Genomic DNA, 47,263 nt, shown 5'->3' on the forward strand with positions numbered 1-47,263 from the left:
AGGTTGGACTGTTGGATCGTTAGCTGGTTCGATGGTACAGATATAGTAAAACAAAAGCGGCAGTTCCTGGAAATGGGGACTGCCGTTTTTTGTTGAACCACCAAGCACTGAAGTTTTTTTTGAACCATATAAGGGATTATAAGGGCATTTAAGGGGGGAGACAATCAGCTGGCGTAGGCTGAGTTCACGAAATTTAGAAGGGTGATTTTTTTTGAACGACCAGATATCTAAACCACCAAGCATATTGAACCACCAAGCACTGAAGGGTTTTTTGAACCATATGAGGGATTATAAGGACATTTAAGGGCGAGCTTGTACAGGCTAAATTCACGAATTTAGCATGAGTACCACCCAAAAATCAGTGCGCAGGCCGTGAGGCCGGAGCGCGGGGCCCGGAGGGGGCAAGGGCGAAGGATGGAAGCGGTTCCGCACCTTTGGGGTGGAAAGAGCGGACAGCCTGGTGCCGTAGTGGCGATTGCGAAGCAACGCTACTACCGGCACGACCCCAGATGAATGATAAGGAGTGTTTACCCTTTCTTCCAGAATTGCCAGCTTTTTTTGCCGTTGGTAGTACGATCTTGCCGACGTTGATCGCGGGCTTTTTGGCGTTTGCGCTTGCGTTTTGTGCGGGGGGATTCAAAGATGTCGTACCGCTTGAAGGGGATGTAGCGGAGGGTGATAGCTGTTTGACTATACATCCGCTTTTCGCCACCGCTTAGATTGACGGCAGGTTTGAAGTCGGTACTGATATTGATATTTTTGAAGTTGAGTTCAGCGCCGCCGATAAAGCTGATACCGGCAGGAGCTTTGTAATCTCCGACTCTGTCAGGATCATTCTCTAGCCAGCCGGCGTGCACGCCAATACCTGCATAAAGGTTGACACGGCGAGTGATCAGGGGGAAATGTTGTTCTCCGAGCACCGTGAGCATTCCTTCCTCTCGTTCCAGACTCGTTTGTAAAATGGTCTCTAGCGTGAAATTTTCATCAATTGGAGGGAGACGTAATTTAGCACTGATACCTAGGTCGGTACCTAGCCGGACTCCGGCGGCAAGATCATAGGATTGAGCAATAATAATAGTAGAACAGAAAAGGGCCGTAATGGCCAGAAAGGATTTCTTCATCGTTGGATAGTTGGCTACGGGGGCTAAACGAGTAGGAGAGGAGGGGTATTGTTTAAAATATGTGGAGGGCCTAAAAAAAGTAAAGCGGCACGAGACCCTTTGAAGTTTTGATCCTTCGTTGGGGCTTCGTGCCGCTTTTATTTAATCCTGAGAATTCTTACTCGCGAACGAGCTGGAAGTCTGTCCGGCGGTTTTTAGCTTTACCGTCTTGGGTATTATTGCTGGAAAGGGGCTTGTCGGGGCCGTTACCTACAATAATCAGGCGGTTAGGAGACATGTTGTGTTCCTTGATCAGATAATTGGCTACTGATTGTGCACGAAGCTCTGAAAGCTTAATATTACTGGTTCGAGAACCTACATTATCGGTATTTCCTTCAATTCTGATACGGGCATTGGCGAAAGCTTTGGCGATTTCTACAAATTCCCGGTCGATGATGTATTTGGCATTTTCGTCCAGAACGTGCTCTCCAGTACGGAAGTTGATACTTACGGGCTTAGAAGCAATAGCTTCAAGCTCTTTAGCTTCGCTAGCTTCTACCTTGGTGAAAGTTTTGCTTGCTTCTGCTTCGTTGTCAGGGCCACTCAGCTCTGTCCGTTGTATGAGGGTAGGCATGCTTATCTGGCGCCAGTTAGGAACTTTGCCATCAATAACACCTAATTTTTGGTATTCATTTGTCATTCGTAGATAGAGGCCATTGCCATCAACCCCCTGGAAGTCGGTGTTTAGGCCAAAGAAGTTGCGGTTATCACCATGCGTTGCCAAACGAACATTGTCAATGGCAGCAATGGCATCGGCTTCTGGGATACCAAGTCCTTCGGCAAGAATTTTACCTGCTTTCCCTTTCGCAGAAGCACTGGCATTGATTTCGGCGGCACCACGCATCCATCCTTCGTAAAGCTTTTGAAGCTTATCACGATTAGCATTGACGTATTCGCGCTTTGCAAAAAAGAAGTCAGCGATGATGTTAGACGCAGAGCGTGTGCTTTCCAGTACTCTAGAGCCAGGGACGGCACGGATTGATAGCTCATCATCAGGGCTCCAAACAACAGCAGCATCCACTTGCTGGCTTTTGAAAGCGGCGGCAGCGTCGATAGCTGAAGCTTGCTTGACGATCTCGACATCGTCAATGCTCAAACCACCGGCATCAAGCAACCAGATCAGGAAGGAATGGGAAGGTGTCAGTTCAGCTACGGCAATTTTCTTGCCTTTGAGGTCAGCTACTGTACGGATACCACGACGAACGACGATAGCATCACCACCCCTCGACCAATCGGCCTGGAATAAGGCTACGGGGTCGAAAGCTTCTAAACCTGGGAGAATAGTAGGAAAAGCGTCGATGGTATACCAGTGCAGGTCTATTTCGCCAGCTTTCCAAGCATTTAGTGAGGCATCAAAATCATCGTTAAGGACAAACTCTACGTCAATCCCGTATTCTTTTGAAAACCGCGAAGCGGTATTGGCAGCAAAGCCTTCATTGAAGTATTGACCACCGGCATAGCCACCCCAGGTAACAACGCCAATCTTGATAACATCATCACTATTGGAGCTGCTACTGCGGCTAGGCTCCGAGGAAGAATTGTTGCCTTGATTATTGGTGCCGCTACCTATTAAGCCAGAGTTGGTAGCATATCGGATGCCGAAAAAGGCACCTGCTACAACTAAAAATACGATGAGTAATTTCGAAAACGTGGTTAGTTTAGCCATTAAGTGTGATGGTGTTTATGAACAAATGATCTATAATAAAGGAGATATGATGATTATGCTATCTTCAGACCTTCTTTAAGACATCAGGTCACTCAAAAAAATTATCATATTGATTACGGTGACCCGTAGCTCTTACTTTTTCTGTTACGGGAGCATTGAGGTCAAGGATATTATTATCATCTTCTGCTTCAAGCAAAAGGGATGACTTTTCTTCGCCTAAAATGAAAGAAGTACTTTCCTTTTCCCATTTTTCCAACATATTCAAGCCGTCTTCTTCGAAGACTCCTTGCTGGAGGTCGATGGAGTTCATGAAGTTGGCAGAGACTTCCATAAAGCGTTCCATTTCACCTACTTTATTCGCGACATCTTCGGTGACAGCTTCCATTGCCATGTCGAACATAGCACGCTTGTCGGGGTCGCCAGAGATGATGCTCATCGCGGAATTCATAGCGGAGTGGGAGGCGTGTATAGCCTTACGCTCTTGTTCTTTTACAGCAACCTGGTCCTTTATATCCTCTGCCAGAATCTGGCTGTTTTCATACATCTTGGTGAGTACGCGATAGAGCACTTCCATCCTTTTATAGAGATCTTCTAACTTGAGGTTAGATTCCTTGAGACGGCCAGCCCTCCGAGATTTGAGGATCATGACATTGGTCTTCTGAGTAGCCTTGGCCTTGCTGGCCAGTTGGAGGTTGCTCTGGATTTCTCGTTGATTGTTGACGATGATCTCCTTCAACTTATGCATCTGGGCCCGTAGTTGACTTATCTGCTTATTCATCTTACGAAGGTTGCCTTGCAGCTCATCTACATAAGATTTCAGAATGCCAATAGGGTCTACACGGACAAATATGCCGGTAATCCAACGCATAATACTTTTATATCCAAAGCCAACTAAAGCTCTCATTTTTGGGTCCAATACCATATAAACGATGATACCAAGAATACCTAGTGTACCGGCAAGCGCAAGTGTATTGGCAAAAATTGCGGCCCAGTTAACGGTAGTCAATAAGTAAGCTCCACCCGCAACAAGTGCGGCCAGAAAAATGAGACCAGTGACACCCTCGGGGCGTTTCCAGAATGATTTTGATTTTAACGGTGTCTTATCCATGTAGTACAGTGATGATTTTTCGTGTAGTATTAGTATTGCGCAAAAAATAAATTGAGTCGTCTTTGTGGTTTTCCAAATAGCTGACACGCTTAAAGTGAACCGCTTAGTCATCTTTTTGAAAAACGACGGCTCAATTTATTTCTGTGCTGTTCCTTATTTTAAATACTCTTGCATTTTGTTAATGTCCCCCTGGATTTGTTTTACCAGGTTTTGGTAAGATGCAAAGAAGTCATTTTTTGTGTTTGCAATTGATGCGTCGGCCTGCTTTATTTCGCCGTCCAATTTACCCAATTTTTGTTGATGTTCCTGAATTTCAGCTTGCAACTTTTTGATTTGGGTCTCTTTGTCTTTGATGGTGTTGGCCAGCGTTTGTTGTTCCTGACGCTTTGCGCCAATTCTACTTTCTTGTTGATTGCTGAGCGCTTTTTCGAATTTTTGCTCCTCTTGCTGAAGTGCCTTTAAGTAGTGCTGAGCAGTGGCGACCAGATGCTGAGGTGTAGCACCCATTGTTTGCGCCATCGCGAAGGCGGATTGGTAGGCGGTGCGCTCTTCCATGTTCATCTTCTGAAGGGATTTTAGAGATTTTTTGTACTCTAAATAATCAAACCCTTCCAGGTCGGCAGTATCCATCGCCGAGAGTAGAATGTCTGTGAATTTTTTAGTGATTTTACCATCACGATTACTCACAACGGGAGGACTGCCCTGTTGTGGCGCTTTTTCTTTAGACGGCGTATTTTTGGTTGGGGAACTAGCCTTGCTTTTAGCAGGAGCTTCTTCCTCTACAATGAAAATTGATTTCAGATTTTTTAGCATAATTTCTTACCTCTAATAATAGCTTTAATCACGATATAGTTACGAATCTTCGATTAAGCTGGTCAGAATTTCTACAAAGTAAACAAAAGTATCCCATAATATCCTAAACCTGCTCTATCTTCGCGTGCAAAGCTAATGTAATGACTTTCGATATTACGATTCCTGTTTTGAATGAAGAGGCTACTCTACAGCGCCAAGTGGGTATTTTGTATGCCTTTTTAAAAGATCATTTTACGACCCAGGGGCAATGGAAAATCATTATTGCAGACAATGGTTCAGAAGATCGCACCAGAGCAATAGCTCAACAGCTTAGCGAGGAATACCCGGAAGTACATTGGGTGAGTGTTCCTCGACGGGGGGTAGGTTTGGCATTAAAAACCTCATGGGGGCAATCAAAAGCTGATATTGTTGGCTACATGGACCTAGATTTGGCAACGGACCTCCAGCATTTTCCAGAAGCATACGATGCGCTTGCTCAGCAAGGTTGTGATTTGGTTTATGGCTCTCGGTTGCATCCAAATGCTGAGGTGATAAACCGACCATTTAAACGAGAAGTTGCCTCCAGAGGGTTTAACTTTCTGCTGAAAAGCTACCTGGGAGTAGGCTTTTCTGATGGGATGTGCGGTTTTAAATTCCTACATCGTTCCATTTTGGAAAACCTCATGAATGGTGGTGCACAAAACGATGGGTGGTTTTTTAGCACAGAATTATTAACAGTTGCTGAGTGGCAAGGAAAGAACCTTTGCGAGCTTCCTGTGAAATGGACGGACGATGTGAGTAGTAGTAAGGTGAAAATTATCCCGCTGGCAAAACGCTATATCCAGTCGATGATCGCCCTGAAGAAGCTACAAGTCCAGAAGTAGATTCCTTTCTTTAGATATAGCGATATACAACGATCCTCCATGTTTGGGTGTTCCCTTGGGAGTAAGTATGTTTGCAGAAATTAAAACCTAACCAATTTACAAAATATGGCTAACGCATTTTATAAGGTCCCACAACCTGTCAACGAACCCATTCTGAATTATCGCTCCGGTTCTCCGGAACGTAAGGCTTTAAAAGAGGCGCTTGCTGCGTATAAAAAGGAAGCACTCGATTTGCCAATGTACATTAATGGAGAGTGGGTTTCTACTGATAATAAAGTAGCGATCCATCCACCTCATGAGAAAAAGCACGTTTTAGCTCATTTTTCTAAAGGTGGTTCTAATCATGTTAACGCAGCTATTGATGCAGCGCTGGCTGCTCAGCCAGCTTGGGAAAGAATGCCGTGGCAAGATCGTGCTGCTGTCTTCCTGAAAGCTGCGGATTTGATCAGTGGACCATACCGTGCTCGGATGAATGCGGCTACTATGCTGGGGCAAAGTAAAAATGTCTATCAAGCAGAGATTGATTGTGTTGCTGAACTTGCTGATTTTCTGCGCTTTAATGTGCAGTATATGACAGAGATTTACCAGCAGCAGCCTAATAGTTCCCCAACGGTTTGGAACAGAATGGAGTATCGTCCATTGGAAGGTTTCGTTTTTGCGATTACCCCTTTCAATTTCACGGCGATTGCAGGTAACTTACCTGCTGCTCCAGCAATGATGGGCAATGTAGTGGTGTGGAAACCTGCGGAGACTCAGATTTTCGCTGCCAAGTTGGTGATGGAAATTTTCCACGAGGCAGGCTTGCCGGCAGGTGTAATCAATTTGATCTATACAGATGGCCCTATGGCAGGAGATATTGTTTTCTCTCACGCTGATTTTGCGGGCTTGCACTTTACTGGGAGCACCAAAGTATTCCAGGCTCTGTGGAGTATGGTTGGCAAAAACATCAGTAAATACCGTTCTTACCCTCGAATTGTAGGAGAAACAGGTGGTAAAGATTTTGTAGTAGCTCACCCGTCAGCAGATGCTGTTCAGGTAGCTGTAGGGCTGGCACGCGGTGCTTTTGAATACCAGGGACAAAAGTGTTCTGCGGCATCTCGGGCTTATTTGCCAGAAAGTTTGTGGCCTGCTATTAAAGAAAAGTTGGTAGCAGATTTGGCTACTTTCAAGATGGGTACGGTAGAAGATTTTTCCAACTTTATCAATGCTGTCATTGATGAGCGGTCTTTTGATAAAATAAGTAGTTATCTCGCTCAAGCGAAAAAAGATGATGGCGTAGAAATTGTTGCCGGAGGTAACTGTGATAAGTCGGAAGGTTATTTTGTAGAACCTACAATATTGTTGGCTAAAGATCCTCATTATCGCACTATGGAGGAAGAGATTTTTGGCCCGGTACTGACGATTTATGTTTACCCTGATGCGGAGTTTGATACGATGCTAGATCAAGTAGATAGCACTTCACCTTATGCACTTACGGGTTCTATTTTCGCCCGCGAGCGTTCTGTGATCAATTATGTTACAGACAAGCTGAGTAATGCTGCCGGAAACTTTTATATCAATGATAAACCAACAGGAGCTGTTGTAGGACAGCAACCGTTTGGTGGAGCGCGTGGTTCTGGTACCAATGATAAAGCCGGTTCTGTATTGAACCTTTATCGGTGGATCAGTCCACGAACAATTAAGGAAAACTTCGTAACGCCTAAGGATTATCGTTATCCTTTCTTGGAAGAAGCTTAGTAGGCTAGATAAGGTTGTATAGATAAAAAGAGGGTAGAGGGATTGTTGATCCCTTTACCCTCTTCTCGTTTTTGGCTAAAGCCAAACGCTTAATTTACTGCTTGCTGAGCATCAATGATACCCCAGCCGAAGTTGCCATCCCGACTTGGGTAAATGGAGGCAGCATTCTTGAGTCGATTCAAGATCGTGCTTCTTGAGGAAGAAGGACTTGTTGCCCAAACCATTGCTGCTACGCCTGCTGTTGTTGCCGTAGCTGCACTTGAGCCCCCCACATAAGAAGGTGTATTGCCACTCATGGCTAAGGTCAGCGAGGTGCGGCTGTTGTCATTGCGGCGCTGCATTGGAACGATAAAGTCTACTTGTGATCCATCATGGCAAGTATTACAGCGTTCAAGAGGATAGCCTTCTTTAACGCCAGTTACAGCTACTGTTTGCGACATGTTTGCAGGGAAGATAACGCCCCACCAACTGGTCCAGCTTAAAGAAGTACCCGCAGCAGCAAAGATGAGTTTTCCGCGATTGTAGGCGTAGAAAATACCGTCAGCAACGGTACTGCTGTAGAAAACATCACCAATAGACATGCTGATAATTTTTACATCACTGCGATTACCTGCTGCAACAAGGGCGTCTCTTACGCCTTCTTTCTCGTTAGAGCTATTTATTACAACGTCTCCGGTAGCGCGGTAAGCAATTAGGTTTGCTTTGTAAGCGGCACCCGTCGTTGATCCTCCAGAGGTTCTGGGGCCAGCAATCAACCCTGCCATTTGAGTACCGTGGCCACAATCATCATCTGGCCCATCCGGAGAAGCCCACCACCACCAGGAGCTTACGTAAGTACCATAACGTGAAATATAGCGGTTGGTCGATTGCCCGGAAGCAAATTGACTACCAAGTTTAGACTGGTTAGGAGAAGTGCCTGTATCGATTAGGCATACGCCGATATTGTCTCCCTGACTGGTGTTCCAGGCAGTAGGAATATTAAGCAGGTGGAAATTCCAAGGAATCTTTGCAGAAGGGGAAGTTGTCGTGTAATCTGCCGAAGGAATGTTGCTAGCCGGGCTGATGTCACAACCAGAATCACTGCGATCAGCAACTTCATTGAACGAATAATTCATCGGTTCCACGTAGCGTACGTCTGCTCTTTCACGTAATGCAGTTACAATCGCGGGGTGCTTGATAAGGATACTGAAATTGGGCAGTACTTCTTCGATGGGTTTCCCCATGAGTAGCTTTTCAGCAGTAATGTTCTCTTCCGGGAAATACCGCTGAGTTTCGTTAAGTACGAGATCAATGATATCCTGTCGGACAGTCCGCCATTCTTCTTTGGTAATGTCAATCTCATGGATACGTTCTTCCATGTTGGTGAAGCTTGTCGGTTGATAGCCGATTGAAGCAATGTCATTGCCATGAGACATGGCACTCCAAAGCATTTCATCGTTCATTGTTTCCCACTTGAAAATGTTTTTTTCGTGAAGTTGGGAAAGAACAAAGGCATTGATGTCTTCTTTGCTGGTACGCTCAGGAGTGTTGATTTGGATTTCCTGATCGGAGCCTTGCTCTTTGGCACAGCTGGCCATTACCAGCACGAGCGATACACAAACTAGTAGATAGTTACGGATCATAATTCGGTTTTTCTGTAGATAGTTGATAAAAAAAATAAGTAAATAGCGGCATGAATATAATATTATTCTCTTTTCTTGTGTGTTAAGTTTTGCAATGATTTTTAAACTAGTCAGAATTGTTTATGGCTTTTGATGAGTATTTAGCAGATCGTATTCGTAAGGCTTTTGAGGAGCATAACACTGCGTTTACTGAGAAAAAAATGATGGGAGGCTTGTGTTTTATGGTAAATGAAAAGATGTGTTGTGGCATCCATTATGATAAAAAGAAAGAAACTGATTTACTGATGGCTCGGATAGGCTTGGATGCCTCGATTGATGCACTAGCGAGGGAGGGGTGCCATCCAATGGACTTCACTGGACGGCCAATGAAAGGCTATGTTTTTGTGACGCCAGATGGTTTTGATACGGAGGAAGATCTAGCACATTGGATAGGACTGTGCCTTGCGTTTAATCCTTTAGCAAAGGCCAGTAAAAAGAAGAAGAAAAAGTTGTAGCAAAGGTGTGTAGATTGTTTTTTTGTGAACTCCTTTATCCCCGATGCCCAAAAATTTTACTTCCGATTCTCACCATCGTGCTACCATGCTCAAGGGCGAGTGGATAGTCGCCTGACATGCCCATCGAAATTTCCTTGAAAGAAGGCTCGTTTTCAAAATAGGTGGCCTTAAGGCGGTCAAAGTAGGTTTTTAGTTGATTAAATTCCTGATCCACTTGTTTTTTGTCCTCTGTAAATGTTGCCATCCCCATGACACCCACAATACGAACATTTTGTAAACCTTGCCAAGGTAATTCATCTAGCATAGAGAAAATATCAGCGGCGTCGTACCCGTATTTTGTATCCTCCTCTGCAATTTTGAACTGTAATAAAACATTGATAACGCGCTCGTTAGCAGCAGCACGTTTATCTATTTCCTTTAGGAGTTTAAAACTATCAACAGCGTGTATGACATCAACGAAAGGTGCAATATATTTGACTTTGTTGGTTTGTAGATGACCAATGAAGTGCCAAACAATATCTTTGGGCAGCGCAGCGGCCTTTTCTACGATCTCCTGTACACGATTTTCTCCAAAATCACGGTGGCCACATTCATAGGCTGCTTGCAGCATCTCTTTGGGGTAGGTTTTAGAAACAGCAACGAGTTTAGCTTGGTAGGGGGCCAGTTCTTGTTGGATACTTTGTAGGACAGCAGCGAGCATACTCTAATATGGTTTTATGACATTTTTAACGGATGGCTCAAAAATAAGGTTTAATGGAATGCCGTTTGCTATTACGTAAAACAATTGCCAGAGAAGGAAAAATCCAACTATGTCTTATCAAGTAGATCGTATCGAACGCCGCAACCGCCGCAAAGCCATCGTCATTACTACCTTGTTGTATGGCGGGTTATTAACCTTTTTTTTAGTAAAAGATGATGTTTCGTGGAGCGAATATCTTCCCGAAGTTGTTATGGAAATGATGGGGGAAGATACACCTGATGAAACGGTAGCTGCTTCAACCGAGATTCTTCCCTGATGAAGGTTTTCGGTTTCAGTTGAGCTGAATCCTTAAGTAGCCAATAGAAAAAGCCACTAAGAGCATAATGTCTTAGTGGCTTTTTCTATAGAAAACAAGTAGCTTACTTAAACATCTCGGTTACAGAGAAGTGGAAAGAAGCTTCAATTTGTGCGTTCTCATCAGAGTCAGAACCGTGTACTGCGTTTTCGCCAATGCTGGTAGCATACTTGGCACGAATAGTACCTTCAGCAGCTTCAGCAGGATTGGTTGCACCAATCAGCGTACGGAAATCTTCTACCGCATTGTCTTTTTCAAGAACAGCAGCTACGATTGAGCCACTAGACATGAACTCAACGAGTTCGCCATAAAATGGACGTTCTTTGTGAACAGCGTAAAATTCGCCAGCTTTCTCTGCCGATAGTTTGGTGAGTTTCATCGCTACGATACGGAAACCTGCCTCGTTGATCTGTGCAAGGATGCCGCCGATGTGCCCGGCTTTTACAGCATCGGGTTTGATCATCGTAAAAGTGATATTACCAGCCATGTTTTGCTTTGGTTTTGGTCGTTATTTGTAAAAAGCGACGCAAAAGTAAACAAATGCAAGCGAGCGCCAAAGCCCCCTTCAAACATTTTGGCAGAATCAATTATTTTTATCAACTTCGCACCCCCCAGTATATGCACAATTATGGAAAATTTAGAAGAGCTTAAAAAGCTGCTTAATACACCACAAGATGTGGTTATTCTTACTCATCGTAATCCAGACGGCGACGCAGTAGGGTCTTCCCTTGGTCTAAGTCTTTTTTTACAAAAAAATGGACACAATGTAAAGATTGTTGCACCTTCCGATTATCCCGACTTTTTGTCGTGGATGCCGCAAGCTAATGATATCGTCATTTATGACCACGACCCCGAAGAAGTAGAATACATTGTTAAAAGAGCAACGTTGATATTCTGTTTGGACTTCAATTCTTTAGATAGAATCGATAAAGCCGGAGAGTTGGTAGAAGATGCTCGATGCCCAAAAGTGATGATAGACCATCACCTTTTCCCTGAGCCTTTTGCGGATTTTGTATTGAGTGAAACGACAGCTAGTTCTACATGTGAATTAGTTTATGATTTTATTCACATGCTGGGGCAGGAAGATTATCTGGACCAGATGATAGGAGAGTGCTTGTTTACAGGAATCCTAACAGATACGGGGTCTTTTAAGTACAGTAATTCACCGAAATTATTTCGCACAGTAGCCAATTTGCTAGAAATGGGGGTGGATGATCTTCGCCTTCAAGATTTGATTTTTAATAGCATGAATGAAAAGCAATTGCGCATTTTAGGGCATTGCTTATATAACCGACTTGAGATTCTGCCGGAGTATCAAACAGGTATTATTACGCTTACGAAAGAAGATTATTCCTTTTTTGATATCAAGCGTGGTGATACAGAAGGTGTCGTTAATTTTCTTCTCAAATTACGGAATGTGAAACTGGCGGCCTTTATTCATGAACAGCCTAAGATTGTAAAACTAAGTTTGCGTTCTAAAGGAGATATTGATGTTCAGGAAATGGCCAAGCGCAATTTTCGAGGGGGTGGCCATAAGAATGCAGCCGGTGGAGCCAGTTTTCATAGCCTGGCTGTAACTGTAAGGCGCTTTAAAGAAATCTTAGAGGAGAACAAGGAACAACTCCAGTCTTAAACAACTTCACATAGTGATTCGATTTTTCGCCTATTTATGCTTGTCGGTGATTATACTATTGGCACAAAGTTGCCATCAGTACGACGGACAGACGGAGCACGGGTACGATTATTGGCAGCATCTGGAAACAGGAGGAGATAAGCCGTCTTTTGGTGATGAAGTCTTTGTTTTTTTTCAAATCCGCACGCAGGATACGTTACTTTATTCTTCCCCTAATGGGACAAAAGGAATGCGTGCAGTACTTCAAGACCCATCGCTAAATCCAATAAAAAAACCTGACCCAGTAGCGGACATTTTACCTTTGATGAGTGTTGGTGATAGTGTAACTGTCGTGATGAAAGTGACTGATGAAATGAGAGTTGCACCAGGACTAGCATCGGCGGATCTACTTTATTATGATGTGGTTTTACGTAGAATTGTTTCAGAAGGAAGTGATGATGAAGGAGAGGATGAAGGATTATATGAACTCCAATCAGAAGGAGAGGCTCCTTTGGTTAAAGTCGATTTGCGCGAGCAATTAGTAGAGCTTCCGGAAGCTTCTGCGATATTGGATGCATTAGAGCGTTATAAAAACGATTACAAAACGGTTAGTACTTCTACTGAATCTGGTTTGTACTATTCTATTCTTGCCAAAGGATCAGGTAAGCAAGCCCAGGAGGGAGAAAACGTTTGGGTAAAGTATATAGGTAGCTTGGAAGATGGTACCGTTTTTGGAGAGAATTACACGCTGGATACTCCTTTTTCTTTTACCGCAGGAAAAGGGAGTGTTATCAAAGCATGGGAGGAGAGTTTAGATATCATTGGCGCTGGAGGTCAAATTTTATTAGCTGTGCCACCATCATTGGGGTATGGCGATTTGGGTAAAGCACCTTTTATTGGACCAGAGGATACCCTGTTTTATTATTTTGAACTATTGGAAGCTTCAAAGCTTCCTCAATAAATATTATTATCATGACCGCAGAGCAATTGCAAAAACTGCACAGTCGCCTCGATCAGTTGAGGCACTATCTTTGACGTCGCAGAACGTGAACACAAACTGGCTGAACTAGAGCAACAAATGCTCAACCCCAACTTTTGGGATGACCCCAAATTGGCTGAAGGGGTTATGAAAGACCTTAAGGGCCATAAAAACTGGCTGGGGCAATACAGAAAGGCAGCCTCTGCTATTGAGGACTTGGAAATACTTTTTGAATTTCTTAAAGAAGGTGAAGGAACCGAGCAAGAGGTTGATGATCGGTATGAACAAGTTGTAGAATTATTAGAAGATGTTGAATTCCATTCTACGCTTAATCGGCCTGAGGATGAGCTGAATGCCATTCTTGAGATCAATGCAGGTGCCGGAGGTACAGAAGCCTGTGATTGGGCAGAAATGCTTGGGAGAATGTACCTGATGTGGGCTGAAAAGCAAGGTTTCAAAATATCAGAACTAGATCGCCAGGATGGAGACGTCGCTGGTGTGAAGTCTATATCCTTGGAAATTAAAGGTGATTTTGCCTATGGATTACTCAAAGGTGAAAATGGGGTACACCGTTTGGTGAGGATAAGTCCTTTCAATTCACAAGGTAAACGCATGACGTCGTTTGCATCCGTTTTTGTTCACCCTATGGTCGACGATAGCATCGAAGTCGATGTCAATCCTGCTGATATAGAATGGGATACTTTCCGCGCTAGCGGAGCAGGCGGACAGCACGTTAACAAAACGGAATCTGCTGTACGTTTAAGACACCTACCTTCAGGGGTTGTGGTTTCCNNTGCCAGGAGGAACGTTCGCAGCATATGAACCGGGAGAAAGCCATGCAAATGCTCAAATCTCGGCTTTATGAATTAGAACTGGAAAGACAACGCCAAGAGAAGGACGACCTGGAGTCGCAAAAAATGAAGAATGAATGGGGCTCTCAAATCCGTTCCTATGTACTTGATGATCGAAGAGTCAAAGATCACCGCACGGGCTATCAGACTCCCCAAACAGAAGCGGTGCTGGATGGGCAAATTGATGGTTTTCTGAAGGCTTGGCTGATGTACGATGGTACAGCTTAATCAAAAACAAGAAATGCCATTTTCTGATTGATTCAGAAAATGGCATTTGTCTTGATACCTGTCTAGGTTTGATGCTTACATGTGAATCACCTCGCCATAGGCAGCAGCAGCAGCTTCCATCACCGCTTCGCTCATGGTAGGGTGGGGGTGTACTGATTTGATGATCTCATGACCTGTCGTTTCCAGTTTGCGGGCAACCACAACCTCTGCGATCATTTCAGTAACGTTTGCTCCAATGAAGTGAGCGCCTAGCCATTCCCCGTATTTGGCATCGAAAATAACCTTTACGAAACCTTCGCTGGCACCAGCAGCTTTAGCTTTTCCTGAAGCTGTGAAAGGAAATTTGCCAACTTTAACTTCATACCCCGCTTCCTTGGCAGCTGCTTCTGTATAACCAACAGATGCTACTTCAGGTGAGCAGTAGGTACAGCCTGGAATATTGTTGTAGTCTAATGGCTCAGGAGTGTGCCCTGCGATTTTTTCAACGCAGATAATTCCTTCGGCACTGGCTACGTGAGCAAGCGCCTGCGTGGCAACTACATCACCAATAGCATAGATACCAGGGACGTTGGTTTGGTAGAAAGCATCTACTTCAATCATCCCGCGATCTGTTTTAATACCTAACTCCTCCAGTCCGATGTTTTCAGTATTCGGAGTTACGCCGGCTGCAGAAAGAACAACATCACAAGTGATGGTCTCTTCTTTGTCCGTTTTGCGGTTTTTAACGACCACTTTACAGGAGCTTCCTTTTGTATCTACAGATTGAACAGCACTGTTGGCCATTACGCTGATACCTTTTTTCTTGTAAATTTTGGTCAGTTCCTTAGATATATCGGCATCTTCACGAGGAACCAAGCCTTGCTCCATGAATTCTACAATAGTAACCTCTGTACCAATGCTGCTGTAGAAGTAGGCAAACTCTACACCGATAGCACCAGCGCCAACGACAACCATTTTCTTTGGTTGCTTATCAAGTGTCATGGCTTCCCGGTATCCGATAATTTTTTTACCATCAATAGGAATATTAGGCAATTGACGAGCACGTCCACCGGTAGCAACTATAATATGAGCTGCTTCGTAGGTCGTTTTTTTACCGCCCTTATCCGTTACCTCTACTTTCTTGCCACGAACTAGACGACCTTCGCCTTCAATGGTCGTGATTTTGTTTTTGCGGAAGAGGAAATTGATACCCTTACTCATGCCTTCAGCTACGTTCCGGCTGCGGCCGATCATTCCTCCAAAGTCTGCCTTGGCGTCTTTTACGGAAATGCCGTAGTCTTCGGCGTGCTGGATATATTCAAAAACCTGTGCACTTTTTAATAGAGCCTTGGTAGGAATACAACCCCAGTTAAGGCATACACCTCCCAGGTTTTCACGTTCTACTACACCTACTTTTAGTCCAAGCTGTGATGCGCGAATTGCTGCAACGTATCCTCCTGGGCCGGAACCAATTACTATCAGATCAAAATTCATAAGGGTATTTGATTTTTTTAGACTGTTCTGTGGCGCAAATATAGTTAACTATTCGCCAAAAAAAGAACCCCATCAGGAACTGACAGGGTTCGAATAAACTTACTGATACCAAATAATATTTTGCAAAGAGCCGTCGATATTCTTTATCATTAACAGAAAACTATTGATGAACAAAAACGGACGCACCCTTTCTTACGCTTCTGGAAAATCTCTCCGGGATCATTATTCATGTTCGACCGGAGTGTAGACTCGCTTAACGATGTAAAATTAGGGTTTTTGTCCTCGGCTACCAAATATTATCCAAAAAAACCTTCTTGTAAACCTTGTGTTAAAAAGTATCATTTTTTTGCTTAATCAATTGTTCTACAATATTTTATATATTATAAAATATTCTTGCAAACAAGCTGTTGTACGTTGTAAAGCCCTTGAAAAACAAGGCTTAACCCTAAATGGGGCACTCTGAAAAAAAAAATGCCCAACAAGATGTTGTAAACATTGTAATAACGGTTTTGAAGGGCATTATTTACCGAGATAGCGGTAGGAGGATAAACAAAAGCGGTCAGATGACGTTTCTAATTAGCTTTCAAGATCATAAAATAGATTTTCATTCAAAAAATAAATAAAATGCGCAAGGACGAATTTCCTGCCGTTGATAGTATAAGTAAAAGTGGCCCCACGACTGACAATGAAAAAGCCTTAATGACCAATCCCAATGTTATCCCCAATTTGATAGACATTAGTACGCCGATGCGGACTGACGCATTTGTGCGGACTGACGAAGAGAAAATGGAAATTATTGAAGGCCATTTTCGTGAAATAATGGATACGCTGGGGCTTGATCTCACCGATGATTCTCTACAAGATACGCCACGACGGGTAGCTAAGATGTTTGTGAAAGAAATCTTCTCAGGTCTTAACCCAAAGGCAAAGCCGAATATTTCTTTGTTTGAGAACAAGTATCGTTATAAGCAGATGCTGGTAGAAAAGGATATAAAATTGCACTCCTTTTGTGAACACCACTTTTTGCCTATTTACGGCAAGGCGCATATTGCTTATATGGCCAATGGCAATGTTATCGGTTTGTCAAAGCTAAATCGTATTGTCGAGTATTATGCTAAACGCCCGCAGGTTCAAGAACGATTGACGATCCAGATCGCAGAAGAACTAAAAAGTGTTTTAGGCACAGAAGATGTAGCGGTGTATATTGAAGCTTATCATATGTGTGTACAGTCTCGTGGTGTTCAACATGAGGCCTCGGTAACATCAACATCTGATTATAGTGGGAAATTTTTGAACGAAAATGTTCGACAGGAATTTTTGCAAACCATCTGGAGCAAATAGCGTTGCTTTGGTTAATGCCCCGTAATAGAATTAAGTTGGATGTTTATGTCTTCGGCGGTAGCTTGTTCATGGCTTTGAATAAGATAATGAACGGCGGCCTTTTCATAAAAAGGGCGGCGTTCTTCCATTTTTTGCTTAATGAATATTTGCAACTTTTCTATAGTCAGACCATTCAAAAGCGGCCTTTTGCTGCGGCCTTTCCAGAGACGTTGAAAGAGAACTTCCTCCGAGGCGTCAAGGAAGATGACAACACCTTGCTTATTCATCCATTCTATATTGTCAAAAAAACAAGGGACACCGCCGCCTGTAGCAATTATTCCAGGCGTTTTATAAATGGTGTCATGTAAAGCTCTGCGTTCTAAAACCCTAAACCAAGCTTCTCCTTCCTGAGCAAAAATCTCGCTGATTGATTTACCGGCCTGCCGCTCGATCATTTGGTCAATATCGTAGAAAGGACAATATAGGTAGTCCGCCAGTTTGATACCGACATGAGACTTGCCAGAGCCCATAAAACCAACCAAAAAAATTGACTTATGCATTAGGTAGTGATTGCAGTGTGATGCTAAGTTACTGTGAGTTGTTCGGAAATTGAATTTTAGAAGCTAGAAAACCTATGGTTAATGTCAGTAACTCAACAACAGTGGCTGTTCACTCACTGAAGGTGGAGGTTTGTCGCAAATGCCGTATCTTTGCCCGCTATAAAAACAAGAATATTTATGGTTAAGAATATGCTTTTAAGCATGCTAGTGTTGTTGATGGTTTCTTGCAATGAAACCACGGTAGCTAGCGGTTCTGAGAATAAGGAAGAGGCCATTGAAGGTGGCATCTCTGATATTATCAGGAATCCGATAACAGCAGATCAGGAAGAAATTGATACTAATAATGTTGCGAAAATTACCTTCTCGGAACTCAGTTATGAGTATGAGAGGGTAGATGAAGGTGCAGTAGTTTCGCATGATTTTTCTTTTGTCAATACAGGAAAAGTACCTCTTATTATTAGCAATGTACGATCCACTTGTGGTTGTACGGTAGCAGATTGGCCCAAGACGGCTATTGCTCCTGGAGAGGGAGGAGTGATCCCTGTACGTTTTGATACGAAGAATAAAAGCGGGAGGCAGAACAAGCCAATTACTATTACCGCAAATACCATTCCTGCTAAAACCACAATTTATCTTAATGGTCAGGTGGATGGAGAAAGTAGTTAGTCGGAATTTCGGCTAAGATGATTACCTTTGAGTTATCAATAAATAAGCTATTTATATGGAGTTTTCCACATTACTATTACAGGCCGCTTCTGGCGGAGGGATGGTGCAACTTGTTTTTTTCGGAGCAATGTTGCTTATCTTTTGGCTCTTTCTAATTCGTCCTCAGGCAAAACGCCAGCGCGAACAGGGAGAGTTTATGAAAAACCTAGCCAAAGGCGATGAGGTTGTTACCGCTAGTGGTATAGTAGGTAAGATCAATAAAATTGAGGAAAAGACAATTGTACTTGAGGCAGGAAAAGTATTCATTCCTATCACTCGAAGTGCTATTTCTAAAGAAATGACAGACGCTTTCTTCAATGAAGCGACTAAAAATTAGAAATCCCCTTGCAGACAAATCGCCGGAGGATCGTACGATTCTGGCGATTTGTCTAGGTTTTGCCTTTATATTCTGGTTGCTTGTTAAGTTTTCTAAAGAATACACCGTCGTTCGTACGGTCGATCTCTATTATGAGTTACCTCAGGGCAAAGCCTTTGTTACCCCTCCACCAGAATCGGTATTAGTCAATCTTACTGCACAGGGCTGGTATTTTTTGGTAGCAGGAATAATGGGTAAGCATTATGATCTAGCTTACGAGGTAGATGATCATACGGTTTTCAATCTTAGCCCTACTCAAATTCGTTCGGATCTAGATGACTTGGTTAATGACAAAGAAGTAGAAATTACGAATTTGGTCTTTGACGGAGTAAGAATACCACTAGAGGGGCAGGAACAGGTATTGTTGCCTATCAGACTTTTTAGAGAACTCTCCTTTGCTGATGAACATCATCTGGCAGATTCTATTATTCTTTCTCCTGACTCGGTTTGGATTACTGGCCCAATAAGCCAGGTAACACCACTCAGCTATTGGGCCACTGATAGCCTTTTGTTAAATAACTTGAGTAAAGATTACGAAGGCCAGCTAACTTTGAGAGTCCCCGAAGATGGACTACGTATTGCGCCGGATGCAATTCAAGTGAAAGTTCCTGTAGAACGATATACAGAGAAGAGCATTTTTGTAAATGTGGAAGTCGTAAACCCTCTGGCGGATAGCATTAGATTGTTTCCTGACAAAGCATTGATAAAATGTGTGATTGGCCTTAGTCATTATAATGATCTCTCTCCAGAGAACTTCCGGTTGATTGCGGATTTGAATAAAACGTTTATCCGTGAAGGGAAAAATACCGTTCCTCTTGAATTGGTAGCTCAACCTGCTTATTTGCATAACGCCTTGATCACTCCCCGCGCCACAGAGTTTTTTGTCATAAAACCAAATGAAAATTTACCTACTTCCGAAAGCCAATAGCTGGCCGAGAAAATTGTAAACTGTTCTTGTCCATCTTCAATACCTGCGCATCGGCCAAGGTGATTTCATTGGCCAGAATATCTTCATTCGCGGCAGCGAGCCTAAGGTCATGTGCCTTGATGACCTCTTCTACAATTTTACGAACGGTACGTGCATTACCAAAAAACTTGTCGCGCAAATTATGGACAAAGTTGAGGTACCTTGTTATATGGGTATGAGCAGCCCCATTAAGGAGAAGGTTTTGGTCTTCAAACATTTTCTCTGCTATTTGAACCAATTCTTCTGGGGCATAGTCTTCAAATCGGAGGGTCTTGTCAAATCGAGAACTAAGGCCAGGATTGGCTTTTAGAAAGTGTTCCATATTGTCAGGGTATCCGGCGACAAAGACAAAAAACTGTCCACGCTGATCTTCCATTCGTTTGAGAAGCGTTTGAATAGCTTCATCCCCAAAGTCTCCTTGGCTACTAGCAGAACGTTGGGTGAGTGCATAAGCTTCATCTATAAAGAGTACCCCACCTAGTGCTTCATCAATTTTTTCTGTCGTTTTGGTAGCGGTTTGCCCCACATAGCCAGCCACCATGCCCTGGCGATCGGTTTCTATCATGTGGCCACGTTCAAGTACACCTAATGCTTTGTAAATTTTGGTAAGAATACGAGCAACTGTTGTTTTACCTGTTCCTGGATTGCCTACAAAAACAGTATGCAGGAAGAACCGGTTAAGAACATCTTTTTTTGACAATCGGTAGTACCTGACCAATTGCACCATTTCCCTGATTTCCGCCTTGATATTTTTCATGCCAATAAGCTGGTCCAATTCCAGCAAACTTTCATTAAGTAATGCCTCGTCGACGGGAATATCAGGAAGTTGCTTAATGTTTTTTAGATCAATCTGGGCAACATCGTTCTCGGTAACCAATTCCAATTCTTCATTGGATAGTTGGCGGGGATTGGTATGTGCCATTATCCGCAACCCCAGATTGACTTTAGCCTTTTCTACGAGGTCAAATACAAAGCGAGCATTACCAAAGGAACGATCTCTATTTCTGAAAGCTTCAGTAATAATGATATCAATCCTTTGTGCAGCTTCAGGCGCTAGGTTGACCTCCATGTGCTGAGCAGCAAAACGGGCAATTTCGATAAGTTCCTGAGGAAGGTAGTCAGGAAACTCAAAGCGGTGCTTGAAACGAGATTTTAAGCCAGGATTACTGTCGAGGAAATATTTCATTTCACGAGGGTAGCCTGCCGCAATAACAGCGAGGTCACCAGGTCCGTTACTCATCTCTTTGACGAGAATTTCTATTACTTCGCGGCCAAAATCTTTAGAGTCATCTTGGGAGCGAGCGAGCGAATAAGCTTCGTCTACGAAGAGCACGCCGCCGCGAGCTTTTTCTATGGCTTCTTTGACTTTAGGAGCAGTCTGGCCAATGTATTCTCCTACCAAATCTACTCGGTCTACACTGTGAACATGGCCTTTACTGAGCAAGCCCATCTTGTGATAAAGCTTACCCATCATACTGGCGACGGTGGTTTTACCTGTTCCTGGATTGCCAATAAAAACGGAGTGAACGTTAATTTCGTCTTTTTCAGCGAACCCTTTATCTCGCCGTAGCTGGAGGAATTGAATATACTGAGCGTGTTCCTTGACTTGTTTCTTAATGGTTTTTAACCCAATAAGATCATCAAGATTTTCAACGACTTCTGAAAAAGTACGGCGATCGCCATCTTCGGGCGCTAAAACTACAGGAGTAATTCCGTTTGGCAGCCATACGGCAGGATCTCCCTCTATGTATTCAACACCAACCTCAAAAGGGGTACTGGCCAGTAACTCATCCATAAAGACGAGTTCTACCGTGTAGCGATCCTTGCGCCAGGAGCCTTGTACATTGGAACCCCAGCCAGCAGTAAGTTGAATGGTGTCTTTGCCTTTTTCTACCTTTTGTAAACGTACGACTTGCCCCTTTAGCTCGCGAGCATTATTGAAGAATTTAGTGAACAATTCACATTGCCAGTTCTTTTCAGGGAGCAAATTTTTCAATAATATTTCAACGTAGATATACCGTGTTTCTTCGCAATTGAAGGCTTTAAAGTATTTACGGTCGTCTTCATTTACGTCATCGTAAGGGCCTTCATACAATCGTACACTCTGTACTTCCAGGTAAGGATTTTCTTCGGGGTGGGGTTCTTGGTTAGCATCTTCAATATAAAAATACTTAGAACCAACTTTTTGGCCATCCAGAAAGGCTTCCCAGTAGTAGGTGCCTTTCTTCCAAAAACTGCCTTCTGCTTTATTTCCCCATCCTTCACGGATGTAAGCAATATTGTCGTATTTGCTGATTTTTTTGCTAATGCTTAAGCGGCAAATCTCGCGTTTGCCTTTTCGGAGCGAGTAACAGACCATGTCAACAGATACGTCCCAATCTTCTTCGTCAAATAGCCGATTGTAAAAGGAAAGTTCAGCGTAAACAAAGGTTGTTGTATAGCGATCAAAAACCTGGCGGTATTTTTTTCGATTATCCGCTAGCCATTCCGTAGAGGAGTAGACTTTAAGTTCTTTGAACTTAAAATTTTCTCTGAGGGGATGTGAGTGCGCTTCGGCCATAAGTAAAGATAAGCAGCTATCGTTTTTAGAGGAGAAAAATTTTATTACTAATGAAGGTCTGATCTTTTCCTCATATATACAAATATAGAACATAAAAAGGCGCATTCACCTAAAAGGGAATGCGCCTCAAAACCACCTATCTAAACTTGAAAAATCCTATTTAATAATGAGCAAAGGCTGCGTAGCTTGTCCCTCAGGAGTTACCAATTGTAGCAGGTATAAGCCAACAGGTAAATTGCTCAATTCTAATTGTTCGCGGTAGTTACCGGTTCCCAATTGTTCGTACGACTTATTCAACAATACCTGTCCACCTTGGTTCACGATATTTAGGAATACTTCCTTAGATAGTACAAAACAATCAATGTGTTAACCGAAAACAATTTTCTGAATTATTGCGCTTACATTTGCCCGTAACTTCATTTCAATCTTTATAATTTTTCCTACAGTAGTATGAATAACCTGGAAGTATTTGGACAAATTCACACCTTTATTTTTGATGTTGACGGTGTACTTACAAACAGCAGTGTTTTAGTGATGCAGGATGGCCAGTTGTTGCGGCAAATGAGCATCAGGGATGGCTTCGCGCTAAAGCGTGCTGTGGAGGAAGGTTATCGAGTGGTGATCATCAGTGGCGGAAAATCGGAAGGGGTGAGGGTTCGGCTACAGAACCTAGGCGTGCCTGATGTGTATTTAGGTATTTCCGACAAAATAGAAACCTACGAGGAGGTCGTTGATATGTACGATCTGGACGAAGCTGGCATTCTCTACATGGGAGATGATTTACCGGATTATGAGGTAATGAGAAGGGTAGGGCTACCTACTTGTCCGGCCAATGCAGCTCGCGAAATCAAAGCCATTGCACAGTATATTTCCGGCTTCAACGGCGGTGAAGGTTGCGCCCGCGACGTTATTGAAAAGGTACTGAAGCTGAATGGGCAGTGGGAGGTTTAAATCAAAAAGTGAAAGAATGAAGGCTTCAAGAAAAACTTGGGAAGAACAAAAAGTACAGTTTGTTCAAGGTCTTTTATTTTGCACTATTCTTTTCTTGCTGTCCTTTGTAATCCCATCTAAGGTAAATTCAATAGATCTTAATAGTTTGAGAGGCAAAAAGCTGCACTCATTCGAATATTTAGAAGAAACAGGAAAAAAAAGGTCTCCCCTAATTAGTATCAAGCTCGATGGAGATGACAGAGAATTCGAAATAAGTAATATTGATTACCAGGAGTTTAGCCATAATCTCTTCAAAGAAGAGGTTAAAGTTGGAGACATTATTGATATAGAATATTCCACGTTGTTTTCAGGATCTTACGCAATTCATGCTCTCACGAAAAACAATAAAGATTATTGTAATCTAGAAAAGGTAGAGGAACATAAAGACAAAAATAGACGATGGCTACGATTCTTATCTGGTTATGCTTTTCTTATTTGTTTGTTGCCACTGTCTTTTGAAGAAAAACCCAATATCCCATTCAAGGGACTTTTGATTGTAGGCTTAATCGTGATTTTTGTGCTTTTATCAATTTTTGTAGGTACAGAATACATAACATTGAGAAGCTTCAGGTAAAGAACCTTCGCTTTTCTGGAGGCATTCATGGAGCTGATTTTCAATCAAACCTGACTCGCCCGTTGCCGTAGCAAATGATCGGCTATGACCAGAGCAGTCATCGCTTCTACTATAGGCACTGCACGTGGTACCACACAAGGGTCATGCCGTCCTTTACCGGAAACGGTAACTGATTCTCCTGCCTCATTGACCGATTCCTGGTCAGCAACAATGGTGGCTACCGGCTTGAAAGCTGCCCGGAAATAGATATCCATTCCGTTAGAGATGCCGCCTTGGATACCTCCACTATAATTTGTTCGAGTTTTTACTTCTTCTCCTTCCTGATAGAAAGCATCGTTGTGTTCACTGCCGCGCATGCTAACACCTTCAAAGCCGGAGCCGTACTCGAAGCCTTTGCAAGCATTGATGCTCATGATGGCTTTCGCTAAGTCAGCGTGCAGTTTATCAAAAACAGGTTCACCTAGGCCGGAAGGACAGCCTTGCACCACTGCACTCACAACACCGCCTACAGTATCACCGTCTTTTCGGATCTCTTTAATATAATCCTCCATCTCTGCAGCCATTGTGGGGTCGGGGCAACGGACGGGGTTGGATTCAATTAACTCTTTACTTATTTCTTGATAATTTTTACTCATTTGTAATTTTCCCACCTGGGAAGTATAAGCAAAAACATCAACTCCATAATGTTTAAGGAAAAGCTTAGCTATGGCGCCACCCGCTACACGGGCAGCTGTCTCACGCGCAGAGGAACGGCCCCCGCCACGATAATCACGAGCGCCGTATTTTGCGTGGAAGGTATAATCGGCATGACTTGGGCGGAACTTATCTGCAATGTGGCTATAATCTTTAGAGCGAGCATCTGCATTGAAAATCACCATTGCGATAGGAGTGCCTGTTGAGTAACCTTCAAAAACCCCTGAAAGAATTTGTGCCTGATCAGCTTCTTTGCGTTGGGTGACAATTTTGCTTTGCCCTGGCCGTCTGCGGGCCAATTCTGTACTGATATAATCTTCGTCAATAGCTATTCCTGCGGGGCAGCCGTCAACGATTACGCCTAGGGCTTTGCCGTGGGATTCTCCAAACGTACTGATCCGAAATAGGGTGCCAAAATTACTACCTGCCACAATCATTTTTATTTGATGCCGCGCTAAGGTAGGACTTAGGGCCTACAGTAAAAGTTATAAATTGGTAAAAATTACAATCTCCTAAGCATATTGAAACTTTTTAGACAAAGGATTAGTTAGAAGTACGCAGCTGCAATAGACTTAAACCATTTGAAGTCTTATCTTTGCGGGCTGAAAATATATAGGTAGTAGAAGAAAGTACAAGATGCGACTGGAACCAGGTGATTTATATGAAAAGTTGGAGTTTGATAAGATTCTTTCCTTGTTGGAGGAGGCTTGTTTTGGAGAACAAGGCAAAGAACAAATACGGGCTATTCAGCCCATGTCTAATTTAGCTCATATTGAACAAGGGTTAGATGAGGTAGACGAATTTCGCCGTAGTTTGGAGAAGCGTGATAATTTTCCCATTGGTGCGTATCAAGAGATCAATGAGGAATTGCGGATGTTAGAAATCGCAGGCTTCGTTCTCCCGGAAGATGGTTTGCAGAAACTGAATATCTTATTACTTTTTATTAAAGAAATTTACAAGTTTTTCAATAAGGATCGTCAGGAGGCTTATGAAACGCTTTACAATATTATTCGCCCCATTCATTTTAATGAAGACTTATTACATGCCATTGAAGGGGTGATTGATGAAGAAGGGAATATCCGACCGGATGCTTCGGCTGAGTTGCAGAAAATTCGCCGCCACATTCAAAGCAAGTACCGGGAAATGGACCGGCAGTTCCGACTCATTATTGATACTTATCGTAAGAAAGGCTGGCTCACAGATAACGTCGAAAGTTTTCGTAATGCCCGCCGCGTGCTGAGTGTACCTTCCGAGCATAAACGGAAAATCAGAGGTATTATCCATGATGAATCCAGCACAGGGCGTACGGCATTCATTGAACCGGAAGGTGTTATTGATATTAATAATGACCTTTTTGACCTTCAGCAAGAAGAAAAAAGAGAGATTTATCGTATCCTCAAAGAATTGAGTGCCACGCTGCGGCCGTATTTACCCTCCTTGCATGATTATCAGAACCTGATCATCCGTTTTGATGTCGTGCAGACCAAAGCCCAGTTGGCACTGAAACTCAATGCTGTTCGTCCGCGCACAAAAAAACAACCAACACTTGCCATTATCAAGGGACGGCATCCGCTGCTTTATTTGAAAAATAAAGGGCTTGGGCGTAAAACCATTCCTTTCGACCTTTCCCTTTTTGGTCAAAATCGCATCCTTGTGCTCAGTGGGCCAAATGCAGGGGGGAAATCGATTACCATGAAATCCGTTGGTTTATTACAGTTGATGTTCCAATGTGGCTTGCTTTTGCCGGTTGATGGTCAAACAGAAATGGCGGTTTTTGAACAGTTATTTGCAGATATTGGCGATCAACAATCGTTAGAAAACGATCTATCTACCTATAGTTCACGGTTAGAGAATGCAAAGGTATTTTTGGAGCACGCTAATCCGGACACCTTGGTGTTGATTGATGAATTTGGTTCTGGTACCGACCCAAAGATTGGTGGTGCTATTGCAGAATCTGTGCTTTTTGAACTCAATCGCCGTAAGATATATGGGGTTATTACCACTCACTATAGTAATCTAAAAGTATTCGCGTTTAAAACCCGCGGATTGGTCAATGGCTCGATGCACTTTGACAAGGATAATTTATCTCCGAGTTACGAATTGCAAGTAGGGCGGCCAGGCAGCTCCTATGCATTCGAGATCGCAGGGAAGAGTGGCTTGCCGGGGAGAGTCTTGAAATATGCCCGTAAACGGATTGGTAGTAATGAACGAGCTGTTGATGATTTATTGGTTGACTTACAGCGCGAGAAGCAAGAGGTAGAAGAAAGGCTTAATGAGCTTACCGACAAGCAGAAGTTGCTAGACCGACTCACAAAGACGTACGATCAACTGCATCGTGATCTGGAATACAAGCGCAAAAAACATAAACTTGAACGCAAAGAGCAGGAGTTGCAGCAAAGTGCGCAGGAAAATAAAGAATTAGAGCGCCTGATCCGGGAGTTGAAAGAAGAAAAGAACCTGGATAAAGCCAAGAAGGTATCACTTGAAATCAAGTATCAACGAGAGAATCTTTCTGAACAGGTAGGTGGTTTGCGAGAAGAAATTTATCATCCAGACCAAGCCTTATTTGAGGATCGTCCCTTAGCTGTAGGTGATTTTGTTAAACTAAAAACAGGTGGCGCAACCGGAGAAATAGAGAGTATAGACAGAAAGAATGCCATTATGATAATGGGAGGGATGCGAATGACGGTAAAGCTGCGTGATTTACAGTTGGCAAAAACGCCCCTTGATGTGAAAACTACCCAGAGTGTACATTCTGACATCGATTATGCAGCTCGTTTTGATAGCAAGATTGATATTCGAGGGATGCGTTATGTAGAGGCAATGAAGGTGATAGAAGATTTTGTAGATCAAGCACTTTTGGCGGATGTTTCCAATTTAAGAATAGTCCACGGAAAAGGCAATGGTTCCCTCAGGGATGCCGTTAAAAAGAAGCTGCGGGAATATAATGTCACCATGGAGGTCTACCATCCCGCTGCCGAAGCAGGAGGTGACGGCGTAACTTTAGTAGATTTATAACAATTGATATGGCCAGAGATAACGAATGGAAGAATTTGGGCGGACTAGTATTTTCCACTAACCCCGATGTCAACCTTAATCAACAAGAAGAGGAAGAAGAAACGCTTGATGCAGCTGATCAGAAACTCCGCATTTGGCTGGATCGCAAAAAGCGCAAAGGGAAAGCAGTTACACTGATTACTGGTTTTGAAGGCAATGATGAGGATCTTAAAGGCTTGGCAAAATCACTCAAAACGTACTGTGGTGTAGGTGGATCTGCCAAAGACGGTGAAATCCTTGTTCAAGGCGACCAAAGAGATAAAGTATTGAAATTCTTGCTTGATAAAGGCTATAGCCAAACCAAGAAAAGCGGAGGATAAAAATGGAAGACATTTTCTCAATGCCTTCCATTCGACGTCGCTATATTGTCTAGTAAACCAACACCTTCTTCGTCAGTTGTCCTTCTGGGGTGATGATACGCACCAGGTAAGTTCCGACAGAATAAGTACCTAAGTCAAGTGTAGTGCTGCTTGTCGGCAAACCATTTTTTTGTAGTAGCTGTCCCTGTAAGCTGTAAACTTCCACCACTACATCATGTAGTAGTGATGAGTCATCAATGGAGATATTCAGTAAACCATCGGTGGGGTTAGGGCCTATCGTAATAGGAAGCGCAGCATTTAAATCTTGTGTGCCTACAATGGTATTGGCTGTAATGCTTAACTCAAAGTTGCCTTGTTCCATCTCAAATCCTTCTACAAACACTGTATAGTTGCCGGCCTCCAACTCTATTTCTATACGCGAAGTTAGATTGAAATCCGAGACGTCATCATTTGTAGTAATGACCTCTTCACAGTTGGCCGCTTGTAATCCCAGAAAAGTATCGTAGGAAGTACCTGGGTTATCTGTGGAGATTGTGACCATCGAAGCTTCTGCCAAAGAAAACGAATAGTAAGCTTCTGCTGACGCATGAAAGTCACCATTTTGATTGGTATAGCCGATGGCAGCTTCTCCCATAAGTACGCCAGGTGTACTGCGGTTACTATTGGTATGTGTTTTGGTTTCTCCGTTGGCGATATTACCAAAGTCGAGTGGGTCGCTACAACTATCGCCAAAGCGATAAGCCCAAATGATTTGTGGCTTGATGTTAAACAAGGTGCTATTGTCAAATAACCAGCCATCGTTACTGCCTAAGTCAGCATGCCATTGTATGGGGTTGCGATTGTTTGTAAGTACAGGGTTCGTTAGGTTGAAATTAGAAGCCAAGCCAGAAAATTCATCTTGATCTCCCGTATCAAACACGCATTCAGAACCACCTTCATCTCCCCAGGCGTGGAGTTGAAAATCGATGGCAACATCTTCTTCCCAGCCTCTGATCCAGCCAAAATAGAATGGACCGACATCTGTATCTTCATTGACGGTACAAGGTGCGTCGCAATCAAATATGCTACATCCAGAAAGGTTAAGGCTGTTCGTTCCATCATTCAAAATACTGGTGATCAACATACTTTGCTCGTCAGTGGTGGTGGCATCATTGTCGGAGTTTCCGTAAAATTCTGCTATTCGTACCTCCACGTTGATTTCCGGGTTCAGGATTTGAGTATGTCCGCATGCAATGCTCAAGCACAAAGAGAGTGTTAGTAATAAGTTTTTCATAATCAAATTTTTGAGTGGTGAATTAAAACGTTCATTTCTCAAAGCTAAGGAGAGTAGTGTCAGCAGGAAATAGGTTTTTGATAAGTTGACGGTTACGGTAAGTAACGAGCAGGATAGAGAAGATAAGTGGTAAAACAACTTTGTGGAATTCTTCGTTTGTAAGACACTACTTATCCTAAACAGCCGACCGTTGCAACCATTTAAACCCACTTTTCAAAACGCGATATTTGTTATTTTCTTCATCCTATTACTAGGAGTAGTTTGTGGCTGTGACGCTTCTGTATCCCAATCAGCGGCTGTTAGCCAAGCAAGTAATGCATCTTTATCTGCAACTATCCAGGGAACGACCAAGCCGTCAAACTACGAAGTGGTTTATAAGTTAGACACCAGCGGTACGACTATCGAACAACGCTTTCCATCTCCCCTCGGATTTATACGCGAGTCCATTGGCGGAAACTCTTTTGCTGCCTACTTGCGAAAATTGCCCCTCAAACCCCACGGTACTCCAGTCTTTCATTTCGATGGCAAGCAAAAAAGGAATCAGGTAGCTGCAAGTGCAGTGATCGATATGGACGTAGGTACCCGTGATCTTCAGCAGTGTGCGGACGCTATCATTCGCTTGCGTGCCGAATATTTATGGCAACAGCAAGCCTACGATGATATTTCCTTCCATTTCACCAATGGGTTCAATGCGCCATACAATAAGTGGCGTGCAGGGCAACGTATCTATGTAAGGGGTAATGAGGTTAGCTGGACGGCTGCGCGATCAGCGGATACCTCCTATAGTGCCTTTCGGTCCTACTTGAATATGGTGTTTGCTTACGCTGGTACCTTGTCGGTGGCTAAAGAGCTTAAGCCTCAGACTTTAGATGCCATACAGATCGGAGATGTCTTTATTCAGGGCGGTAGCCCTGGTCATGCGATCATAGTAGTAGATATGGTCGTTCATCCTGAAACTCATCAGAAAAGAATATTATTGGCACAGAGTTATATGCCAGCTCAGGATATCCATGTTTTACAAAATCCAAGTGCCGATTCTCCTTGGTATGAAGTTCCCACACTTGAAGACGTATTTAGAACCCCAGAGTGGTCTTTCAAGGGGCGTGATTTGCGGAAATTCTAGTATACAGTTCCTCCATGTTGAAACCGGTTTTAGAAATACAGAAATACGCGGGCATTAGTTTTCCTATATTTTGCCTCACCTATTGCATCTCATTTAAAATGCCCCTAAGTTGCGGCGTTTTTCGCCAAGCGGGGGCAGATTAATAACAGTCGGGTTTAATAGGCTAGTAATTTTGGTTTTAACCAAGGCAAAGATTCCCGACCTTAGCCGTAGCTAAGGGAGGCGGTTCTTTAACGAAGGATAAAGCCAAAATTACTCCTAGGGAATCTGACAGTTATTGATCCGCCCTCGCTAAAAGTTCCCTATTTTGGGGTAACTAATAAGAAATTCAATTATGAATTTACGGGATCTTACGAATAGCATTGAACTCAAAGTATCGAAAGAAGCAAAGGAGTACAGTGAATTTGTTAAGAACAAAAACAACAGTCTGATAGACCGGCTGGAAGTTTTCGAAGATATTATAAATATCGAAGTAGGGGATACCAGCTTGATGCGGGCTAAATCTCTGGAGCGAGACTATAATCTGCGCCAACTTTACCTTAAAACAGAAGGCGATAACCCAACGGGAACCCAGAAGGACCGTATTGCTTTTGCACAGGTTTACGATGCTTTGCGTCGTGAATACGATACGATCAGCCTTGCTACTTGTGGGAATTATGGATCAGCGGTTGCTTTGGCGGCGCACTTGGCAGGTATCGAGTGCAAAATATTCATTCCTGAATCCTATCATACTGCCAGGATTGAAGAGATGGTTGATTTGGGTAGCGAGATTCTCCGCCTGCACGGTAGCTATGAAGACAGTGTGACGGAAAGTAGCAAGCTGGCACAAGACAATGGTTGGTATGATGCCAACCCTGGCGGTGCGAATACACCTTTACAGATTATGGCTTATAGCCAAATTGCATTCGAGATTTATGATCAGCTGCGCGATGCTCCCCGCATTTGTGCGGTCCCTATTTCTAATGGAACGCTACTGGCAGGAATTTATCGTGGGTTTGTTTCTCTTTATAAGAGAGGTAAAACATCCCGTGTGCCGCAGATGCTGGGAGCTTCTTCTGTACGGAAAAACCCTATCGTTTATTCCTTTAATAAAGGGTTGGATTACTGCGCCGATTTAAATCCTGACCTCATTAAAGAAACAAAGTTCAATGAACCTTTAATCAATTGGCACAGCTTTGATGGCGAAGAGGCTTTGTATGCGATGAAAGAAAGTAATGGAAGTGCACACAATGTAAGTGACCAGGAGATGAAAAGCATGTCTAAATACCTCCTTAATAAGGAATCGAAAAGTATACTTCCTGCCTCTACTGCAGGATTGATTGGACTGCTGAAGCAACACGAAAAAAATGAGATAGAGCCGGATCGCTACGTTGCTATTCTAACGGCCAAAAATTCCAAGTAATCTTTTTTTAGCATTTTTAAAACCGGGTTGATGTCAATTAAATTGTCAGATTTTATTGTATTTGACTACCTCAAGGTGCATGAGATTGTGGTAGAACCTAAACGGATGAAAGCCACCTATACCTTGGGTAAGAAAGATGGTGAAACTGTATCGAATACACTCATCTACGCATATACTGAAAAGGTTTTTGACCCTAAAAAATGGGAGGATCGTAATCTGGCTTCTACCATGGCCGCACAGGTTGCCTTGAATTATGGCTTGTTCTGTGACGAGATCATTTTTGAAGGTGCTTTTGATGAAAAAGATCAGTCTTTTTTGCGGGCAGTAACAGAGAATACTTCGCGTGAAGTGTACGTACATAAGCTGCTGGCAAACAATGAGTTTTTACGACCAGCATTCAGCGATTTAGCACCTGAAAAAAAGAGTAAGTATACGGCTGCTAAGTTGATCTTTGAAGGAGAATCAACCCCCAAAACTGTTCAGCATAAAACAGCCGCTTCTGCTGAATTGGACAATGATGCTTATATTATTCTTAGTAGTGGTGGCAAGGATAGTTTACTGAGTTATGGCATCCTGAATGAGTTGCAGACAGCGCATCCCATCTATGTAAATGAATCCGGTCGGCACTGGTATACGGCCTACAATGCTTACCACAAAATGCTGGAGATAGAGCCCAATACTAGCCGGGTGTGGTGCAACTGCGACCGTATTTTCAATTGGATGGTTCGCCAGATGCCTTTTATCCGGGAGAATTACCAAAATATTCGCGCCGATATTTATCCCATTCGATTGTGGACAGTTTCTGTTTTCTTGTTTGGTGTACTTCCTTTGGCGCGTAAGCGTAAGGTGAGGAATATTATTATCGGTAACGAGTACGATACCACACTGCAATTACAACAAAATGGAATCACGCATTATGCTGCGCTGTATGACCAGAGCAAATATTTTGACAATGCACTTACGCGTTACTACGATAAAAAAGGCTGGGATTTTTTCCAGTTTTCTATTCTAAGATCCCTTTCCGAACTTTTGATTTTAAAAATCTTGGTAAAACGTTATCCTGATTTGCAAAGCCTTCAGGTTTCTTGTCATGCCGCTCATAAGGAAGGGGAGCGAATGATGCCTTGTGGCAAATGCGAAAAGTGTCGCCGGATTGTCGGAATGCTGAAAGCACTTGAAGAGGATCCCGCACGCTGTGGCTACAGCGAAGATCAAATAATCCAATGTCTTAAGGCTTTAGAAGGAAAAAGTGTTAAACAATTGGGTTCTGATGCCCAACAATTATATCATCTATTATTAGAAAAAGAGTTAATCAGCGATAATCCTCATACCCGTAAACTGGCTAAAAAGAACCCTGAAATCATGCAACTTCGTTTTGATGAGGAGCGCAGCAATTTGCAGGATATGCCGGAGAATATCCGGGAACAACTTTTATCACTATTTAATGAGTATTCGGAAGGAATAGTACGCCGTAATCACCACAAATGGGATACAACATCCGTGGTGGACTTATTGGCCGAAAACAAACCTTATAAATTTACGATAAACAATGAACAGAAGTAGAAAGGGTTTTCTCTGGGAAGAGATGACCTGGGAGGAAATCAAGGAACGCCTGGAAACCGTTGATACGGTTTTGCTGCCTTGTGGTGCTATCGAGCAACACGGCCCGCATTTACCGGTGGATATTGATTATTACGATGCCAAATACTTGGCCCGTAAGGTAGCAGAAATGTGCTCTGATCCCAAGCCACTCGTGTTGCCTGCTATCCCTTACGGTGTTTCTTATCACCATGAGGATTTTGCTGGTACCATAAGTGTTACGAATAACGCTTTGTCTGCTTTTGTCTATGATATTGGCATGAATCTGGCCAAGCAAGGCGTGAAGAAGATTATCATTATCAATGGGCATGGCGATAATGCCCCTACGCTGAATTATGCAGCTCAGATGATCAATCGGGATGCCCGCATCTTCGTTTGTGTAGACACTGGTGATACCAGCGATACGGATATTGCTAAGCTTGCAAGTACACCAAATGATATCCACGCCGGTGAGATTGAGACTAGTACAACCCTGGCCTTACGTCCTGAAGCTGTGCAGATGGATAAGGCCGTCAATGAGACACTCGACTTTGGTAGTGATTTTTTGAATTTTGATGACGACCGCAGTGTGAGCTGGTATGTTCGTACCAGTAAAATTTCCAACTCTGGCGTAATGGGAGATGCAACAATTGCAACCGCAGAGAAAGGTGTAAAAATGTGGGACATTATGATTCACCAACTGGTGAAATTTGTCGACTTTGTGAAGAAGACGCCACTTGAAAAGCTTTATCAGCCTCGCCATTAAAAGATTGGAATTGGGATAAATCCCAAAATGTTGTTAATTAGCAAGAAAAAAAGATGAAACCACTTTTTTTCTTGCTTTTCCTTTTTCTGACAGGACCTTTTCTTTCGGCTCAAATTACTGACCCTGTAGCTACCGAAGTTTGGGACCCAGAGCCCCGCGCGGTTGACCCTGGCCCCGTAAATGGCCCGCCAGCAGATGCATATATCCTTTTTGATGGCACCAATACCGACCAATGGGAACACCTCAACGGTAAAGCCGTTGGCTGGAAACAAGAGGGTACGCACCTCACTGTTGCAAAGGGTACAGGTGATATTCAAACCAAAAAAGTATTTGGCGATTGTCAGTTGCACCTGGAGTGGCGATCTCCTCTTGTGATTGAAGGCGAGGGACAGGGCCGTGGGAATAGCGGTGTCTTCCTCCAGGGCATCTACGAAGTCCAGATTCTGGACAGCTATCAGAACCGAACCTACTCTAATGGCCAGGCTGGAGCTATTTACAAACAGCATATTCCGTTGGTGAATCCTCTTCGGCCTACCGGCGAATGGAATACTTATGATATCATCTTTAAGGCTCCTCGATTTAACGATAACGGAATGAAGGTGGCCTCTGGCTACATCACGGTCTTGATTAATGGCGTCTTGGTTCAAAATCACGTAGAGATCAAAGGAACAACACCGTACATTGGTCTACCTCAAAACGAACCACATGGCCCAGGCCCCATTAAACTCCAAGACCATAGTAACCCTGTGAGTTTTCGTAATATCTGGATCAGGGAGCTTTAAGTATCCTTCTTTTTAGCCCCAGTTTATTAACTTTTTTGCCAAGCGGGAACCATTCCGCTCTTAGCTGATGTTAAGTGTCCGTTGCGTATGATCAATGATTTGTAAATTTTATTTGATCGCAACATTAAATATCACTGGAAGTGGATTTTGACTCCTTTAAATAGGGTGATAATGACTATCTTCCGATAATAAAAATATCGGACATGGTAATGAAGTGGCGAAGGCTGAACGGTAAATCTATTCAGGATGATCTTAAAGTAGCCGTAGAAAAAGTACTGAAAAAAGAACTGGCAGATGGCCATCGGATGAAAGTCTGTATTGGTTCCGATTCACAAGTGAAGGGAGGCGTTATTGAATATGCTACGGTCATCGTTTTCTTACGCGAAAAGCGTGGAGGGTTCATGTTTATCAGTAACCATAAAGAATACCGTAAAATGTCTATCCGTGAGCGGATGATCTCAGAAGTAGCTCGTTCTGTAAACGTAGCCTACAACCTATGTGATTTGCTGGATAAATATGATGTAGAACTGGAAGTTCACGCAGATATTAACACCGATCCGGACTTTGAAAGCAACGTAGCATTGAAAGAAGCTATGGGGTATATCCTGGGAATGGGCTTTGTATTCAAAGCTAAGCCTGATGCTTTTGCAAGTAGCAGTTGTGCTGATAAGATGGTGTAAATGCTGTTTTGAATTGTCATAAAATGATAAAAGAGAGGTCAACCTGTTTCGGGTTGACCTTTTTTTATAAATTAAAAACGTAAGTTGCACACTGTCAAAAACATTGAGTAAAGCCTATGCAATTATCGGTCGTTATCCCTTCTTATAATCAACCAGAGACGGTACAAAGATGTATCGTCTCTATCCTGGAGCAGGATTTTAGCGGTACTTATGAGATCATCATTGCAGACAGCTCTGATAAGCATAAACAGGATGAGTTGGCTGCCTTTTGTGCGACGATTCCTAAGGTTCAACTTATTTCACTGAAAGAGCAGACCTTCCCAGGATCGGCAAGAAATATAGGAATAAAAGCTGCTCAGGGAGAGGTCATTGCGCTGATTGATTCCGACTGTGTTGCCAAGCCGAATTGGCTGGAGAACATTTGGGAAAACATGGAACACAATGTAATATTGACAGGCGTGATCGAAAATGGCACTGAGGATAGCGTTTACGGGACTTGCTCTTTCCTGGTAGAATTCAACCATTTTTTGGACTTTTCAGGACATAAGGTACCGGCTCACGCAGCAGCTACGTGCAATTTTGCTTGCTGCAAAGAGGTTTTTGATAAAATTGGATACTTCACAGATGACCGTGCTTTTGAGGATATGCTTTTCTGTAAGAAGTTTACAGATCAAGGCGGGCAAATATTTCGCATCAACGGTATCCGCATTGCGCATCTCAATAAGACAGATCTGGCTGGCATTCGTCGCAACCAGACCATGCTGGGCAAATTTTCTGCCATTGTACGTCGTGCACACGGAATGCCTCCTCAGCTTGTTTTTAAACTTCCAATATTAGCTTTCGCTTTAGCCAAATTTCGTTATCTGAGTATTTTTTCGCGGGTTATTCGCAGTAAATATTGGGCCAAATTTTTATTGTACACCCCTGTCATCCTGTATTTACTACTGCACTGGAGCAAGGGTTTTTATACTGGAGCAAAACGGAGTTGATAATACCCTTGATTTAGGTATATTTGCTGACTCACTAAATATTACCGTAGTCTTGGCCGGAAAAGCAAAAGCAAAAAAGAAATCTACGAAGGTAACCCCTTTGATGAAGCAGTATTTTACCGTAAAAGCCAAACACCCTTCGGCTATCTTGCTTTTTCGAGTAGGTGATTTTTACGAAACGTTTGGAGAAGATGCCGTTGTTGCCGCTCAGGTGTTAGGCATTGTCTTGACCAGTAGAAACAATGGCGGCAGTGATGTTGAATTGGCTGGTTTTCCCTACCATTCTTTAGATACTTATCTGCCCCGATTGATCAGAGCTGGTCACCGGGTAGCTATCTGCGAGCAGCTAGAGAAACCTTCGAAAGAGAAAAAGATTGTTCGGCGAGGAGTCACCGAGATCGTTACGCCAGGACTGGCTATCGACGATAAGCTCTTGGATCATAAGACGAATAACTTTTTGGCCAGCTTGTATTTTGGCAAACAGCAGCAGATGGGGCTGGCTTTACTGGATATATCTACCGGCGAGTTTTTAGTCTGTGAAGGCAACCAGGAATACGTTGATAAACTATTGCAAAGTTTCCGCCCTTCGGAAGTTATCCTCTCAAAAGACAAGAAGAAAGGTTTTGAAGAACGTTTTGGAGAACGTTTTCATGTTTTTTCGCTCGATGAATGGGTGTATTCGCTAGATTACACCAGAGAGAAATTGCTCCACCATTTTGAGATACAATCACTCAAAGGGTTTGGGGTAGAGGATATGGAATTGTCGCAAGTAGCGGCAGGTGCCATTTTGCATTACCTGGAAACGACGGAGAACAAAAACGTCCAGCACCTTAATACCATTGGCCGCATACAGCCTGATCTTTATGTGTGGCTGGATCGCTTTACGATTCGTAACCTTGAATTGATTTACAGTCCACACGAAAGTGGCGTACCGTTGATCAACATCCTTGATCATACCGTTTCTCCGATGGGAGGGAGGTTACTGAAAAAATGGGTCGTACTTCCACTCAAGGATGTAAATGATATTGAAGCTCGCTTGCAGGTGGTTGATCATTTTGTGCAATCTCCAGAACAGGTAGAAGAACTGAGTGGCTACATTCGCCAAATGGGTGATTTGGAGCGCCTGATCGCCAAAGTTCCGTTAGGTAAAATCAACCCGAGGGAAATAACTTCCTTGAAGAGATCACTGGAAACGATTCCGTTGATAGCAGCTTCCTTGCAGGGGACCAAAGAGGAGATGTTGCAGAAGATCGCCAATGGCCTCGACCCTTGTGAAGTGCTGTGTCAGGAAATTGGTAAACAAATCAAAGAAGACCCACCGGTAAACCTCTCAAAAGGTGGCGTCATCGCAGATGGTTGGTCGGAAGAACTTGATGACCTTCGGGATATTATGAAGAATGGGCGTAACCGCCTTGTAGAAATCAAAAACCGCGAAGTAGAACGCACCGGGATAACCAGTCTCAAAATTGGCTTTAACAATGTCTTTGGTTACTACTTAGAGGTAACCAACCGGTTTAAAAATGACGTTCCAGAGGAGTGGACTCGGAAACAAACGTTGACCAACGCAGAGCGATATATCACAGAGGAGTTAAAACTTCTGGAGGATAAAATACTAGGCGCGGAGGAGAAGGTTTTGGTCTTGGAGGCTTCTCTTTTCGAGCAGTTAGTGTTGCGATTAGCAGACTTTATCCCGCAGGTACAACGCAACGCCGGCTTGATTGCCCGCTTGGATTGTTTGCTCTCTTTTAGCAAGGTCGCGGTGAAAAATTATTACGTACGACCGCAAATAGACGATAGCTTCGTTATTGACATCAAAGAAGGGCGTCACCCTGTGATTGAGAAGCACTTGCCGCTAGGCGAAGCGTATGTTCCCAATGATGTTTTCCTTGATCGAGACGAACAGCAAATCATGATGATTACCGGTCCTAACATGTCGGGTAAATCGGCTCTCTTACGGCAGACTGCTTTGATTTGTTTGATGGCCCAAATGGGAAGCTTTGTTCCGGCGAAAGCCGCCCGCTTGGGTATTGTGGACAAGGTCTTCACTCGTGTAGGAGCCAGTGACAACATCTCCAGCGGCGAGTCTACCTTTATGGTGGAGATGAACGAGACCGCCAGTATCATGAACAATGTCTCGGATCGTTCGCTCATCCTGTTGGATGAAATTGGGCGAGGTACCAGTACTTACGACGGAATCAGTATTGCCTGGTCGATTGCAGAATACCTTCACAGCAATGGGAAATCCTATCCCAAGACGCTTTTTGCTACGCATTATCATGAACTAAATGAGTTAGCAACAAAATTCCCCCGAATCAAGAATTTTAATGTTTCGGTGAAAGAACTGGGTAAAAAAGTCATCTTCTTGCGTAAGCTCGCTGAGGGTGGCAGCCACCATAGCTTTGGTATTCACGTTGCCAGAATGGCGGGTATGCCTCATTCTATTGTAGATCGGGCTACGCAGATTCTTACTCAATTGGAGCAAAAGCATATTGAGGGAGACGGAGAAACAAAGGGAGAACCTAAGGTTGCACGTCCCGCTACGGAAGCCATCAGCACAGAAGCCATGCAGTTGAGTATCTTCGAAACCGTTGATCCGGTAGCTGGGCAGTTGAAAGCAACATTGCTGGATTTGCAGATCAATAATATGACACCCATTGAGTGTATGATGAAGCTCAATGAGCTGAAAAAGTTATTGGAGGAATAACCATAAGTATTTTCGTGCCGTTTCTAAAATTAAGTTGCTATGATGCGTAAAACGATCAGGATATCTTTGCTGTTGGTAGCAATCTTCTTACTGTATGTGGGCGGTGTTTTGCTGCATGGTACCCTAACCGACTGGCAACCTGAGGAGGATTTGCCGGTTGATGTTTATGCGCAAAGCGCTAACGATGTTATCGAAGATAGCATCATTTCTGTAGCGATCTGGAATATGGGGTATGCTGGCCTAGGGGAGGAATCCAACTTTTTCTTTGACAGTGGTGGCTTTTTCATGTCTAATGGGAAAATGATCCGCCCCAGTGAAGAACTGGTGCAAAAAAACCTCGATGGAGCAGAGTTGTTTGTGAAAAGTACAGAAGCAGATATCTTTCTTATTCAGGAGGTTGATCTGAACTCACGGCGTTCTTATTACACTCAACAACTGGATAGTCTTCGGGCACAACGCCCTGATTATGCCGCTAGCTACGCTGCTAATTATCGCGTAACACGCGTGCCTATTCCGATATTGGAGCCTTGGCGCGCTTACGGGAAAGTAGAAGCAGGTATTGCCTCGCTCAGCCGTTGGCAGCCCACTGCCGAACGCCGGTTACAGCTTCCTGGGAGTTTTGATTGGCCAACCCGAATTTTTCAGCTTGATCGTTGTTTACTCATTAGTCGTTTTCCTACAGCTTCCGGCAAGGAACTGGTGGTGATCAATGCCCATCTTTCTGCTTATGATAAAGGAGGCGTGCTCAAAAAGCAGCAGATGGTCTTTCTTCAAAAATTGGTGACCTCGGAATATGATAAAGGAAATTATGTAATCGTCGGTGCCGACTGGAACCAATGCCCACCGTTCTTTCCCTTCGACACTTTTTCGCCAGGAGAAGCAGATGGCTATACGCAGAGCAATATTGCGGCAGATTTTGTGGGTGAAGACTGGCAATGGCTTTACGATCCCACCGTGCCCAGTAACCGCAAACTTCGGAGTGTTTACGATGCTGAAAACACCTTCCGTACTGTAATCGATTTCTTCCTGATTTCTCCCAATATTAAGGCTTTGAAAGTGAAGACACTAGACCAGCGATTCCGGTTTAGCGATCACCAGCCGGTGTGGGTGCAGTTGGAATTATTGTAGGCTTATGTACATTCCTTCTCACTATAATGTAGATGACCAGGAGGAGGTTTTATCCTTTCTTCATGCGTATCCTTTTGCAACTATCGTAAATCAGGATGGCAGACGTCCCATGGCTACTCATTTGCCTTTTGTTGTGAGGAAGGTGGATGACAAGCTGTTACTGGAAGCCCATTTTGCTCGCGCTAATCCACAGTGGAAGCTTTTGGAAGATGGGCAAGAGGTCCTCGTTATTTTTGCGGAACCACACGCCTATATTTCGCCCCGTCATTACGATAAGACCCAAAATGTACCTACTTGGAACTATCAAGCCGTTCACGTTTATGGGAAGGCCCGTCTTTTGGCTAAGGAAGCAGAAGGTTTCGCTCATTTAGAACGCCTGATTGCCACATTTGAAGAAGGCTATCAAGCACAGTGGGCTAGCCTTTCGGATGGCTACAAGCAAGCCATGCTGGCAGGAATTGTAGCCTTTGAATTAGAGGTGACCGAAGTTCAGGCGAAAGCCAAAATGAGTCAAAATAAGACCCCAGCCGAGCAAGAGCGCATTGCCGCTGAGTTGAGTCAATCGACGGATAGCGTTATTCGTGATCTGGGAGAGGCTATGGTTAGGAATATTGGGAAGGGGGAGTAGTGGGGTAAGCTCTTTAGGGAGTTGTTGTTTTACTCCTTCATTGAAATAAAGTAATGAACCTTTTTTTTGCCAGGGATCCAGCTTTTACGGTCTAGTAGAATTTTTTCAACTTCTGAATTAGCGACTAAGTGGAAATCATCATCCCATCTAGTTGCTATTTCAGAAGTTTGATAGTAGAATAGTCCATAGCCTTTGAAAAGAATTAACTCAAGAACTGTCATTAGCAATTTCAAAAAGCCAGTGCTGTTAAGATCATAATTTTCAATATTATCCATTATAGGATATTTAATTTGATCTCTATTCATGCTCTCTTTAAACATAGGAATCAATAAGAAAAGTGGAACTTCTCCAGCCTCTGAAATTTCAGCAGTTATTTTTTCTTTCATGTGTGTAATTTTTGTAATCAATGTGAGGGAATTAGTAAGGCTCCACTATTTGTTTTTCCTGAAGTATTAAGAAGAACTGTGGATGGCAATTAATCTGCTAACCAATCTACCGTACTCAAAATATCTTTTTTAATTGTATTAATACTATCCTCAATGCTGAACTCTTGGTTATGGTCAAGTTTCCATTGATTCCACAACTGAAGGTCATGATCAATACTATCTTTAGAAGTATATATTGATATGTCACCAAAAGAAGCAGAGGAAGACAATCCAGTTAATTCCTCTAAAATAAAAATTGAAGAATAGACCCTTTTGGAAAAAGCCTGATTTACTCGTATACGATTGATATTCTCTAAGTGATAATTAATTTTTTCCTGGGAATCCTGATTAGTACACCCAGACAGTATTAAGAGTGCAAAAAAGAATAAAAAAACGTTTTTCGACATATCCTGGTTTTTATTGAATAAATGAAATTCCTAATTATTAGTTTAATAAGAGCTACCCAAAGTATTGTTTTACAAAATATTCGCATAAGTAAAGCTACTAGCTGCACTAAATAGGAATATTCCCCCAAGGCCTGATAAGATGAACTTTGGATAGCCGTTCCTCATGAAACTCAAAAATCTGAACATTGCAATGATCTCGTTCTTTGCAACCACCATCCATGTGGTATATTAAGCTATCGCCAATAATTTCATTGGGTTCCCCGTAGAGCCTGACAAAACGTTTTTGCCTCATACCTTCCAAGCAATACTGGCCTCCATAAGTGAAAATGTAATAAAATTTATCCCACTTATCATTTTTGAAAAGATAATATCCATCCTCTTGTTGCCAGAAAGAGGGTAGCTCTTTTGTGAAACAGTTACAAGGAATTTTCTGCTGATCATACACATAAGACTTACAGCAATTGCAGGTAACGGATAGCAATAGTATTAGTAGGAATAGCCTCATCGCTGATCATTTGATTTTCTGATAAACACCGTTTGGCGTCGGTTGTACCTACATCTCCGGCAACAACACAAACTTAAAATGCGTAGCATCCATCAAATACCGCTTCGCAACAACACCAAATTTGTTGGTATCCAGCGAATCCAGCCGCTGCCTGTAACGCTCGGGATAAAGCCGTTTAAAATCGTATTCCATACGGATGCACTGAGCGATTTGTCCCAGCCAGAATCCGTTGTTGCGTAAGGCTTCTTCGTAGGATTTCATCCGACTGGCCTTTATTTTGTCCAAGTCACTTTGGCGGATGTTTCCCGCTGCAAGCGAGGCTATTTCGTCGTAAACCATTGCGATAAGCGTATCTACTTCTTCGGGCGAGGCATTGAACCGGATCGTCGTGTGGTGTAGAGAATCGGGGATAGACTGCATCCTCATATTTACCCTTACGCCGTAGACGCCACCCATTTCTTCGCGTAGTTTTTCCCGTAAGCGAAAAGAAAGTATTTCCTGCAAGGCCGAGAAATGCAAACGAGTATCCCGATTACTGTAAGGGAAGGCGCCATGCCACTCCAGGATGACTTCTGCTTTAGGCGTTTGCCCCGCAATAACGGTGGTATCCAAAGGGGTATTGCTGAGCCGAAGTCCGCGGTCTTTCCACTGCTCGACGGCTTGATTATTGACAGGTAAATTACCTAAGTATTGGGCTGCAAATTGCATTAAGCTATCAGGAGCAAAATTACCCACAAAGACAAAACTGAAATCGGCGGCATTGGCAAAGCGTTCGCGATAAATGACTTCTGCACGCGCCAAGTTGATCGCTTCAAACTCTTCAATGGAAAAATTAGGCCGCCGAGGATGGTAGCCGTATTTCTTATCAATAACCATCCGGCCAAAAGCGGTACGCGGATCTTCATCCAATCGGTCGTAAATATCTATTTGCCGTTTTTGATAGGCCGCTAAAGCGAGGCTGTCAAACCGAGGACGGGTGAAATAAAGGTAAATCAGCTGGAACATCGTTTCAATGTCCTCCTGGTTGCTACTGCCGGAGATACCCTCTTCGTAAGACCCTAGATATGGATTGACACTCACATTTTGATCACTCAACAACTGCAACAACTCGCTTTCGCGAAAAGTATCCAAGCCAGATTGATCGAGAATAGACAAGGCATGGCGGGCACTCGGGTAATCGTCGTCGTCATAAAGACTGATGCCACCTGGACTGAAGCCCCGGAATCTGATTTGATCATTTTTGAAATTGGTAGGCTTAAGTATAACCTTTACGCCGTTAGGTAATTCATAACTGCTCACCTGGAGAACACTGTCATAACTGGTGAGCATGGCCTTTTGAGCAGGCAATTGTTCACTAAGGAGAGGGCCTTGCTGCGAAGGGGCAACAGGAGCCGCTGGCTGAAGCAAAAGCAGTTGATCGAGCAATTGGTAGAATGCAGTGCTGTCAGGAAGGGTAGGGGCTAGCTCCGAATTGGTGGTGATAATGGCATTACGAACTTCGGAAGCCAGTGCCTTGTGAGCTAGATTTTGCAACTCAGCAGAAGTGATCTTTCCTAAACAATCTGCTGCAAAAGAGGGGAGTGTATTGAAATCTATCACCTTGCTATCCTCCAGGAATGCATTTCTGATGCTACCGGCAATACTACTGCTGGACCTTTTGTCTAATTCTTTGACCATCTGCTGATATTGGTCAAGCATAGCCTTTTTTTCAAAGGCCAATTCTTCCTCACTAAAACCGTGCAGGACGACCCGCCGGGTTTCATTCATGACGGTATAAAGCGCCTCGTTAAGTTGTTCTGCTGGCCCTAAAGCACTCAGCCGGTAGCTGTGGTAATTTCCTGGCAGAGAAGCAAAACCAGAATAGGCAAAAGTAAAAGGCGGAATGGCCGTTTCCTTGAGCTTAGCAAGTCGTTTGTTTATCAAACTGCCAAAGAGAGAACGCTGCAACTGGTAACAAAGCCCCTGTAACGAGAGGTCGCTTTTTTGGGGCTCCAACTGAAACGTTAGCTCCCAACGCGTAAAAGCCGCTTCGTCATCGGTAGCCAGGAGAAATCGTTGAACTTGAGCGGTATCTAGTGGGTAGCTTTCCGCAGGCTGAAAGTCGTTGTTGCTCAATTCAGAGAAATAGCTTTCAATCTTGGTTACTATCCAGGTAGGATCAACATCACCAACGACAATAACAGCCATGTTTTTTGGTTGGTACCAACGTTGGTAAAAGTCGATTAAGCGCTGTGCCGAAACGGTATCAATCAAATTGGGGCTACCAATAGGCAAGCGCTGTGCATAACGCGATTCTGCCAGTAAAGTCTGATAAGCCTGCATTTGCAAACGTTGGTTGGAACTCAATCGACTGCGCCACTCGGAAATGATTACGCCACGTTCTTTATCTACTTCTTCCGGGTCGAAAGTGATTTTATTACTCCATTCAGCCAGTACTTGGAGGGCGGTATCTACCAGGGCAAGGCTGTCTGTTTGGACTTGTAGCTGGTAGACGGTTTCCGCAAAAGAAGTATAAGCATTGAGGTCTGCACCAAAGCGAGAACCATTTCTTTCGATAAAATCGATGAGCGTGTTTTGCGCAAATTTTTCCGTGCCATTAAAGGCCATGTGCTCTACGAAGTGGGCCACACCCAATTGGTCTTCCTCTTCTTGCAGAGAGCCTGCTTTGATGACCAGTCGTAATTCTGCCCGTTGCTGAGGCTCATTGTTTGGGCGGATAAAATAGGAGAGGCCATTGGCCAAAACGCCCTGCTGTATCGTACTGTCAACAGGGAGTTCTTGTTGCCAATAGCTGGAAGGGTTTTGCCCATTCAATACAGACAAAACCCCACAGCATACAAGCAGTACAATGCTACTATTGATTCTCCAGTTGTTGGAAGATTTCTTCATCCGTTTTTCCTAATGTTTCTAGTAAAATTTGAGCATCATCGACAAAATCATCGTTGGGATATTTCGCGATGAAAGCTTCGTAAAGCTCCCTTGCTTTTTCTTCATCTCCAAGGTCTTCAGCATAGGTGAACCCTTGCATAAATAAGGCTTTTGGCGCTTTTTCGTACTGCGGGAAATAGCCTTCGATGGTGGCGTAGATGCCCAAGGCTTGCTGGTAAGCGCCAATAGAGCGAGCTATTTCTCCTGCTTTGTAGAGTTGCTCAGGACTTTCAGGGGCATCGGGTTTCGCTTTAGCGTAAAGCTCTGTTAATGCGATGTATTGCTTGGCAACATTAGGCACCAAACGCTGTGTTGTAGGGTCAGTGATACTATGCAGTAGTGTGTCAAGGATGTTCTGACTTGCTTTGGTGGCAATAGGTTGATCCTTGAATTCATTCAGTAAGCGTGCATAATTAGCCTGTAATCCTTCGTTAGCTCCCATTCGGAAATAAATAGTGGCGGTCTTGCTCAGTAGATTTATTTTCTCGGAGGGTTCTCCTTGCATCGTGTCCAATTTCGTCTCGAAAGCAGCAACGAGCGCCTGGCCTTTTTCTTTGTCAGGTTGCTGATAGAAGCTTTCTTCCATTAGCGTCAGCTCATCCTTGGGCTCCGGAGTGCTACAGGCAAAAAAGGTAAATAGCAAAGCAATTAGTAGAACGTAATTGGTACTCATATTTATAGCAAATTGGTGAAGAAATACCTGTCAAAAGTAAAATATTTCTTGAACTAAGCATTAACCTTGCTGTTACAAAACCATGAGTAAAGGAATTTCTATTTTTTGGTTTCGCCGTGATTTGCGATTAGAAGACAATGCGGCGCTCTATCAAGCACTAAAGAGTGAATGGCCGGTGCTTCCCCTTTTTATTTTTGATCGTAATATTTTGGATAAATTGTCTGATCGTGCGGATGCGCGCGTCGAATTTATTCATAACGCCTTAGCGGAGATAAAGAAGGAGCTGAAAGAGCAAGGTAGCGACCTTTTGGTGAAATACGGGACACCGGAAGACGTATGGCCGGAAGTTTTAGCGCAATTTGAGGTCAAAGCCGTTTATACTAACCATGACTATGAGCCATACGCTCGTCGAAGAGATGAGAAAGTATCCTTGCTTTTAGAAAAGCAGCAGATTCCGCTTCGCACCTTCAAGGACCATGTAATTTTTGAAGAAGAAGAGATTACCAAAAAGGCCGGCGGTGTCTATACCGTATTTACGCCTTACAGCAAGACCTGGAAAGCCAAGTTGGACGAAAAGGAAGGTACAATTGAGGAGAATGGCCAGCAAGTTAAGCTTTCCTATTACTTGAAACCTTACCCTACCGAAAAATATTTTTCTAATCTTCATCAGACGAGTGAAGCATTCTCATTTCCGACGCTAGCAGAGATGAATTTTGAAACCACGGATATAGAGATTCCTTCCAAGACGGTTAGCCGTGGCCTGATCAAAAATTACGATGATACCCGGGATTTTCCCGCGGTGGACGGTACTAGTCGCCTGGGGATTCATTTTAGGTTTGGGACGATTTCTATCCGAGAAAAAGCTCGCCGCGCTCGTCAACTCAATGAAACCTTTCTGAATGAGCTGATTTGGCGAGACTTTTATGCACAGATTTTAGCCAATTTCCCACATGTTGCGGAAAACAGCTTTCGCCCGGAATACGACTTTATTGAGTGGCGTAATAATGAGGAGGAATTTGCAGCCTGGTGCAAAGGTAAGACGGGATATCCCATTGTTGATGCTGGGATGCGTGAGTTGAATGCCACAGGCTTTATGCACAATCGGGTGCGCATGATTACCGCCAGTTTACTGACGAAGCACCTCTTGATAGATTGGCGCTGGGGAGAAGCCTATTTCGCGGAAAAGCTATTAGATTTTGACCTTGCCTCCAATAATGGCGGCTGGCAGTGGTCAGCCTCTACTGGTTGCGATGCTCAGCCCTATTTTAGAGTCTTTAATCCCGAGCTCCAATCTAAAAAGTTTGACCCCGAAGGAGTCTTTCTACGAAAGTGGCTACCAGAATTGAAATCCTGTTCAAGTAAAGAAATACATAAGCCTATTGATGTAGACGGCTACCCCAAACAAATTGTTGAACACCAGGACCAAAAAGCCTTAGCTATTGAGCTCTTTAAAAAGAGCCACTAAATATATGGTCATTTACACCTACCC

At 43.4% G+C, this 47,263-nt stretch carries 43 protein-coding genes and 2 pseudogenes; 27 read left to right on the forward strand and 18 right to left on the reverse strand.

Going from position 1 to position 47,263, the window contains the following annotated elements; all coding sequences use genetic code 11:
• Positions 1-527: 527 nt before the first annotated feature.
• From ACRBG0_RS12080 to ACRBG0_RS12095, 4 genes are all read right to left on the reverse strand, one after another.
• On the reverse strand, positions 528-1,121 hold the full coding sequence (locus ACRBG0_RS12080; RefSeq protein ID WP_431487144.1) for a hypothetical protein: 594 nt from the start codon (positions 1,119-1,121) through the stop codon (positions 528-530).
• Between the two features lie 157 nt (positions 1,122-1,278).
• Positions 1,279-2,826 (reverse strand): phosphate ABC transporter substrate-binding/OmpA family protein, encoded by a 1,548-nt coding sequence (locus ACRBG0_RS12085; protein WP_431487145.1) that lies wholly within the window; start codon positions 2,824-2,826, stop codon positions 1,279-1,281.
• 88 nt (positions 2,827-2,914) lie between these two features.
• Positions 2,915-3,934, reverse strand: coding sequence for a hypothetical protein (locus tag ACRBG0_RS12090; RefSeq protein WP_431487146.1), 1,020 nt, complete (start codon positions 3,932-3,934; stop codon positions 2,915-2,917).
• Between the two features lie 153 nt (positions 3,935-4,087).
• Positions 4,088-4,495, reverse strand: coding sequence for a hypothetical protein (locus tag ACRBG0_RS12095; RefSeq protein WP_431487147.1), 408 nt, complete (start codon positions 4,493-4,495; stop codon positions 4,088-4,090).
• A 392-nt stretch (positions 4,496-4,887) separates the two neighbouring features.
• Between ACRBG0_RS12095 and ACRBG0_RS12100 the strand changes: the two genes are divergently transcribed.
• Both ACRBG0_RS12100 and pruA read left to right on the forward strand, forming a co-directional pair.
• A complete protein-coding gene (locus ACRBG0_RS12100) occupies positions 4,888-5,610 on the forward strand; it encodes a glycosyltransferase (RefSeq protein WP_431487148.1) in 723 nt (240 codons plus the stop codon).
• A gap of 105 nt (positions 5,611-5,715) precedes the next feature.
• Positions 5,716-7,347: an L-glutamate gamma-semialdehyde dehydrogenase gene (pruA, locus tag ACRBG0_RS12105; protein WP_431487149.1), complete on the forward strand. Its 1,632-nt coding sequence runs from the start codon at positions 5,716-5,718 to the stop codon at positions 7,345-7,347.
• A gap of 89 nt (positions 7,348-7,436) precedes the next feature.
• Here the strand turns inward: pruA and ACRBG0_RS12110 are convergent, their stop codons facing one another.
• On the reverse strand, positions 7,437-8,969 hold the full coding sequence (locus tag ACRBG0_RS12110; RefSeq protein WP_431487150.1) for a S8 family peptidase: 1,533 nt from the start codon (positions 8,967-8,969) through the stop codon (positions 7,437-7,439).
• Positions 8,970-9,091: 122 nt separating this feature from the next.
• Between ACRBG0_RS12110 and ACRBG0_RS12115 the strand changes: the two genes are divergently transcribed.
• A complete protein-coding gene (locus ACRBG0_RS12115) occupies positions 9,092-9,463 on the forward strand; it encodes a TfoX/Sxy family protein (RefSeq protein ID WP_431487151.1) in 372 nt (123 codons plus the stop codon).
• A 34-nt stretch (positions 9,464-9,497) separates the two neighbouring features.
• On the opposite strand, the gene ACRBG0_RS12120 is transcribed toward ACRBG0_RS12115, so the two are convergent.
• Positions 9,498-10,163: a YggS family pyridoxal phosphate-dependent enzyme gene (locus tag ACRBG0_RS12120; protein ID WP_431487152.1), complete on the reverse strand. Its 666-nt coding sequence runs from the start codon at positions 10,161-10,163 to the stop codon at positions 9,498-9,500.
• A gap of 109 nt (positions 10,164-10,272) precedes the next feature.
• On the opposite strand from ACRBG0_RS12120, the gene ACRBG0_RS12125 reads away from it, so the two are divergent.
• A complete protein-coding gene (locus ACRBG0_RS12125; protein WP_431487153.1) occupies positions 10,273-10,479 on the forward strand; it encodes a hypothetical protein in 207 nt (68 codons plus the stop codon).
• Between the two features lie 103 nt (positions 10,480-10,582).
• On the opposite strand, the gene ACRBG0_RS12130 is transcribed toward ACRBG0_RS12125, so the two are convergent.
• Complete coding sequence (locus ACRBG0_RS12130; RefSeq protein ID WP_020537630.1) at positions 10,583-11,005, reverse strand: nucleoside-diphosphate kinase; 423 nt, start codon at positions 11,003-11,005, stop codon at positions 10,583-10,585.
• A gap of 141 nt (positions 11,006-11,146) precedes the next feature.
• Here ACRBG0_RS12130 and ACRBG0_RS12135 point away from each other — a divergent pair, with 141 nt between their 5' ends.
• From ACRBG0_RS12135 to ACRBG0_RS12150, 4 genes and pseudogenes are all read left to right on the forward strand, one after another.
• Positions 11,147-12,151, forward strand: a complete 1,005-nt coding sequence (locus tag ACRBG0_RS12135; RefSeq protein WP_431487154.1) for a DHH family phosphoesterase — start codon at positions 11,147-11,149, stop codon at positions 12,149-12,151.
• A 13-nt stretch (positions 12,152-12,164) separates the two neighbouring features.
• Positions 12,165-13,091, forward strand: a complete 927-nt coding sequence (locus ACRBG0_RS12140) for an FKBP-type peptidyl-prolyl cis-trans isomerase (protein ID WP_431487155.1) — start codon at positions 12,165-12,167, stop codon at positions 13,089-13,091.
• Positions 13,092-13,102: 11 nt separating this feature from the next.
• Positions 13,103-13,901: pseudogene (locus tag ACRBG0_RS12145) on the forward strand (PCRF domain-containing protein); the annotation flags it as partial.
• Positions 13,902-13,903: 2 nt separating this feature from the next.
• A pseudogene (locus ACRBG0_RS12150) lies at positions 13,904-14,188 on the forward strand (peptide chain release factor-like protein); the annotation flags it as partial.
• Positions 14,189-14,263: 75 nt separating this feature from the next.
• Here ACRBG0_RS12150 and lpdA read toward each other — a convergent pair.
• Positions 14,264-15,661 (reverse strand): dihydrolipoyl dehydrogenase, encoded by a 1,398-nt coding sequence (gene lpdA / locus ACRBG0_RS12155; protein WP_431487156.1) that lies wholly within the window; start codon positions 15,659-15,661, stop codon positions 14,264-14,266.
• Positions 15,662-16,285: 624 nt separating this feature from the next.
• Here lpdA and folE point away from each other — a divergent pair.
• Positions 16,286-17,002 carry a GTP cyclohydrolase I FolE gene (gene folE / locus ACRBG0_RS12160; RefSeq protein ID WP_431487157.1) on the forward strand — a complete coding sequence of 239 codons (717 nt, stop codon included), beginning with the start codon at positions 16,286-16,288 and terminating at the stop codon, positions 17,000-17,002.
• Positions 17,003-17,013: 11 nt separating this feature from the next.
• Here the strand turns inward: folE and ACRBG0_RS12165 are convergent, their stop codons facing one another.
• Positions 17,014-17,541, reverse strand: a complete 528-nt coding sequence (locus ACRBG0_RS12165; RefSeq protein ID WP_431487158.1) for a shikimate kinase — start codon at positions 17,539-17,541, stop codon at positions 17,014-17,016.
• Between the two features lie 177 nt (positions 17,542-17,718).
• On the opposite strand from ACRBG0_RS12165, the gene ACRBG0_RS12170 reads away from it, so the two are divergent.
• From ACRBG0_RS12170 to ACRBG0_RS12180, 3 genes are read left to right on the forward strand one after another with little or no spacing between them, the layout of a single operon-like run.
• Entirely contained in the window at positions 17,719-18,207 is a 489-nt protein-coding gene (locus ACRBG0_RS12170) for a DUF1573 domain-containing protein (protein ID WP_431487159.1), read from the forward strand.
• Between the two features lie 55 nt (positions 18,208-18,262).
• Positions 18,263-18,583 carry a preprotein translocase subunit YajC gene (gene yajC, locus ACRBG0_RS12175; RefSeq protein WP_020537621.1) on the forward strand — a complete coding sequence of 107 codons (321 nt, stop codon included), beginning with the start codon at positions 18,263-18,265 and terminating at the stop codon, positions 18,581-18,583.
• Entirely contained in the window at positions 18,564-19,550 is a 987-nt protein-coding gene (locus tag ACRBG0_RS12180) for a CdaR family protein (RefSeq protein WP_431487160.1), read from the forward strand. Before yajC ends, ACRBG0_RS12180 begins: the two co-directional genes overlap by 20 nt.
• Here ACRBG0_RS12180 and ACRBG0_RS12185 read toward each other — a convergent pair.
• The gene (locus ACRBG0_RS12185; protein ID WP_431487161.1) at positions 19,531-22,149 is read right to left on the reverse strand and encodes an AAA family ATPase; all 2,619 of its coding nucleotides are present in this window, start codon (positions 22,147-22,149) and stop codon (positions 19,531-19,533) included. The two genes, ACRBG0_RS12180 and ACRBG0_RS12185, sit on opposite strands and share 20 nt — an antisense overlap.
• A gap of 156 nt (positions 22,150-22,305) precedes the next feature.
• On the reverse strand, positions 22,306-22,512 hold the full coding sequence (locus ACRBG0_RS12190; RefSeq protein ID WP_431487184.1) for a T9SS type A sorting domain-containing protein: 207 nt from the start codon (positions 22,510-22,512) through the stop codon (positions 22,306-22,308).
• An 87-nt stretch (positions 22,513-22,599) separates the two neighbouring features.
• Here ACRBG0_RS12190 and ACRBG0_RS12195 point away from each other — a divergent pair, with 87 nt between their 5' ends.
• Together ACRBG0_RS12195 and ACRBG0_RS12200 are read left to right on the forward strand one after the other, a co-directional pair.
• The gene (locus ACRBG0_RS12195; RefSeq protein WP_431487162.1) at positions 22,600-23,100 is read left to right on the forward strand and encodes a KdsC family phosphatase; all 501 of its coding nucleotides are present in this window, start codon (positions 22,600-22,602) and stop codon (positions 23,098-23,100) included.
• A 16-nt stretch (positions 23,101-23,116) separates the two neighbouring features.
• A complete protein-coding gene (locus ACRBG0_RS12200; RefSeq protein ID WP_431487163.1) occupies positions 23,117-23,713 on the forward strand; it encodes a hypothetical protein in 597 nt (198 codons plus the stop codon).
• 44 nt (positions 23,714-23,757) lie between these two features.
• Here ACRBG0_RS12200 and aroC read toward each other — a convergent pair whose 3' ends face one another.
• Positions 23,758-24,843 (reverse strand): chorismate synthase, encoded by a 1,086-nt coding sequence (gene aroC, locus ACRBG0_RS12205; protein ID WP_431487164.1) that lies wholly within the window; start codon positions 24,841-24,843, stop codon positions 23,758-23,760.
• A gap of 199 nt (positions 24,844-25,042) precedes the next feature.
• Between aroC and ACRBG0_RS12210 the strand changes: the two genes are divergently transcribed.
• Together ACRBG0_RS12210 and ACRBG0_RS12215 are read left to right on the forward strand one after the other, a co-directional pair.
• Positions 25,043-27,424, forward strand: a complete 2,382-nt coding sequence (locus ACRBG0_RS12210) for an endonuclease MutS2 (protein ID WP_431487165.1) — start codon at positions 25,043-25,045, stop codon at positions 27,422-27,424.
• An 8-nt stretch (positions 27,425-27,432) separates the two neighbouring features.
• Entirely contained in the window at positions 27,433-27,783 is a 351-nt protein-coding gene (locus ACRBG0_RS12215) for a translation initiation factor (protein ID WP_431487166.1), read from the forward strand.
• 49 nt (positions 27,784-27,832) lie between these two features.
• On the opposite strand, the gene ACRBG0_RS12220 is transcribed toward ACRBG0_RS12215, so the two are convergent.
• Positions 27,833-29,056 carry a T9SS type A sorting domain-containing protein gene (locus ACRBG0_RS12220; RefSeq protein ID WP_431487167.1) on the reverse strand — a complete coding sequence of 408 codons (1,224 nt, stop codon included), beginning with the start codon at positions 29,054-29,056 and terminating at the stop codon, positions 27,833-27,835.
• A 190-nt stretch (positions 29,057-29,246) separates the two neighbouring features.
• Between ACRBG0_RS12220 and ACRBG0_RS12225 the strand changes: the two genes are divergently transcribed.
• From ACRBG0_RS12225 to ACRBG0_RS12270, 10 genes are all read left to right on the forward strand, one after another.
• Positions 29,247-30,179, forward strand: coding sequence for a DUF4846 domain-containing protein (locus tag ACRBG0_RS12225; RefSeq protein ID WP_431487168.1), 933 nt, complete (start codon positions 29,247-29,249; stop codon positions 30,177-30,179).
• A gap of 334 nt (positions 30,180-30,513) precedes the next feature.
• A complete protein-coding gene (locus ACRBG0_RS12230; RefSeq protein WP_431487169.1) occupies positions 30,514-31,581 on the forward strand; it encodes a pyridoxal-phosphate dependent enzyme in 1,068 nt (355 codons plus the stop codon).
• Positions 31,582-31,611: 30 nt separating this feature from the next.
• On the forward strand, positions 31,612-33,144 hold the full coding sequence (locus ACRBG0_RS12235; protein WP_431487170.1) for a hypothetical protein: 1,533 nt from the start codon (positions 31,612-31,614) through the stop codon (positions 33,142-33,144).
• Positions 33,131-33,925, forward strand: a complete 795-nt coding sequence (locus ACRBG0_RS12240; RefSeq protein ID WP_431487171.1) for a creatininase family protein — start codon at positions 33,131-33,133, stop codon at positions 33,923-33,925. The genes ACRBG0_RS12235 and ACRBG0_RS12240 overlap by 14 nt, the downstream gene beginning before the upstream one ends.
• Before the next feature lie 53 nt (positions 33,926-33,978).
• Positions 33,979-34,707, forward strand: coding sequence for a 3-keto-disaccharide hydrolase (locus ACRBG0_RS12245; protein WP_431487172.1), 729 nt, complete (start codon positions 33,979-33,981; stop codon positions 34,705-34,707).
• A 209-nt stretch (positions 34,708-34,916) separates the two neighbouring features.
• A complete protein-coding gene (locus ACRBG0_RS12250) occupies positions 34,917-35,387 on the forward strand; it encodes a ribonuclease H-like YkuK family protein (protein ID WP_431487173.1) in 471 nt (156 codons plus the stop codon).
• 116 nt (positions 35,388-35,503) lie between these two features.
• Positions 35,504-36,376 carry a glycosyltransferase gene (locus tag ACRBG0_RS12255; RefSeq protein ID WP_431487174.1) on the forward strand — a complete coding sequence of 291 codons (873 nt, stop codon included), beginning with the start codon at positions 35,504-35,506 and terminating at the stop codon, positions 36,374-36,376.
• A 103-nt stretch (positions 36,377-36,479) separates the two neighbouring features.
• Complete coding sequence (mutS, locus tag ACRBG0_RS12260) at positions 36,480-39,080, forward strand: DNA mismatch repair protein MutS (RefSeq protein WP_431487175.1); 2,601 nt, start codon at positions 36,480-36,482, stop codon at positions 39,078-39,080.
• A 39-nt stretch (positions 39,081-39,119) separates the two neighbouring features.
• A complete protein-coding gene (locus tag ACRBG0_RS12265; protein ID WP_431487176.1) occupies positions 39,120-40,208 on the forward strand; it encodes an endonuclease/exonuclease/phosphatase family protein in 1,089 nt (362 codons plus the stop codon).
• Between the two features lie 4 nt (positions 40,209-40,212).
• The gene (locus ACRBG0_RS12270) at positions 40,213-40,836 is read left to right on the forward strand and encodes an FMN-binding negative transcriptional regulator (protein WP_431487177.1); all 624 of its coding nucleotides are present in this window, start codon (positions 40,213-40,215) and stop codon (positions 40,834-40,836) included.
• Between the two features lie 29 nt (positions 40,837-40,865).
• Here ACRBG0_RS12270 and ACRBG0_RS12275 read toward each other — a convergent pair whose 3' ends face one another.
• The 5 genes from ACRBG0_RS12275 to ACRBG0_RS12295 form a co-directional block, all read right to left on the reverse strand.
• Entirely contained in the window at positions 40,866-41,222 is a 357-nt protein-coding gene (locus ACRBG0_RS12275) for a hypothetical protein (protein ID WP_431487178.1), read from the reverse strand.
• A gap of 89 nt (positions 41,223-41,311) precedes the next feature.
• Positions 41,312-41,668, reverse strand: coding sequence for a hypothetical protein (locus tag ACRBG0_RS12280; RefSeq protein ID WP_431487179.1), 357 nt, complete (start codon positions 41,666-41,668; stop codon positions 41,312-41,314).
• 106 nt (positions 41,669-41,774) lie between these two features.
• Complete coding sequence (locus tag ACRBG0_RS12285; RefSeq protein ID WP_431487180.1) at positions 41,775-42,173, reverse strand: hypothetical protein; 399 nt, start codon at positions 42,171-42,173, stop codon at positions 41,775-41,777.
• A 48-nt stretch (positions 42,174-42,221) separates the two neighbouring features.
• Positions 42,222-45,062 (reverse strand): M16 family metallopeptidase, encoded by a 2,841-nt coding sequence (locus ACRBG0_RS12290; protein WP_431487181.1) that lies wholly within the window; start codon positions 45,060-45,062, stop codon positions 42,222-42,224.
• Entirely contained in the window at positions 45,028-45,774 is a 747-nt protein-coding gene (locus tag ACRBG0_RS12295; protein WP_431487182.1) for a tetratricopeptide repeat protein, read from the reverse strand. Before ACRBG0_RS12295 ends, ACRBG0_RS12290 begins: the two co-directional genes overlap by 35 nt.
• Positions 45,775-45,856: 82 nt before the next feature.
• Here ACRBG0_RS12295 and ACRBG0_RS12300 point away from each other — a divergent pair, with 82 nt between their 5' ends.
• Positions 45,857-47,239 carry a cryptochrome/photolyase family protein gene (locus tag ACRBG0_RS12300; protein ID WP_431487183.1) on the forward strand — a complete coding sequence of 461 codons (1,383 nt, stop codon included), beginning with the start codon at positions 45,857-45,859 and terminating at the stop codon, positions 47,237-47,239.
• Positions 47,240-47,263 lie beyond the last annotated feature (24 nt).

It is taken from the genome of Lewinella sp., from assembly GCF_050633125.1.
Lineage (GTDB): Bacteria > Bacteroidota > Bacteroidia > Chitinophagales > Saprospiraceae > Lewinella.

What these genes read in the sequence shown, in the direction of transcription:
- ACRBG0_RS12080 (WP_431487144.1), bottom strand. Translation starts at nt 1,121, where the DNA reads ATGAAGAAATCCTTTCTGGCCATTACGGCCCTTTTCTGTTCTACTATT.
- ACRBG0_RS12085 (WP_431487145.1), bottom strand. Translation starts at nt 2,826, where the DNA reads ATGGCTAAACTAACCACGTTTTCGAAATTACTCATCGTATTTTTAGTT.
- ACRBG0_RS12090 (WP_431487146.1), bottom strand. Translation starts at nt 3,934, where the DNA reads ATGGATAAGACACCGTTAAAATCAAAATCATTCTGGAAACGCCCCGAG.
- ACRBG0_RS12095 (WP_431487147.1), bottom strand. Translation starts at nt 4,495, where the DNA reads ATGAACATGGAAGAGCGCACCGCCTACCAATCCGCCTTCGCGATGGCG.
- ACRBG0_RS12100 (WP_431487148.1), top strand. Translation starts at nt 4,888, where the DNA reads ATGACTTTCGATATTACGATTCCTGTTTTGAATGAAGAGGCTACTCTA.
- pruA (WP_431487149.1), top strand. Translation starts at nt 5,716, where the DNA reads ATGGCTAACGCATTTTATAAGGTCCCACAACCTGTCAACGAACCCATT.
- ACRBG0_RS12110 (WP_431487150.1), bottom strand. Translation starts at nt 8,969, where the DNA reads ATGATCCGTAACTATCTACTAGTTTGTGTATCGCTCGTGCTGGTAATG.
- ACRBG0_RS12115 (WP_431487151.1), top strand. Translation starts at nt 9,092, where the DNA reads ATGGCTTTTGATGAGTATTTAGCAGATCGTATTCGTAAGGCTTTTGAG.
- ACRBG0_RS12120 (WP_431487152.1), bottom strand. Translation starts at nt 10,163, where the DNA reads ATGCTCGCTGCTGTCCTACAAAGTATCCAACAAGAACTGGCCCCCTAC.
- ACRBG0_RS12125 (WP_431487153.1), top strand. Translation starts at nt 10,273, where the DNA reads ATGTCTTATCAAGTAGATCGTATCGAACGCCGCAACCGCCGCAAAGCC.
- ACRBG0_RS12130 (WP_020537630.1), bottom strand. Translation starts at nt 11,005, where the DNA reads ATGGCTGGTAATATCACTTTTACGATGATCAAACCCGATGCTGTAAAA.
- ACRBG0_RS12135 (WP_431487154.1), top strand. Translation starts at nt 11,147, where the DNA reads ATGGAAAATTTAGAAGAGCTTAAAAAGCTGCTTAATACACCACAAGAT.
- lpdA (WP_431487156.1), bottom strand. Translation starts at nt 15,661, where the DNA reads ATGAATTTTGATCTGATAGTAATTGGTTCCGGCCCAGGAGGATACGTT.
- folE (WP_431487157.1), top strand. Translation starts at nt 16,286, where the DNA reads ATGCGCAAGGACGAATTTCCTGCCGTTGATAGTATAAGTAAAAGTGGC.
- ACRBG0_RS12165 (WP_431487158.1), bottom strand. Translation starts at nt 17,541, where the DNA reads ATGCATAAGTCAATTTTTTTGGTTGGTTTTATGGGCTCTGGCAAGTCT.
- ACRBG0_RS12170 (WP_431487159.1), top strand. Translation starts at nt 17,719, where the DNA reads ATGGTTAAGAATATGCTTTTAAGCATGCTAGTGTTGTTGATGGTTTCT.
- yajC (WP_020537621.1), top strand. Translation starts at nt 18,263, where the DNA reads ATGGAGTTTTCCACATTACTATTACAGGCCGCTTCTGGCGGAGGGATG.
- ACRBG0_RS12180 (WP_431487160.1), top strand. Translation starts at nt 18,564, where the DNA reads ATGAAGCGACTAAAAATTAGAAATCCCCTTGCAGACAAATCGCCGGAG.
- ACRBG0_RS12185 (WP_431487161.1), bottom strand. Translation starts at nt 22,149, where the DNA reads ATGGCCGAAGCGCACTCACATCCCCTCAGAGAAAATTTTAAGTTCAAA.
- ACRBG0_RS12195 (WP_431487162.1), top strand. Translation starts at nt 22,600, where the DNA reads ATGAATAACCTGGAAGTATTTGGACAAATTCACACCTTTATTTTTGAT.
- ACRBG0_RS12200 (WP_431487163.1), top strand. Translation starts at nt 23,117, where the DNA reads ATGAAGGCTTCAAGAAAAACTTGGGAAGAACAAAAAGTACAGTTTGTT.
- aroC (WP_431487164.1), bottom strand. Translation starts at nt 24,843, where the DNA reads ATGATTGTGGCAGGTAGTAATTTTGGCACCCTATTTCGGATCAGTACG.
- ACRBG0_RS12210 (WP_431487165.1), top strand. Translation starts at nt 25,043, where the DNA reads ATGCGACTGGAACCAGGTGATTTATATGAAAAGTTGGAGTTTGATAAG.
- ACRBG0_RS12215 (WP_431487166.1), top strand. Translation starts at nt 27,433, where the DNA reads ATGGCCAGAGATAACGAATGGAAGAATTTGGGCGGACTAGTATTTTCC.
- ACRBG0_RS12220 (WP_431487167.1), bottom strand. Translation starts at nt 29,056, where the DNA reads ATGAAAAACTTATTACTAACACTCTCTTTGTGCTTGAGCATTGCATGC.
- ACRBG0_RS12230 (WP_431487169.1), top strand. Translation starts at nt 30,514, where the DNA reads ATGAATTTACGGGATCTTACGAATAGCATTGAACTCAAAGTATCGAAA.
- ACRBG0_RS12235 (WP_431487170.1), top strand. Translation starts at nt 31,612, where the DNA reads ATGTCAATTAAATTGTCAGATTTTATTGTATTTGACTACCTCAAGGTG.
- ACRBG0_RS12240 (WP_431487171.1), top strand. Translation starts at nt 33,131, where the DNA reads ATGAACAGAAGTAGAAAGGGTTTTCTCTGGGAAGAGATGACCTGGGAG.
- ACRBG0_RS12245 (WP_431487172.1), top strand. Translation starts at nt 33,979, where the DNA reads ATGAAACCACTTTTTTTCTTGCTTTTCCTTTTTCTGACAGGACCTTTT.
- ACRBG0_RS12250 (WP_431487173.1), top strand. Translation starts at nt 34,917, where the DNA reads ATGAAGTGGCGAAGGCTGAACGGTAAATCTATTCAGGATGATCTTAAA.
- ACRBG0_RS12255 (WP_431487174.1), top strand. Translation starts at nt 35,504, where the DNA reads ATGCAATTATCGGTCGTTATCCCTTCTTATAATCAACCAGAGACGGTA.
- mutS (WP_431487175.1), top strand. Translation starts at nt 36,480, where the DNA reads ATGAAGCAGTATTTTACCGTAAAAGCCAAACACCCTTCGGCTATCTTG.
- ACRBG0_RS12265 (WP_431487176.1), top strand. Translation starts at nt 39,120, where the DNA reads ATGATGCGTAAAACGATCAGGATATCTTTGCTGTTGGTAGCAATCTTC.
- ACRBG0_RS12270 (WP_431487177.1), top strand. Translation starts at nt 40,213, where the DNA reads ATGTACATTCCTTCTCACTATAATGTAGATGACCAGGAGGAGGTTTTA.
- ACRBG0_RS12275 (WP_431487178.1), bottom strand. Translation starts at nt 41,222, where the DNA reads ATGAAAGAAAAAATAACTGCTGAAATTTCAGAGGCTGGAGAAGTTCCA.
- ACRBG0_RS12280 (WP_431487179.1), bottom strand. Translation starts at nt 41,668, where the DNA reads ATGTCGAAAAACGTTTTTTTATTCTTTTTTGCACTCTTAATACTGTCT.
- ACRBG0_RS12285 (WP_431487180.1), bottom strand. Translation starts at nt 42,173, where the DNA reads ATGAGGCTATTCCTACTAATACTATTGCTATCCGTTACCTGCAATTGC.
- ACRBG0_RS12290 (WP_431487181.1), bottom strand. Translation starts at nt 45,062, where the DNA reads ATGAAGAAATCTTCCAACAACTGGAGAATCAATAGTAGCATTGTACTG.
- ACRBG0_RS12295 (WP_431487182.1), bottom strand. Translation starts at nt 45,774, where the DNA reads ATGAGTACCAATTACGTTCTACTAATTGCTTTGCTATTTACCTTTTTT.
- ACRBG0_RS12300 (WP_431487183.1), top strand. Translation starts at nt 45,857, where the DNA reads ATGAGTAAAGGAATTTCTATTTTTTGGTTTCGCCGTGATTTGCGATTA.